Annotated in this window: 52 protein-coding genes and 1 pseudogene; 18 read left to right on the forward strand and 35 right to left on the reverse strand. The window is 70.5% G+C overall.

The annotated features are described in order from the left end of the window. Positions 1 to 339 precede the first annotated feature (339 nt). Entirely contained in the window at positions 340 to 2130 is a 1791-nt protein-coding gene (locus ACRX5W_RS15340; RefSeq protein ID WP_436788678.1) for an SAV2148 family HEPN domain-containing protein, read from the forward strand. A 145-nt stretch (positions 2131 to 2275) separates the two neighbouring features. Here ACRX5W_RS15340 and ACRX5W_RS15345 read toward each other — a convergent pair whose 3' ends face one another. From ACRX5W_RS15345 to ACRX5W_RS15400, 12 genes are all read right to left on the reverse strand, one after another. Then, the gene (locus tag ACRX5W_RS15345; protein ID WP_436788679.1) at positions 2276 to 2767 is read right to left on the reverse strand and encodes a winged helix-turn-helix domain-containing protein; all 492 of its coding nucleotides are present in this window, start codon (positions 2765 to 2767) and stop codon (positions 2276 to 2278) included. A gap of 518 nt (positions 2768 to 3285) precedes the next feature. After that, the gene (locus ACRX5W_RS15350) at positions 3286 to 4182 is read right to left on the reverse strand and encodes a phosphotransferase enzyme family protein (protein ID WP_436788680.1); all 897 of its coding nucleotides are present in this window, start codon (positions 4180 to 4182) and stop codon (positions 3286 to 3288) included. 151 nt (positions 4183 to 4333) lie between these two features. Further along, positions 4334 to 5110 (reverse strand): sirohydrochlorin chelatase, encoded by a 777-nt coding sequence (locus ACRX5W_RS15355; RefSeq protein WP_436788681.1) that lies wholly within the window; start codon positions 5108 to 5110, stop codon positions 4334 to 4336. 13 nt (positions 5111 to 5123) lie between these two features. Beyond that, the gene (locus ACRX5W_RS15360) at positions 5124 to 6038 is read right to left on the reverse strand and encodes an ABC transporter permease (RefSeq protein WP_436788682.1); all 915 of its coding nucleotides are present in this window, start codon (positions 6036 to 6038) and stop codon (positions 5124 to 5126) included. Further along, entirely contained in the window at positions 6025 to 6843 is an 819-nt protein-coding gene (locus tag ACRX5W_RS15365; protein WP_436788683.1) for an ABC transporter ATP-binding protein, read from the reverse strand. Before ACRX5W_RS15365 ends, ACRX5W_RS15360 begins: the two co-directional genes overlap by 14 nt. Positions 6844 to 6934: 91 nt before the next feature. After that, positions 6935 to 8068: an ABC transporter substrate-binding protein gene (locus ACRX5W_RS15370; RefSeq protein ID WP_436788684.1), complete on the reverse strand. Its 1134-nt coding sequence runs from the start codon at positions 8066 to 8068 to the stop codon at positions 6935 to 6937. A gap of 97 nt (positions 8069 to 8165) precedes the next feature. Beyond that, a complete protein-coding gene (locus ACRX5W_RS15375) occupies positions 8166 to 9518 on the reverse strand; it encodes a sulfate adenylyltransferase subunit 1 (RefSeq protein ID WP_436788685.1) in 1353 nt (450 codons plus the stop codon). A 1-nt stretch (position 9519) separates the two neighbouring features. Next, complete coding sequence (gene cysD / locus ACRX5W_RS15380; RefSeq protein ID WP_436788686.1) at positions 9520 to 10497, reverse strand: sulfate adenylyltransferase subunit CysD; 978 nt, start codon at positions 10495 to 10497, stop codon at positions 9520 to 9522. Between the two features lie 10 nt (positions 10498 to 10507). Further along, positions 10508 to 11179 carry a phosphoadenylyl-sulfate reductase gene (locus ACRX5W_RS15385; RefSeq protein ID WP_436788913.1) on the reverse strand — a complete coding sequence of 224 codons (672 nt, stop codon included), beginning with the start codon at positions 11177 to 11179 and terminating at the stop codon, positions 10508 to 10510. Positions 11180 to 11205: 26 nt separating this feature from the next. Beyond that, positions 11206 to 11454 carry a hypothetical protein gene (locus ACRX5W_RS15390; RefSeq protein ID WP_436788924.1) on the reverse strand — a complete coding sequence of 83 codons (249 nt, stop codon included), beginning with the start codon at positions 11452 to 11454 and terminating at the stop codon, positions 11206 to 11208. Beyond that, positions 11451 to 13136, reverse strand: a complete 1686-nt coding sequence (locus ACRX5W_RS15395; RefSeq protein WP_436788687.1) for a nitrite/sulfite reductase — start codon at positions 13134 to 13136, stop codon at positions 11451 to 11453. The genes ACRX5W_RS15390 and ACRX5W_RS15395 overlap by 4 nt, the downstream gene beginning before the upstream one ends. Before the next feature lie 135 nt (positions 13137 to 13271). Continuing rightward, positions 13272 to 13442 carry a putative leader peptide gene (locus ACRX5W_RS15400; RefSeq protein ID WP_436788688.1) on the reverse strand — a complete coding sequence of 57 codons (171 nt, stop codon included), beginning with the start codon at positions 13440 to 13442 and terminating at the stop codon, positions 13272 to 13274. A gap of 89 nt (positions 13443 to 13531) precedes the next feature. Here ACRX5W_RS15400 and ACRX5W_RS15405 point away from each other — a divergent pair, with 89 nt between their 5' ends. After that, entirely contained in the window at positions 13532 to 14119 is a 588-nt protein-coding gene (locus ACRX5W_RS15405) for a MarR family winged helix-turn-helix transcriptional regulator (protein WP_436788689.1), read from the forward strand. 102 nt (positions 14120 to 14221) lie between these two features. Here the strand turns inward: ACRX5W_RS15405 and ACRX5W_RS15410 are convergent, their stop codons facing one another. Beyond that, positions 14222 to 15856 carry an acyl-CoA dehydrogenase family protein gene (locus ACRX5W_RS15410; protein WP_436788690.1) on the reverse strand — a complete coding sequence of 545 codons (1635 nt, stop codon included), beginning with the start codon at positions 15854 to 15856 and terminating at the stop codon, positions 14222 to 14224. 18 nt (positions 15857 to 15874) lie between these two features. Here ACRX5W_RS15410 and ACRX5W_RS15415 point away from each other — a divergent pair, with 18 nt between their 5' ends. The 4 genes from ACRX5W_RS15415 to ACRX5W_RS15430 all read left to right on the forward strand — a co-directional run bounded on the left by ACRX5W_RS15415 (position 15875) and on the right by ACRX5W_RS15430 (position 21275). Next, the gene (locus ACRX5W_RS15415; protein ID WP_436788691.1) at positions 15875 to 17185 is read left to right on the forward strand and encodes a YihY/virulence factor BrkB family protein; all 1311 of its coding nucleotides are present in this window, start codon (positions 15875 to 15877) and stop codon (positions 17183 to 17185) included. A 330-nt stretch (positions 17186 to 17515) separates the two neighbouring features. Continuing rightward, on the forward strand, positions 17516 to 18655 hold the full coding sequence (rsgA, locus tag ACRX5W_RS15420; RefSeq protein ID WP_436788692.1) for a ribosome small subunit-dependent GTPase A: 1140 nt from the start codon (positions 17516 to 17518) through the stop codon (positions 18653 to 18655). A gap of 127 nt (positions 18656 to 18782) precedes the next feature. Beyond that, on the forward strand, positions 18783 to 19553 hold the full coding sequence (yidD, locus tag ACRX5W_RS15425; protein WP_436788693.1) for a membrane protein insertion efficiency factor YidD: 771 nt from the start codon (positions 18783 to 18785) through the stop codon (positions 19551 to 19553). Positions 19554 to 20069: 516 nt separating this feature from the next. Further along, positions 20070 to 21275, forward strand: a complete 1206-nt coding sequence (locus ACRX5W_RS15430; protein ID WP_436788694.1) for a cytochrome P450 — start codon at positions 20070 to 20072, stop codon at positions 21273 to 21275. A 6-nt stretch (positions 21276 to 21281) separates the two neighbouring features. On the opposite strand, the gene ACRX5W_RS15435 is transcribed toward ACRX5W_RS15430, so the two are convergent. From ACRX5W_RS15435 to ACRX5W_RS15455, 5 genes are all read right to left on the reverse strand, one after another. After that, positions 21282 to 21755 (reverse strand): ATP-binding protein, encoded by a 474-nt coding sequence (locus ACRX5W_RS15435; RefSeq protein WP_436788695.1) that lies wholly within the window; start codon positions 21753 to 21755, stop codon positions 21282 to 21284. 306 nt (positions 21756 to 22061) lie between these two features. Continuing rightward, positions 22062 to 23396: a hypothetical protein gene (locus tag ACRX5W_RS15440; RefSeq protein WP_436788696.1), complete on the reverse strand. Its 1335-nt coding sequence runs from the start codon at positions 23394 to 23396 to the stop codon at positions 22062 to 22064. Positions 23397 to 23710: 314 nt separating this feature from the next. Next, complete coding sequence (gene arfB, locus ACRX5W_RS15445; protein WP_436788697.1) at positions 23711 to 24133, reverse strand: alternative ribosome rescue aminoacyl-tRNA hydrolase ArfB; 423 nt, start codon at positions 24131 to 24133, stop codon at positions 23711 to 23713. 302 nt (positions 24134 to 24435) lie between these two features. Beyond that, positions 24436 to 25545, reverse strand: a complete 1110-nt coding sequence (locus tag ACRX5W_RS15450; RefSeq protein WP_436788698.1) for a serine hydrolase domain-containing protein — start codon at positions 25543 to 25545, stop codon at positions 24436 to 24438. Further along, on the reverse strand, positions 25530 to 26051 hold the full coding sequence (locus ACRX5W_RS15455) for a pyridoxamine 5'-phosphate oxidase family protein (protein ID WP_436788699.1): 522 nt from the start codon (positions 26049 to 26051) through the stop codon (positions 25530 to 25532). The genes ACRX5W_RS15450 and ACRX5W_RS15455 overlap by 16 nt, the downstream gene beginning before the upstream one ends. A 304-nt stretch (positions 26052 to 26355) precedes the next feature. Between ACRX5W_RS15455 and ACRX5W_RS15460 the strand changes: the two genes are divergently transcribed. From ACRX5W_RS15460 to ACRX5W_RS15490, 7 genes are all read left to right on the forward strand, one after another. Next, positions 26356 to 28500 carry a S9 family peptidase gene (locus ACRX5W_RS15460; protein WP_436788700.1) on the forward strand — a complete coding sequence of 715 codons (2145 nt, stop codon included), beginning with the start codon at positions 26356 to 26358 and terminating at the stop codon, positions 28498 to 28500. Positions 28501 to 28770: 270 nt separating this feature from the next. Beyond that, positions 28771 to 29073 carry an urease subunit gamma gene (locus ACRX5W_RS15465; RefSeq protein WP_358359342.1) on the forward strand — a complete coding sequence of 101 codons (303 nt, stop codon included), beginning with the start codon at positions 28771 to 28773 and terminating at the stop codon, positions 29071 to 29073. A gap of 134 nt (positions 29074 to 29207) precedes the next feature. Then, positions 29208 to 29585, forward strand: coding sequence for an urease subunit beta (locus ACRX5W_RS15470; RefSeq protein ID WP_436788914.1), 378 nt, complete (start codon positions 29208 to 29210; stop codon positions 29583 to 29585). After that, positions 29582 to 31303, forward strand: coding sequence for an urease subunit alpha (locus ACRX5W_RS15475; protein WP_436788701.1), 1722 nt, complete (start codon positions 29582 to 29584; stop codon positions 31301 to 31303). Before ACRX5W_RS15470 ends, ACRX5W_RS15475 begins: the two co-directional genes overlap by 4 nt. A gap of 35 nt (positions 31304 to 31338) precedes the next feature. Then, on the forward strand, positions 31339 to 32028 hold the full coding sequence (locus tag ACRX5W_RS15480; protein ID WP_436788915.1) for an urease accessory protein UreF: 690 nt from the start codon (positions 31339 to 31341) through the stop codon (positions 32026 to 32028). Beyond that, on the forward strand, positions 32018 to 32770 hold the full coding sequence (gene ureG / locus ACRX5W_RS15485; RefSeq protein WP_436788702.1) for an urease accessory protein UreG: 753 nt from the start codon (positions 32018 to 32020) through the stop codon (positions 32768 to 32770). The genes ACRX5W_RS15480 and ureG overlap by 11 nt, the downstream gene beginning before the upstream one ends. A gap of 7 nt (positions 32771 to 32777) precedes the next feature. Next, complete coding sequence (locus ACRX5W_RS15490) at positions 32778 to 33593, forward strand: urease accessory protein UreD (protein WP_436788703.1); 816 nt, start codon at positions 32778 to 32780, stop codon at positions 33591 to 33593. Between the two features lie 95 nt (positions 33594 to 33688). On the opposite strand, the pseudogene ACRX5W_RS15495 reads toward ACRX5W_RS15490, so the two are convergent. The 5 genes and pseudogenes from ACRX5W_RS15495 to tgmA form a co-directional block, all read right to left on the reverse strand. Next, positions 33689 to 33927 (reverse strand): annotated as a pseudogene (locus tag ACRX5W_RS15495) (DUF397 domain-containing protein). A gap of 300 nt (positions 33928 to 34227) precedes the next feature. After that, positions 34228 to 34836 carry a DUF6461 domain-containing protein gene (locus ACRX5W_RS15500; RefSeq protein ID WP_436788704.1) on the reverse strand — a complete coding sequence of 203 codons (609 nt, stop codon included), beginning with the start codon at positions 34834 to 34836 and terminating at the stop codon, positions 34228 to 34230. A gap of 206 nt (positions 34837 to 35042) precedes the next feature. Then, on the reverse strand, positions 35043 to 36152 hold the full coding sequence (locus ACRX5W_RS15505) for a methyltransferase domain-containing protein (RefSeq protein WP_436788705.1): 1110 nt from the start codon (positions 36150 to 36152) through the stop codon (positions 35043 to 35045). After that, complete coding sequence (gene tgmB, locus ACRX5W_RS15510; protein ID WP_436788706.1) at positions 36143 to 37111, reverse strand: ATP-grasp ribosomal peptide maturase; 969 nt, start codon at positions 37109 to 37111, stop codon at positions 36143 to 36145. Before tgmB ends, ACRX5W_RS15505 begins: the two co-directional genes overlap by 10 nt. Further along, the gene (gene tgmA / locus ACRX5W_RS15515) at positions 37108 to 37410 is read right to left on the reverse strand and encodes a putative ATP-grasp-modified RiPP (RefSeq protein WP_436788707.1); all 303 of its coding nucleotides are present in this window, start codon (positions 37408 to 37410) and stop codon (positions 37108 to 37110) included. Before tgmA ends, tgmB begins: the two co-directional genes overlap by 4 nt. 175 nt (positions 37411 to 37585) lie before the next feature. Between tgmA and ACRX5W_RS15520 the strand changes: the two genes are divergently transcribed. The 3 genes from ACRX5W_RS15520 (at position 37586) to ACRX5W_RS15530 (ending at position 40383) form a co-directional block, all read left to right on the forward strand. Next, positions 37586 to 37825 (forward strand): hypothetical protein, encoded by a 240-nt coding sequence (locus ACRX5W_RS15520; protein WP_436788708.1) that lies wholly within the window; start codon positions 37586 to 37588, stop codon positions 37823 to 37825. A gap of 287 nt (positions 37826 to 38112) precedes the next feature. Continuing rightward, positions 38113 to 39351 (forward strand): glycosyltransferase, encoded by a 1239-nt coding sequence (locus ACRX5W_RS15525; protein ID WP_436788709.1) that lies wholly within the window; start codon positions 38113 to 38115, stop codon positions 39349 to 39351. A gap of 138 nt (positions 39352 to 39489) precedes the next feature. Then, on the forward strand, positions 39490 to 40383 hold the full coding sequence (locus ACRX5W_RS15530; protein ID WP_436788710.1) for a protocatechuate dioxygenase: 894 nt from the start codon (positions 39490 to 39492) through the stop codon (positions 40381 to 40383). A gap of 90 nt (positions 40384 to 40473) precedes the next feature. On the opposite strand, the gene ACRX5W_RS15535 is transcribed toward ACRX5W_RS15530, so the two are convergent. The 5 genes from ACRX5W_RS15535 to ACRX5W_RS15555 all read right to left on the reverse strand — a co-directional run bounded on the left by ACRX5W_RS15535 (position 40474) and on the right by ACRX5W_RS15555 (position 44358). Continuing rightward, positions 40474 to 40941, reverse strand: a complete 468-nt coding sequence (locus ACRX5W_RS15535) for a MarR family winged helix-turn-helix transcriptional regulator (RefSeq protein WP_436788711.1) — start codon at positions 40939 to 40941, stop codon at positions 40474 to 40476. A 104-nt stretch (positions 40942 to 41045) separates the two neighbouring features. Further along, entirely contained in the window at positions 41046 to 41363 is a 318-nt protein-coding gene (locus ACRX5W_RS15540) for a hypothetical protein (protein WP_436788712.1), read from the reverse strand. Between the two features lie 54 nt (positions 41364 to 41417). Next, positions 41418 to 42344: a hypothetical protein gene (locus ACRX5W_RS15545; protein WP_436788713.1), complete on the reverse strand. Its 927-nt coding sequence runs from the start codon at positions 42342 to 42344 to the stop codon at positions 41418 to 41420. A gap of 128 nt (positions 42345 to 42472) precedes the next feature. Then, positions 42473 to 43171, reverse strand: a complete 699-nt coding sequence (locus tag ACRX5W_RS15550) for a hypothetical protein (RefSeq protein WP_436788714.1) — start codon at positions 43169 to 43171, stop codon at positions 42473 to 42475. 8 nt (positions 43172 to 43179) lie between these two features. Beyond that, positions 43180 to 44358 carry a hypothetical protein gene (locus ACRX5W_RS15555; protein ID WP_436788715.1) on the reverse strand — a complete coding sequence of 393 codons (1179 nt, stop codon included), beginning with the start codon at positions 44356 to 44358 and terminating at the stop codon, positions 43180 to 43182. 682 nt (positions 44359 to 45040) lie between these two features. Here ACRX5W_RS15555 and ACRX5W_RS15560 point away from each other — a divergent pair. Then, complete coding sequence (locus ACRX5W_RS15560; protein ID WP_436788916.1) at positions 45041 to 46477, forward strand: sialidase family protein; 1437 nt, start codon at positions 45041 to 45043, stop codon at positions 46475 to 46477. Between the two features lie 70 nt (positions 46478 to 46547). On the opposite strand, the gene ACRX5W_RS15565 is transcribed toward ACRX5W_RS15560, so the two are convergent. The 5 genes from ACRX5W_RS15565 to ACRX5W_RS15585 all read right to left on the reverse strand — a co-directional run bounded on the left by ACRX5W_RS15565 (position 46548) and on the right by ACRX5W_RS15585 (position 52706). Continuing rightward, positions 46548 to 47561 (reverse strand): LacI family DNA-binding transcriptional regulator, encoded by a 1014-nt coding sequence (locus ACRX5W_RS15565; protein WP_436788716.1) that lies wholly within the window; start codon positions 47559 to 47561, stop codon positions 46548 to 46550. Beyond that, complete coding sequence (locus tag ACRX5W_RS15570) at positions 47554 to 49095, reverse strand: GH1 family beta-glucosidase (protein WP_436788717.1); 1542 nt, start codon at positions 49093 to 49095, stop codon at positions 47554 to 47556. Before ACRX5W_RS15570 ends, ACRX5W_RS15565 begins: the two co-directional genes overlap by 8 nt. Positions 49096 to 49195: 100 nt before the next feature. Continuing rightward, positions 49196 to 50101 (reverse strand): carbohydrate ABC transporter permease, encoded by a 906-nt coding sequence (locus ACRX5W_RS15575; RefSeq protein WP_436788718.1) that lies wholly within the window; start codon positions 50099 to 50101, stop codon positions 49196 to 49198. Positions 50102 to 50106: 5 nt separating this feature from the next. Beyond that, positions 50107 to 51096 (reverse strand): carbohydrate ABC transporter permease, encoded by a 990-nt coding sequence (locus ACRX5W_RS15580; protein WP_436788719.1) that lies wholly within the window; start codon positions 51094 to 51096, stop codon positions 50107 to 50109. A gap of 302 nt (positions 51097 to 51398) precedes the next feature. Beyond that, entirely contained in the window at positions 51399 to 52706 is a 1308-nt protein-coding gene (locus ACRX5W_RS15585; RefSeq protein ID WP_436788720.1) for an ABC transporter substrate-binding protein, read from the reverse strand. Between the two features lie 761 nt (positions 52707 to 53467). Between ACRX5W_RS15585 and galE the strand changes: the two genes are divergently transcribed. Further along, complete coding sequence (gene galE / locus ACRX5W_RS15590; RefSeq protein ID WP_436788917.1) at positions 53468 to 54418, forward strand: UDP-glucose 4-epimerase GalE; 951 nt, start codon at positions 53468 to 53470, stop codon at positions 54416 to 54418. Positions 54419 to 54554: 136 nt separating this feature from the next. Here the strand turns inward: galE and ACRX5W_RS15595 are convergent, their stop codons facing one another. Next, on the reverse strand, positions 54555 to 55574 hold the full coding sequence (locus ACRX5W_RS15595; protein ID WP_436788721.1) for a hypothetical protein: 1020 nt from the start codon (positions 55572 to 55574) through the stop codon (positions 54555 to 54557). A 209-nt stretch (positions 55575 to 55783) separates the two neighbouring features. Continuing rightward, positions 55784 to 57466, reverse strand: coding sequence for an N-acyl-D-amino-acid deacylase family protein (locus tag ACRX5W_RS15600; RefSeq protein ID WP_436788722.1), 1683 nt, complete (start codon positions 57464 to 57466; stop codon positions 55784 to 55786). Positions 57467 to 57671: the final 205 nt, after the last annotated feature.

Below are 57671 nucleotides of genomic sequence, written 5' to 3' on the forward strand. Positions count from 1 at the left end.
GCGGCGCCGCGGTTTCACCCGCGGCCCCGCGAGCGCGACATTGAGGGAGCCCCCTCGTCGATCCCCCGGGAGCAGGCGGACGGTTGGTAATGATTGCCGACGTGTGATGGTAAACATCGTTTTGTGATGCCGTGGCAACTCCGTTATGTAGGCGCTAAGTCCGCAGAGCGTGACGCGGACTGCCGCAACTATGCGTACCGTTGACGCGCGTAAACGGCGGGTCGCGGCACGACGCTGAAGTACGCTCGACCGGTTCGGGTGATCGCCTTACCGCGAGGAACGCGTCGGTTCGGGCGTGATGCGGCGGGGGCGCGACAGACCACGCGATTGGGGACGCTGATGACCGACCTGGGCCCGAACCCGCCTGCACCGGAACCGGACGATCGGTCCGAGTCCGGGCGGGAGGGGGCGGACGGGGCGAACGCGGCGCGGGGGCCGGCGGCGCGGGAGTCCGGAGACGACGGAGCGGAGCTTCCCGACCACCCCGAACCATCAGGTCCGGACGGTTCCTCCGCCCCCCGACGGCCGTTCGGATCCGCGGGTTCCGCAAGTTCCGCCGGCCCCGCGGGCCTTGTCGATCCGCCGGACGCGCCCGACCCCGCCGCAGAGCCGTCGGCCTCCGACGACGGCGGCGGCGACGACACCGGCCCGGGCGCCGGAACCGGGGGACAGGCGCAGCCCACCGACCCCCCTTACGGCGCCAACGGTATCGCGGGGCCCGGGCGCAGAGGCGGCCTCTTCGACTCCGCCGGCGGGACCGGGTTCTGGAGCGCGCCGGGCGCGGCGAAAGGCTCCGCCGGCGGCCGAGGCGACGAACAGCCCGGCAGCGTACCGCCCTTCGCCGATTTCGGGAGCGAGACAGGCACGCAACGTCCCGGCTACGGCAGCGGGCCCCGCGTCCCGCTCCCCGGGCCGCGCAGCGCCGCCGACGACGCCGCGCGCCTGCCGATCCTCGACGGCAGCAGCCCGCCGCCCCCCGACGGCCCGGGCCCGGTCAACCCGCACCCCGTCACACCCGGCGACCTGTCCTGGGCCGAACCCGACTGGAACGACGCCCTGTTGCGGGCCCGCCGGGCGGGACGCGCGTACGTATACCTCAACCTCGTGGAACAGCGCCTGCGTTCCGTCGTACGACAAGTGCTGCTGCCCGTCTACGGATCCACCGACCAGACCGGCCACGACGACGGTGCGTGGGTGAGCGCCGCAGCCGGGCCCACCCAGAGCGAATGGGTCGAACGCGCCGAAGCGGTACGGGAGATGAGTCGGCGCCGCGGCTACATCGTGGACCCGGCGGACGACGACCTCGTCGCGTTCTTGACGCTGCCTCAGTTGCGTGAGCTGCTGGTCCGCAACTGGTGGTGCTTCGCGCCCTACCTGGGCGACCGCCGCGCCATCGAACGCGCCCTGGAGGAAGTGGAGATCGGGCGCCACATCGTGGCACGCAACCGCGTGCTGTCACCCGACGTGCTGCGCCAGGTCGAACAAGCCTGCACCAGGGTGCTCGCGGAACTCGACGGCCGACTCGGCAGGCACGCGGGCGAACGCCTCGCCCTCGACGCGGTCGAGGAGCTTTTCGCGGGCCGCTACGGCGACTTGGTCGGTGTGTTCCCCGACCGGTCGTCCCTCCAGCGCAAGTTGCCGTTCGCCGACCTCGTCGCGGACGCCCGCACCATCGACGCGATGGGCGTCTCGCTGAACCTGCTGTGCCAGAACTACTCCGGCAGGGAACTCCACCGGCAGGCGGCTTCCGGATGCCGCATGCGCCTGCTGTTCCTCAACCCGGCGGGCGACGCGATGCGGCAGCGCGAAAAGGACGAGGGCTTCAAGCGCGGCATACTGGCCAGGCTGACGACCATGAACATCCTGCACGCCCGCAGGATCCGCGCCAAGCTCGCCGAGCCCGCGAGGATCGAGATCCGGGTGTACGAGGAGACCCCGCGGTTCAACGCGTACCTCGTCGACGGCGACGCCGCGGTGGTGCAGCCGTACCTCCGGCGTTCGCGCGGTGTCGAGTCGCCGTCGTTCGTGCTGCGCGCCGGAAGCGACGCCGCCGATCCGCGCCGCGGCCTCTTCACCGTGTTCCAGGAGGAGTTCGACCAGTTGTGGGAGTCCGGGAAGCGCACCGCGTGACATGACCGCGGCCCGGGGCGGGCGGCGCCGACGCACCGCCCGCCCGCCGGTTCCCCGTCTGGGCGGAACCCGGCGCGACCTGGGCCCGCCGCTGGGAGATCGACACTCCTGCGGATCTTCCGGCCCACGACTTGAGCAGCGAACTCTACGCTGCCGGAAGGTACTTGTAGCCGACCCGGTGCACGGTCGCCAGGCGACGCCGATGCCGGATGCCGACCTTGCGGCGCAGCCGTGCCACGTGCACGTCCACGGTCCGGCCCTCACCCGAATCGGGGTAGCCCCACACCGCCTCCATGAGCTGGCGGCGGCTGAAGACGCGACGCGGGTTGGCCAACAGGTGGGCCAGCAGGCCGAATTCGAGGAACGTGAGGCGGATCGTGCGGTCGTCGACGGTCACCGTCCGGCCGGCGAGGTCGAGGCGGAGACCGTCGTCTTCGAGGACGACGTCGACGAAGTCCACCGCGCCGAGCCCGGGGGCCGGCTGCGCGGGAAGGTGCGGGGTGCGCGACGGAAGTACCAGGACCTGGGCGGTGGTTGCCTGGTTCGGATACCGCGACGGGTGCTGTGACGGATGGTGCGCGGCGTGGTCGGCGGGATGGAGCGGTCGGGCAGGGGCGTAGGAAGCGGCGTGCGTCATGGTGGTCGAGTCCCTTCGGGCACGCGGCCCGGACCCGTCGGCCGGGCGATGCACGGCGGCGACGGGGCGTCAGGCAGCGTCAAAGACGGAAGCGCCCGCAGCCGTGGCACGGCGAAGTCGGGCGGAAGATCGGAAGGTTCGGACGACAGCTTGGAAGTGACGAGACGTCAGCAAGCCGGACACACGCAGCTGCACACGCGGCAGAAATCCACCGCGCGGCGCCGGGTCAACGTCTTCCGGGTCATGACGGCCATCGTACGCGATGCCCGCGCCCGGGCACAGGGGCATCCGAAGCGTGAGAACGGCCACGGGCCCGCGCTCCGTTCCCTGTGACTCGGTGACCGCCACGCGGCTTCACCGCGGCCCGCCCCTCGACGTACACCCCGTGTACGCCCGTATGCACCCGCCGGGCCGCATCGTTCCCGACACGCGCACCCCTGCGACCGAGACGTCGAACGACGCGTATCCCGGGCCGACTTGCGCGACCACGTCCGCGTGCCGGGCGTCACGCGCACCTTTCAGAAAGACCGCCATCGTGCCGAAGTGTCGCCGCTGCGCAGGCACTTCAGGCGGTGTTCGAACTCCTCCTCGGCGGCCGGGTTGCCGGGGACGTGCTGGGCTACCCACGCGGTCGCGGCGAGTTCGCGTACCGCGCGAAGCGTCGGGTAGCCGTCCCACTTGGTGACGTCGAAGCCGTACTTGCGGACGAACCGCTCCACCGACTCGTCCGGGAGCCCGTACCGCACGGCCGCCATCGGGGTCAGGACGAGGTCCACCTCACGCAGGTCGTCGGCGACGTTCTCAAGGTCGAGCAGCAGCGCCCGCCCGCCGTGCACGCCGACGTTCCGCAGCAGCGCGTCGCCGTGGATCACCCCCGGTTCCAGCGCGGGCACCAGAGCCTTGTACGCCTGCTCCAACTCGGCCGCCCGGCCCAACAGGAACCGCCGGTCGTCCAAGTGCACCGCGGCGTCGGCGGAATCCAGCCACGTCTCCACGAGCGCCAGCGGTTCGCGCTGCGGCAGCGCGAACGGCGGCTTGGGCAGCGCGTGCAGGCGCTTGAGCAGCTTCGCGAGATCCCGGATGTCCGGCTCGCGGTCCTGCGGCGGCAGCAACTCCCAGAACGTGACCGGCCGATCCGCCACCACGACCGGCTGCACGGACACCGACTCCGCCGGCCGCACCGTGGGGAAGTCCAGTTCCGCGAGCCACCGCGCCACCTCGACCTCGCGGCGCGCCCGTGCGGTCAGATGCGCCCCGCGGGCTATCCGCGCGACGAGCCCCACCCGAGGCAGGGCGAACACCGCGTTCTCCCCGTACGCCAGCAACTCGGCCCCGTCGGCGGCGCCCGGATCGATCCCGGCCCCCACACAGGCTCGCGCCAAGACTCCCCGCTCACCCGCACCCGTATCGATCACGCCCCAGATGCTACTGCTCCTGCCCGGCCCGCTTCCGGGGATGTACGGCTTTGTCACAGGAGCGACACGCGAGTTCACGCGACGGCGCCGCGCGGCCGTCGGGCCGCGAGGCGAACCTGCGGGCGCCGCCGACCGGATCAGCCGCCCGTGCTCATGCCGAGAGCAGGCCCCGGTCGGTCGCGGTCGCCACGTAGCGGTGCAGGGTCAGGCCGGCGAGCTCGGGGGTGTCGGCAAGCGGGGCGGTGACGAGGTCGGCGCCCGCGGCGACGGCCTGGTGGGAAATGCGGTCCGGGAGGAAGCCCGGGGCGAGGGTGTGGGTGGCGACGGCGACGCGGGAGTGGCCGGTACGGCGCAGCGCGCGGACGGCCTCGCCGACGGCGGGGCTGGCCGCGGAGGCGAAGGCGGTGACGACGGTGCCCCAGCCGGTGCGGCGCCAGGTCCGCGCCAGCGCGGTCAGGTCGGCGTTGGCCTGCCGGTCGGTGGATCCCGCGGCGGCCAGGACGATGCCGTACGACGGGTCGCCCGGGCGGACGCCGAGGGCGCGAAGGCGGCGTTCGTGGGCGTCGAGGAGCAGCGCGTGCGGGCCGAGCGCCGGTGCGGTGTGCACGATGAGCCGCAACTGGCGTCCGGTCGCCAGCAGCGCGGGCACGTCGTGCTTGGCGTGGTAGGCCTCGGACAGCAGCAGCGGCACGGCGACCGCCTCGCGGACCCCGTCGGCGGCGAGCGCGGCGAGCGCGTCCGGGACACTCGGCGCGCAGTGGTCGAGGTACGCCACCTCCACCCGCAGCGACGGCCGCGCCCGTCGCACGCGCGTCACGAGCGCGTCGACGGTCGCGGCGTGGCGCGCGTCCCGGCTGCCGTGCGCGATCGCCAGCAGCGCGGGGGCGGCGGGCGCACGGGGGCCGGTGTGGGGACGGGTGCGGGGCATGGGGACAGGAAGCCTACTTGTTGGTGACCAGCAGGCCGCGCTGGCGCAGCACCAGGCGCTCCAGCGGGCTGAAGACGAGCAGTTCGATGCCGATGCCGACGAGCAGGATCATGAACACGGCGGTCAGCATCATCGGCATCTCGCCCAGGTTGCGGCCCTGGTCGAGGAGTTGGCCGACGCCGAAGCCGTATTCGCCGACGCCGACGATGAGTTCGGCGGCCATCAGGGAGCGCCAGGTGAACGCCCAGCCCTGCTTGAGGCCGGCAAGATAGCCGGGCATCGCGGCAGGAAGCAGGACGTAGCGGATGCCCTTGACGCCGGTCGCGCCGAGGACGCGGCCGGCGCGGATGAACAGGGGCGGGACTTGGTCGACACCGGAGACGAGGCCGTTCGCGATGGACGGGATCGCGCCGAGCAGCACGACGGCGTAGATCGCGGTGTTGTTCTGGCCGAACCAGATCACGGCGAGCGGAACCCACGCCACCGAGGGCAGCGACTGGAGTCCGGTCAGGATCGGGCCGATGGCCGCGCGGATGAACTTGACGCGCGCCACGATCAGGCCGAGTGGCGTGCCGAGCGCGATGGCGAGGAGGAAGCCGAGCCCGGCGCGTTCGACGCTGACCCACAGGATGCTGTGCACGTCGCCGGCGTGCCAGCGGACCATGAACGCGTCCCAGACCTGGCCGGGGCTGGGCAGCTTGTACTCCGGGGCGACCTCGGCCCAGAAGGCGATCTGCCACACGGCCAGGACCAGCGCGATGGCGCAGAACGGCGGTACGACCTTCTCCAGGATGGTCCGCCACCACGGAGTGCGCTCGCCTTGGACGACGGTTTCCAGCGCGTCCAAACCCGCTTCGAGACCCGCGACGTCCTGGTCGTTGTTCTTGTCGAGCGACGGGGAGGAGGAGGTCACCTCAGTGCTTTCCATGGCGACGGATCTCCCCTCGGAGGTGTTCGGTGATCTCTATGGACAGCTTGGAGACGTCGGGGGCCTCGATGCGCCGCGGCTGTGGGATGTCGATGGTCCACTCGCGGGCGATGCGTCCCGGGCGGGACGACAGGAGCACGACGCGCTGCGCCAGGCGTACGGCCTCGCGCACGTTGTGCGTCACGAACAGCACCGTGCGGCCGGTGTCGCGCCAGATGCGGGTGAGCTCGTCGTGCAGCACATCGCGGGTGATGGCGTCGAGCGCGGCGAACGGCTCGTCCATCAGCAGGACTTCGCCGGACTGCGCGAGTGCGCGGGCGAGAGCCACGCGCTGCCGCATGCCGCCGGACAGTTCGTGGACGCGCTTGTCGTACGCCCCGTCCAGCCGCACGAGCTCAAGGAGCCTGCGGGCCTCGGCCTTGCGCTCGTCGCGGGCCACGCCCCGCAGCTTCAGGGCGAGTTCGATGTTCTTGCCGGCCTTGAGCCAGGGGAACAGCGCGTGGTCCTGGAACATCAGCGCGGGCCGGCCGCCGCCCACCGTGATGGTGCCGGCGGTGGGCTTGTCGAGGCCCGCGACCAGGTTGAGCAGGGTCGACTTGCCGCAGCCCGACGCGCCGAGGAGGCAGACGAACTCGCCGGGCCGCACCGAGAGGTTGATGCCGTCGAGGACGGGGGCGGTGCCTCTGCCGAAGGTCTTGGAGACGTTGTCGAAGCCCACGGCGACGGGGGCGGGGTCCGCGGCTTCCGCGGCGTGTTCCGCGCCGACCGCGGCCTTCACCGGCTGCTCGTGCACTGTCTGAGCCATCACGTCCACCCCTTCCGGTGGTCTTACTGCGGGCTGCTGCCGAAATCGGGCGTGCCGGGGCGGGCACGTGCGGTGCGGCCCCGGACGCCTGCTACTTCGTGCCGAGTCCGGCGTCGTCGTATGGGGGTTGGCCTGCGGCCTGGAGCACCTTGTTGAGAATGGTCAGGTCGTAGATGCCTTGGATGTCGGCGTCCTTGGCGACGCCGACCTTGACGCCGTCGTCCTCGACCTTCCGGAGCGAGGCAGCCAACGGGTCGTTGGTGATTTCGAGGTTCCGCCACGCACCGTCGACGACCTCGGTCGGCAGGCGTTTTTGGGTGAACGCCTCCAACTGGTCGTTGACGTCGGCCTTGGCCCGGTCGGGATTGGCGTTGATCCAGGCGGTCGTGGCGATCTGACCCCTGATCAGCGCCTCGACGGTGTCGGGGTGCTTGTCCAGGAACGCCTTGCGCACGACGAGGTTGGTGGTGACGAACCTGCTGTTCGGCCACAGGCTTCGCTCATCGACCAGGACCTTGCCGCCGGCCTCCTGAACGAGCCGGGTCGCCCACGGCTCGGGCAGCCAGGCGCCATCGATCTCGCCGGTTTTGAAGAGGTTCAGCGTCAGCGCGTTCTCGGTCGGCACGATGCTGACGTCGCCGCCGCCCTTGATGTCGGTCGTGAACCCCTGGGCGGCGAACCAGGCACGCGCCGCGACGTCCTGGGTGTTGGCAAGCTGCGGCGTCGCGACCTTCTTGCCTTTCAGGTCGGCCACGCTGCCGATGTCCGGCTTCACGACCAGCGACGCGCCGCCCGAGGTGGCGCCCGCGACGATGCGCAGCAGTTCGCCGTTCGTCGATGTGAAGCCGGAGATCGACGGGTTCGGCCCGATGTACGTCGCGTCGATCGAGCCGGCCTTGAGCGCTTCGATCGCGGACGGACCGGCGTTGTACACCGTGGTGGTGACCTTCGTCGAGCCCAGCTCCTTGGCGTAGAAGCCCTCCTTGACTCCCACCAGCGCCGTCGCGTGCGTGACGTTCGCGAAGAAGCCGAGCCGCAGCTCGGACGCCGAGGTGCTCGTCCCTTCGGCCGCCGGTCCCGCCGCCCCGGCGCCGGCCGCCGCGGATCCGCCGTCGTCCTTCGCCGAGCCGTAGCCGCACGCGGAGAGAACCGCGAGCAGCGGGAGGATCGCGAGGATCACGGTGTTTCGTACGGATCTGCGGCGTCGGTGCCGGGCAGCAGGCATGAGGGACCTTCCCTGTGGAGGCCGTGCAGGGGCACGGAAGTCGGTGCGGAGCAGGGGTGTCGCTACGGCGTGTCGGCCGGGTCCCGTGGGGGACCGGTCAGCGACATCGCTCCGTAACGGAGCCCTGCTCCCCGCCGCGCCCGTCGACGAACGCGGGGCCGGCCATGCCGGCGGTCAGCGTGGCGCCGTCCGCTTCGTCGATCAGGAGGAAGGAACCGGTGCGGCGGCCCGCCGCGTAGGGGTCGAGGGCGAGGGGCTGCGCGGTCCGCAGCACCACGTGCGCGATGTCGTTCGGGTGCAACTCGCCCGGCGAGGCCTGCTTTTCGAGGGTCTGGATGTCGACGCGGTAGGGGATCTCACGGACGATCGCCTTGACCGTGCGCGTCGTGTGCTTGAGTAGCACCCGGTCGCCGGGCCGCAGCGGCTTGTCGGCGACGTGGCACACCGTTGCCTCGACGTCCTGGGTCGCGGCCGGTGCGTCCTCGGCGGGCGCGATCAGGTCGCCGCGCGAGACGTCGACGTCGTCGGCGAGGCGCAGCGTGACCGACTCGCCGGCCTGGGCGCGGTCGACGGACGCGCCGAGGCGGTCGATGCCCGCGATGGACGAGCGCGCGCCGGACGGCAGCACCACGACCGGGTCGCCGGCGCGGAAGACGCCGGACGCGACCTGGCCCGCGTAGCCGCGGTAGTCGCGGAACTCGTCGTCGCTCTGCGGGCGCAACACGTACTGCACGGGGAACCGCGCCGGGCCGTGCTCGTCCTGGCCGCCGATCTCGACGGTCTCCAGGAACTCCAGGAGGGTCGGCCCGCCGTACCAGTCCATGTGCGCGGACGGGTCGACCACGTTGTCGCCGCGCAGCGCGGAGACCGGGATCGCGGTGATGTCGGGGACACCCAACTCCGTGGCGTACGCGGTGAATTCGTTGGCCACCGAGGCGAACTTCGCCTCGTCGTAGTCGACCAAGTCCATCTTGTTGACGGCGAGGACGACGTGCGGGACGCGCAGCAGCGCGGCGACCGCGAGGTGGCGGCGGGTCTGCTCGACGACGCCGTTGCGGGCGTCGACCAGCACGACCGCGAGTTCGGCGGTGGACGCGCCGGTGACCATGTTGCGGGTGTACTGCACGTGGCCGGGCGTGTCGGCGAGGATGAACCGGCGCCGCGCGGTCGCGAAGTAGCGGTACGCGACGTCGATCGTGATGCCCTGCTCGCGCTCGGCGCGCAGGCCGTCGGTGAGCAGCGCGAGGTCGGCCTCGTCCATGCCCCTGTCGCGGCTGACCCGCTCGACGGCTTCGAGCTGGTCGGACAGCACTGACTTCGAGTCGTGCAGGAGGCGGCCCACGAGCGTGGACTTGCCGTCGTCGACCGAGCCCGCGGTGGCCAGGCGCAGCAGGCCCACCGACGCGTCCACGGCGTCCTCCGCCGTCGGTGCGGTGTTCTGGCTGGTCATCCTAGAAATATCCTTCGCGCTTGCGGTCTTCCATCGCGGCCTCGGACATCTTGTCGTCCGCGCGCGTGGCACCCCGTTCGGTCAGTCGGCTCACCGCGATCTCGGCGATCACCTCGGCCACCGTGGCGGCCGGGGAGTCGACGGCCCCCGTACAGCTCATGTCGCCCACGGTGCGGTAGCGCACGATGCGGCGCTCGACCGTCTCGCCGTCCTTCGGGCCGCCCCACGCGCCGGGCGCGAGCCACATTCCGTTGCGCAGGAACACCTCGCGCTCGTGTGAGAAGTAGATCTCCGGGAGCGGGATCTCCTCGCGCTCGATGTACTGCCACACGTCCAGCTCGGTCCAGTTGGACAGCGGGAAGACCCGGACGTGCTCCCCGACGCGGTGCCGGCCGTTGTAGAGGTTCCACAGCTCGGGGCGCTGGCGGCGCGGGTCCCACTGTCCGAACTCGTCGCGCAGCGAGAACACGCGCTCCTTCGCGCGGGCCTTCTCCTCGTCGCGGCGTCCGCCGCCGAAGACCGCGTCGAAGCGGTTCTTCTCGATCGCGTCGAGCAGCGGCACGGTCTGGAGCGGGTTGCGGGTGCCGTCGGGGCGCTCCTGGAGCCGCCCGTTGTCGATGAACTCCTGGACGTGGCCGACGAACAGGCGCAGGTTGTGCTCCGCGACCGTGCGGTCGCGGTATTCGATGACCTCGGGGAAGTTGTGCCCGGTGTCGACGTGCAGCAGCGCGAACGGGATCTGCGCCGGCCAGAACGCCTTGCGGGCCAGGTGCAGCATGACGATCGAGTCCTTGCCGCCGGAGAAGAGGATCACCGGCCGTTCGAACTCGCCCGCGACCTCGCGGAAGATGTGGACCGCCTCGGCTTCCAGCGCGTCGAGGTGACCGAGCGCGCCGGGCGCGGAGAGTTCGACCGCGGTTGTCACTTCAGCCTCCAAGAGGTCACGTGGGTGGACGAGGGTGTGCGCGCGTGTATGCATATCGGCATGGTCAGTGGATTCCGCACTCGGTCTTGGCGCGCCCGGCCCAGCGGCCCGCGCGGGCGTCCTCGCCGGGCGCGACGCGCCGGGTGCACGGCTCGCAGCCGATCGACGCGTAGCCGTCCATCAGCAGCGGGTTGGTCAGGACGCCGTGCTCCAGGATGTACGCGTCGACCTGGTCCTGGTCCCACCGCGCGATCGGGGAGATCTTGATCTTGCGCTTCTTGGCGTCCCAGCCGACGACCGGAGTGTCCGCGCGTTCGGGGGAGTCGTCGCGGCGCAGCCCGGTGGCCCACGCGTCGTAGCCTTCGAGGCTGGTCGCCAGTGGCGCGACCTTGCGCAGCGCGCAGCACAGGTCGGGGTCGCGGTCGTGGAGCCGGGGGCCGTACTCGGCGTCCTGCTCCGCCACGGTCTGACGCGGCGTCAGGGTGATGACGTTGACGGGGTAGACGGCGGCGACCGCGTCGCGGGTGCCGATGGTCTCCGCGAAGTGGTAGCCGGTGTCGAGGAACACCACGTCGATTCCTGGTTGCACGCGGGACGCCAGGTGCGCCACGACGGCGTCCTCCATCGACGAGGTCACGCACCAGCGCGCGCCGAAGGTCTCGGACGCCCAGGTGAGTATCTCCTCGGCGGTGGCGTGCTCCAGCTCGCGCCCGGCGGTCAGGGCGAGTTGCTCCATCGCCTCTGCTTTGTCCCTGGTCGTGGTCACGTCGCCTCCTTTCCGGCAGTCGTTGCGGCGGTCGAATTCGGGGTCTGGGTGCGGGCGTCGGTCTGCTCCTGTGCCGAACCCGCCGACGTGGTCGGGGCGTTCTCGGAGAAGACCAGCCCTTGGAATCTGAGCGTGAACGCGCGGCGGCACGCCCCGCACAGCCACGAGCCGTGGCCGTCCTCGCGGGGCCGCAGGTCTTCGTCGCCGCAGTAGGGGCAGTAGAACGGTGCCGCGCGCTCGCTCACGACAGATCCGCCTCCGTGGCCCGCCCGACCCATTGCGCGAACCGCTCGTTCTCGGTGCGCTGTTCGGTGAACCTGCGGACGACGCGCTCGACGTAGTCGGGGAGTCCGGCGGAGGTGACCTTCAGGCCGCGGACCTTGCGTCCGAAGCCGGCGTCGAAGCCGAGGCCGCCGCCGAGGTGGACCTGGTAGCCCTCGACCTGGTTGCCGTCGTCGTCCAGCACCAACTGGCCCTTGAGGCCGATGTCGGCGGTCTGGATGCGCGCGCAGGCGTTGGGGCAGCCGTTGATGTTGATGGTGAGCGGCTGGTCGAACTCGGGCAGGCGCTGCTCCATCTCCTCGATGAGCGCCTGGGCGCGGCCCTTGGTCTCGACGATGGCGAGTTTGCAGAACTCGATCCCGGTGCACGCCATGGTGCCGCGGCGGAACGGGCTCGGCTTGACGCGCAGGCCGAGGGCTTCGAGGCCGTCGACGAGCGAGGAGACCTTGTCCTCGGCGACGTCGAGGATCAGCATCTTCTGCTCGACGGTGGTCCGGACGCGGTCCGAGCCGTGCGCCTCGGCGAGGTCGGCGATCTTGCCGAGCGTGGCGCCGTCGACGCGTCCGACGCGGGGGGCGAAGCCGACGTAGAAGCGGCCGTCCTTCTGCGGGTGGACGCCGACGTGGTCGCGCCAGACGCCGCTGGGTTCGGCGGGGGCCGGGCCGTCGGCGAGCTTGCGCTTCAGGTACTCGTCCTCCAGCACCTGCCGGAACTTCTCGGCTCCCCAGTCGGCGACCAGGAACTTCAGGCGCGCGCGGTTGCGCAGCCGGCGGTAGCCGTAGTCGCGGAAGATGCCGACGACGCCCGCCCAGACGTCCGGCACGTCCTCCAGCGGCACCCACGTGCCGAGCCGTACGGCGAGCTTCGGGTTGGTGGACAGGCCGCCGCCGACCCACACGTCGAAACCGGGGCCCAGGTCGGGGTGTTCGACGCCGACGAACGAGACGTCGTTGATCTCGTGGGCCACGTCGAGCAGCGGAGACCCGGAGATCGCCGTCTTGAACTTGCGCGGCAGGTTGGAGAATTCGGGGCTGCCGATGTAGCGGCGGTTGATCTCGTCGACCGCCCAGGTGCCGTCGACGATCTCCTCGGCGGAGACGCCGGCGACCGGCGAGCCGAGCACGACGCGCGGGGTGTCGCCGCACGCCTCGGTCGTCGACAGGCCGACGCCTTCGAGGATGTTCCAGATCGCCGGGACGTCCTCGATGCGGATCCAGTGGTACTGGACGTTCTGCCGGTCGGTGATGTCCGCGGTGCCGCGTGCGTACCGCTCCGAGACCTCGGCGACCGCGCGGAGCTGGGCCAGGTTGAGTCGGCCGCCGTCGATGCGCACGCGCAGCATGAAGTACTCGTCGTCGAGCTCGTGCGGCTCCAGGACGCCGGTCTTGCCGCCGTCGATCCCGGGCTTGCGCTGCGTGTACAGGCCCCACCAGCGCATGCGGCCGCGCAGGTCGTTGCTGTCGATCGAGTCGAAGCCGCGGTGGGCGTAGACGTTCTCGATGCGGGCGCGTACGTTCAGGCCGTCGTCGTCCTTTTTGAACTGCTCGTTGGCGTTGAGCGGTTCGCGGTGACCGAGCGCCCACTGGCCTTCGCCGCGGTGGCGGGCGGTCTTTCGCGGGCCGGCGGCTGGGGAAGGGGTGGCCATGAAGCGTCCTTTGACGTGGTGTCAGGGGGACGCGCGCCGCACGCGGCGGTCCCGCTCCGCACCGTCACGGCGCTGGACGCAGGCTGCCGGCACGACCCGCGCCCGAGCAGCGGAGAGTGGAGCGGGCGGTGGTCGTCAGAGCGGCATACAGCAGGCGCTGGACATGCGTCCTAGGTCGACGTGACGTCGACCGACGAGGGCGATTCCGGCGCGAGACATGCCAAGAGGTTGGCATGGAGTCGGTATGTCGTCCATCTTCGTCCGCGATGTGAACGCTGATCTCGCTATTTGGACAGTCAATCTCATCAAATGGGACAATAGGCTGGTAAGGGCACCCGGAGTTGCCTCTCCGAAGCGTTTGGTTACGGTACTGGGGCCTTAAGGAGCTGATTGACATGTCCGGAGATCTTCTCGACCGGCCTGACTGCCTGGGCGGCTGCGGGGGCCGGAACGAGGGCCGAGACGAGGGCCGGGACATGGACAGAAGCGACCGCAGCGACCGGATCGACCGAAAAGAACAGAGCGACCGCAGCAACCGGGACGACGACCGCGAGGCGTCCGTCGAGACCCTGCGCTACGCCCTGAACGGCTTCCTGTCCGCCGTACGAGCCGACCGTCTCGCGCGCGGCTCCGGCTCCGATTCCCCCCAGGTGCAACGCCACCGCGTCCTGGTCACCCTCGCCGACGAGCTCGACCTCGACTCCGCGGGACTCGCCGACGTCCTCGGCATGCGGCCCGCGCACGTGACCGGCCTGCTGGACACGCTCGGCCGCGAAGGCCTGGTCGAAGGCGTGCGCGCGGGGCGCGGCCGGGGCGGCCCGGTCGCCCGGCTCACCCCCGCCGGACTGCGCGCGCTCGACGAACTCGACACCGTTTTCCGCAGGCACTGGGAATCCGCCGTCGCCGACCTCCCGGCCGGGGACCTGCGCACCGCGGCACGCGTGATCAGCCGCCTGACCGGCGTCATCGTCCCGATGCGCTGAGGCCGCGCGGGCGGGCGGGCCGCCGCCGAGATCCGCACACGCCCGCGGAACGGGCCCGGGGCCGCACACCGCGACGCCGGAGCCCGGACGTGTCACGGCATGTCACGGCACAACCGGCCGGGCGCGGTCGACGACGGCCCGTGCCGCCACGCCGCGCGGCAGCGTCCCGAACGCGAGTCCCCCGTCGCCGCCGAGCCGCCCGGCGCAGAACGCGTCCGCGACCTCCGGCGGCGACCAGCGCAGCACGGCCGCGCCCGACAGCAGCAGCGCCATCCGCTCGGTCAGCCGGCGCGCTCGCGCCTCGACGCCCTCAAGGTCCGACAGGTCGACCAGGAAGTCCTTGACCGCAGTGTCGAAGCGGTGGTCCTCGCCGCGAACCGCGCCGATCTCCCCGAGGAACGCGTCCAGACACTCCGGCTCGCGGCGCAGCGCACGCAGCACGTCCAGGGCCTGCACATTGCCCGAGCCCTCCCAGATCGCGTTGACCGGAGCCTCCCGGTACAGGCGCGGCATGCCGCCCTCCTCGACGTAGCCGTTGCCGCCCAGGCACTCCATCGCCTCGGCGGTCACCGCGACCGCGCGCTTGGTTGTCCAGTACTTGGACACGGCGACCGCAATGCGGAACAGCGCCTGTTCTTTCGCGTCCGGCGAGCGGTACGCCGCCGCCAGCCGCATCGCGACCAGCGTCGCCGCCTCCGACTCGACCGCCAGGTCCGCGAGCACGTTGGTCATCAGCGGCAGGTCGATCAGCGCCGACCCGCCCACACGCCGGTGGGCCGCGTGGTGCGTCGCCTCGGCCACCGCGCGCCGCATCAGCGCCGCCGACCCGAGCGAGCAGTCCAGGCGCGTCGCGGCGACCATGCCGATGATCGTGCGCACGCCCCGGCCCTCCTCGCCGAGCCGCCGCGCCCACGTGCCGTCGAACTCGACCTCGGCCGACGCGTTCGACCGGTTGCCCAGCTTGTCCTTGAGCCGCTGGAGCAGGAACACATTGCGCGTCCCGTCGGGAAGCACGCGCGGCACCACGAAGCAGGTCAGCCCGCCGGGGGCCTGCGCGAGCACGAGGAAGACGTCGCACATCGGCGCGGAGCAGAACCACTTGTGGCCGGTGAGCGCGTACTCGCCGTCGGCGGCCAGCGGAACCGCCTCGGTGGTGTTGGCGCGCACATCGGTGCCGCCCTGCTTCTCGGTCATGCCCATCCCGGCCAGGCATCCGGGCTTGGCACCCGGTGCCAGCAGTCGGCCGTCGTACCCGGTCGCGGTCAGCCGCGGCTCCCACTCGGCGGCCAGGACCGGGTCGGTGCGCAGCGCGGGGACCGCGGCGTACGTCATCGACACCGGGCAACCGTGGCCGCTCTCGACCTGACTCCACGTCAGGAAGGCGGCGGCCCGCCACACGTGTGCGGCCGGGTCGTCGGCCACCCACGGCTGCCCGGCCAGGCCGTGGCCGACCGCGGTCCGCGTCAGCTCGTGCCACGCGGGATGGAACTCGACCTCGTCGACGCGGTGCCCGTACCGGTCGTGGGTGACCAGTACCGGCGGATACGCGTTCGCCAGCCGGCCCCACTCCTGCGCGGTCGCGGATCCCGCGAGGACGCCGAGGGCGTGCAGGCGCGCGGCGTCGGCGTCCGGCGCGTGCCGCCGCACGGCCTCGACGAGCGCCTGGTCCGCGCCGAACACGTCGTATCCGGTCAGCGGCGGGGGCTGGTTGGCGACCGCGTGGGTGGAGTTGCCCATTCCCGCTACTTTAGGAGCGTGGCAGCGGACAAGAAAGAAACGTCGCCGGTCCGCGGTCCCGGCCGCATCCGGTTGCGGAGCGCACTCTGGCGGATCGTCCGCGAGACCTTCATCTCGTGTTACGAGAACCGGGTGACGGGCCTGGCCGCCGAGGCCGGATTCTTCATGCTGCTGTCGCTGCCCCCGCTGCTGCTCGGGCTGGCCGGCACGATCGGCTACCTCCAGGGCGCCATCGGCCAGGACACCATCGACGGTTTCAAACAGGACATCATCGACGGCAGCGGCAACGTCCTGTCGCAGAAGAGCGTCGACCAAGTCATCGTGCCGCTCGTCAACGACGTGTTCTCGTCGGGACGGGCGGACATCATCTCGGTCGGCTTCGTCATCGCCCTGTGGTCCGGCTCGCGCGCGCTCAACGTCTACGTCGACACCATCACGATCATGTACGGCCTGTCGGGCAAACGCGGCATCGTCAAGACCCGCCTGCTGTCGTTCACGCTGTACGTGGTCGGCCTGCTGCTCGGCATGTTCCTGATCCCGCTGCTGCTGGCCGGGCCCGAGCTGGTGGTCAAGGCGTTCCCGAACTTCGCCGGCACCGTCAACATCCTGTACTGGCCGGTGCTGGTGATCCTGTCCGTCTGCTTCCTCACCACGCTCTACCACGTGTCGGTACCGGTGCGTACGCCGTGGCGCGAGGACATCCCCGGCGCACTGGTCGCCCTGCTCCTGTGCATCCTCGGCAGCTTCCTGCTGCGCGTCTACCTCATGACGACCGTCGACGGCCCGAGCATCTACGGATCGCTCGCCGCTCCCGTCGCGGTGCTCGTGTGGATGTACTTCGCGGCCATGGCGATCCTCATCGGGGCGGCCCTGAACGCCGCCATCGACCAGGTCTGGCCGAGCCAGGAGACCGCCCAGGCGCGCGCGGAGGCGGAGAAGGAGCGCGCGGCCGTCGAGATCGCCAACGCGATGGCGACGGTACGCCGCGCCGGACGCCACCGCGGCATGCCCGGCGACTGGGAGCCGGGCGGCTGGAACCCCGAGCACAACGACGACACCGTGGACCTCGTCGCCCCCGCCGGCGCCGGCGACCTGGACGAGGCGCCCTCGGAGTTCCCCGAACGCTGGGCCAACTACGCCTCCCCGCGAGGCAACCGCCCGGGCACGGGGAACGGCAACCACCGGATGGACCCGGGCTCGCCGCCGGTACAGCTCCCGGCCGGGCAGGCCCCGCCCGGGCTGTCGCTCGACGAGCAACTGTGGCCGGTCCGGCCGCCGGGTCCGCCCCCGCCGCCCCCGCCGCCGGACCGGACCCGCAAGCCGCGCTGAGCCGCCGTTGAGCCGCCGCTGAGTCGGTCTTGAGCCGCCGTTGAGACGCCGTTGAGCCGTAATTGAGCCGTAATTGAGCCGACCCGGACGGGCGCGATGCCCTAAGCTGGGCGGCGGCGTACGCGCCGCTGACCCGTTCGAGGCACGAGCAGCACGCTCGGCGAGACGAGAAGGAGGAGGTGGAGACCGTGATGGCACATGTCACCTGGATGGCGGCTGTCCCCGTCGACGGCCCCGCACCCGCTTTCGTCTTGTACCTCCGGGTCCCGGCCGTCTGAGGCCTGTCGCCGCGACGGCGTTCGTGGGACCCGTGTCGAAGGGTCCACAGTCTTGTCCTCCAGTAGTTCATTCAGCAGTTCTTTCGGCGGTTCCTTCAACCCCGACAGCACACAACCCGGGCACCCGTTCCCGGACGGCTCGTTCCTCGTCGCCCTCGGCCTGGACGCCGACCGGGAGGCGGAGTTCGCGCCGTACCTCGCCGAAGGCCTGGTCGCCGGGCGCGTGTCCCGCGTCGACCGTTCGACGTGCGACGTCGTCACCGGCGACGGCGGTACTCTGCGCGCCGCGCACGGCAACGGCCCGCTGCCGTGCGCCGGGGACTGGGCCGCGGTCGCCGTACCCGGCCGGTCGCGGCACGCCACACCCGACGACGAACCCGTCGTCGTCGCGCTGCTCGACCGGCGCACCGCACTGACGCGATCGTCGGCGTCGGGGCGTTCCGAAGGGCAGGTGCTCGCGGTCAACGTGGACGCGGTGCTCATTGTCGTCCCGCTCGACGTCGAACCCGACCTCGGCCGCATCGAACGCCTGCTCACCCTGGCCTGGGAATCCGGCGCGCAGCCGCTCGTCGTGCTCACCAAGGCCGACACCGTCGACGACGCCGAACAGGTGCGCGCCGACGTCGAGGCCGCCGCGCCCGGTGCGGACGTGCTGGTGGTCAGCGCGGTGACCGGGGAGGGCGTCGACGTGCTGGCGGCGACGGCCGCCGGGCGGACCGTCGCGCTCCTCGGCTCGTCGGGCGCCGGGAAGTCGACCCTCGCGGCCGTGCTGACCGGTGCCGACCTGGCCACCGGCGGCGTACGCCAGGACGGCAAGGGCCGGCACACCACCACGTGGCGCGAGTTGGTGCCGCTGCCCGGCGGCGGCGTCCTCGTCGACACCCCGGGTCTGCGCGGTGTCGGCCTGTTCGACGTGCAGGACGGTCTCGACCGGACGTTCTCGGACGTCGAACAGTACGCGGAGCAGTGCAGGTTCGCCGATTGCGGGCACGTCGCGGAGCCGGGCTGCGCGGTGTTGGCGGCCGTCGAGGCTGGCGAACTGCCGCAGCGCCGTCTGGACAGTTACCGCAAGTTGCGGCGCGAAGCGGACTGGATCGCCTCACGCACCGACCACCGGCTGCGCACCGAGCGGGCGCGGCAGTGGAAGGTGATCCACAAGGAGATGCGGCGCAACCCGTCGCCGAAGAAGTAGCCGTCGGCGCGGGGGACTTCCCTCACGACCTCCCCGCCCGGGAACCGGGCGGGGAGGTCGTGCTCTCTCGTGGGGTGCGGGCTGTCGATAGGGTCCGCCGGAACACGAGCAGAGGAGGACCCGGTCGATGTCGTACCACCCGAACAACCCCTACGGCGGCGGGCCGCCCGGCGGCGGAGGGGGCAACCCGTTCGGCCCCGGCGGGCAGCAGCCGGTCCAGCACCAGCGGGACTGCCGCGAACCGTTCCGGAATCCGTGCATGCGTCCGTGCGGCGAGACCGATGACGACGACCTCGTGGGGGAGCTGCTCGACTCGGGCGGCGGATCGGGCGGTGGATCGGGCGGTGGGGGAAACGGTCCCTTCGGCGGCGGTCGCGGCGAGGGGCGCGGATCCGACGGCCCGTCAGGGCAATCCGGGGGTTCGTCCGGCTCCGGCGGTGACAAAGACGGCTGCGGCTGCATGCCCGGAGGCGGCGGCGGCCGAGGCGGGGGAGGCGGTCGCGGAGGCGGCAGCGGAGGCGGCGGCGACGGTTGCGGCGGGTGCGACCCGTGCCTGCTGCGGATCGTCCTGGTCCTGCCGTTCGTCGCGGTGTGGTCGGTGCTGCGCGCGGTCGTCGGCCGCCCGGTCCGCACCGACGCGCACCGCAAGCCGCTGTCGCACACCGACCGCACCCTTCCCGAGGGCCGTGCCGCGCGCACGATCTTCCGCGCCGTGCGCTGGTACCGGCTGTCGGTGAGCCCGCGCAGCGAGCCGGTCTGCCGCTACACGCCGTCGTGTTCGACGTACGCGGCCACATCGCTGCAACGCCACGGTGCGTGGCGCGGCGCTCGGTTGACGCTGCGCCGCCTGTCGCGCTGCAACCGCCGGCACCCGGGCGGGCACGACCCGGTGCCGTAGACCGCGCGGCAAAGAAGTCTGCCTGGGCTCATTCGTCGGCGCGGCAGCGGCGTGCAGGCGCGGCGCTGCCGGCCGGGCCCGTGCCACGGAAGTGGAAGCAACCGTTCAGGCGGCAAGCGGCCCGCCGATGAACCCCGTCTGCCTGTCGGCGGGGGTAGCGACGGCATCGAGACCCGCGACCGTTGACGACGGGTCCTCGGTCGTCCCGAAGTGCGCCCGCGGGCCATGGGCGCCCATCCGTCCGGCCCCGCAAGGGAGTTGCCGCGGTCGGGCGCGTGGGTGCGCGCAGCGCAGGGCGTGGTCGTGGTGGTCGCGCCTCCGGTTGTGGCGGCGGCCGTGCCCGCTCCCGACCAACCGGACATTCGGTTCGATGAACTCTTTGTCATACGGACTTCTCGTAAGGGTCTTCTCGGGACGCCGAATTGGCACTACCTTGCTCGCAGCGTTTTCCGAGCGGCTGTCCCGCGCCTCGGCGACGCTGTGACGGCCGTACCAGGGCCGAGGAAGAAGGTGCGTGTGAGTGCGCAGCACGTCCCGGTCGGCGCGGTCGCCCCGCTCGCACCGGAGTTCGACCCCTTCGCGGACGCTGTGCTCGCGGATCCGTACCCGGCCTGGGAGCGCGTGCGCGACGCGGGAGCGGCGGTGCACATTCCCGCGTACGACGTGTGGGCGATCGCCCGCTACGCCGACGTGCGCGACGCCCTGCGCGACCCGGCGGTCTTCTCCTCGGCCGGCGGGGTGGGCCTGCGGCCCCAGGACGACCCCGTGCAGGCGGGGTTGCCCAGCAGCGTGGACCCGCCCGAGCACGACCGCTACCGGCGGTTGATGGGTGAGCAGTTGGGGCCGCGTCACCTGCCGCGGATCGGCGACATGATCCGGTGGCGCGCCGACGAACTGGTGAAGGACCTCGTCGAGCGCGAGTCGTTCGATGCGGTCGCCGACTGGGGGCGGACGTTCCCGGTCCGGATCCTGGGCGACCTCGTCGGCCTGCCCGCGCAGGGCCGCGAGCGGCTGCCGCTGTGGGCCGCGGCGGTGTTCGACAACTTCGGTCCGGCGAACGAGCGTTCGGCCGCGGGCGCGCCGCTCATGGCCGAACTGGCCGAGTACGTCGTGCGTGTCGTGACGCGCCGCGGCCTGGACCCGGACGGCATGGGCGCCAAGGTCTTCGCGGCGGCCGACCGCGGCGAGGTCGACGACGTCGAGGCGATGTCGGTGATCCTGACGTTCCTGGTCTCCGGCATGGGAACCACCTCCGACGCCCTCGCGCAACTACTGCTGCTCCTGGCCGAACACCCGGACGAATGGTCGGCGTTGCGGGACAACCCCACGCTGATCCCGGGCGCGTTCGAGGAAGTCCTGCGCTATGACGCGCCGTTCCAGGCGTCGTTCCGCGCGGTGGTGCGGGACGCCGACGTCGACGGTGTCAGGGTGCCGGCGGGCGCGCGGGCGATGCTGCTGTTCGGCTCGGCGAACCGGGACGGGCGCAAGTGGGCGGACCCGGACCGCTTCGACGTACGCCGCAACCCCGTCGACCACCTCGCGTTCGGGTCGGGGACCCACGGCTGCGCAGGCCAGGCGCTGGCCCGGTTGGAGGCCAAGGCCCTGCTGGGGGCACTGGTGACGAAGGTTGCCCGGATCGAACTCACCGGCGAGCCGCGGCGGCGGCTCGCGCACGTGTCACGGACCCTCGACAGCGTTCCGGTGCGCGTGGTCCCGGCCTGACCCGCGTCACGGAGCGAGGGCGACCGGGACGCGTACGCGTATGGTCTTGCCGGTTGCCGACGGCAGGACGTCGATGGCGCCCTTCGCCTCGGCGATGGTGAGCTTGACGATGAGCAGGCCGCGGCCGTCCTCGGCGTCCGTGCCGCTGTCCGTCAGCGCCTTGGGCCGGAACGGGTGGTCGTCGGCGACGTCGAGGCGGATCCGCCCCGGGCTGAGGGCGAGGATGACGCGGACCCGCTCCGTCAGCACCGCGGCGTGCCGGACGGCGTTGGAGACGAGTTCGGTCGTCACCAGGAGCAGAGTGTCCTGGAGTTCGGGGTGGATGTGCCAGTTGCGCAGGACATCGCGCACGCGGTGGCGGAGTTCCGGGACCGCGGCGACGGTCGGCGGCAGCGTCCACCGGACCAGGACCGGCCCTGCGGGCAGGCGGTCGGGGTCGGCGTACGAGGTGTCGAGCGGTGTTTCGTCGGTGCGTCGCACGTGTGCTCCGGTGCGGCTGCTGAGGGATTGTGCATCCCTGGATCCGCAAAAGTGCGGAATGGCTTGGATGGCCAGTGTGGAGCGCCTCATGGTGGAGCATCCATGCTTTTCCGCCTGTGATCCGGAATGACAACCGACGTGGTGTATTGCCGGTCGGATTTGCGCGTCTGTGCATGTTGCTGCTCGGCTGCGGGCGAAGTCCAGACAAGAACACCGTGTGACAGTCGAAACGGACGACTGTTGTGGCACGTCACGAAGACACTGTGCGATCGGGCGGAAACAGCGGCGTGAGCGCGTACGTGTGTTCTATGTTGGAGGGTTCCTCGGCCAAGTGCGGCCCGTCGTCCGGGACTCCATGTCCTCCGCCGTCCACGTCGCCGGCGCCTCCGGGGCGCCGCGGCTTGCCGCGGCGGCGATCTCCAGGAGGACGAGCACCAGCAGCACGACCGCCGCGACCAGCACCACCGACCCCGGGGTCGGATGGTTCCACAGCAGCAGCCACACGCCGCCGAGCGCGACAACGCCGATGTAGAGGGCGTGCCGGCGTTCGGCGATCCACGAGCCGACCGCGCCCGTGCGCACGCCCGCGTCCGCTGCCGTGCGCCCCACCCGCCCGAGCAGCACACTCGCGCCCCGGCGGACCGCGACGGCGGGCCGTGACGGACCGAACAGCAGCGCGGCCAGCGCGGTCACCGCGCCCAGGACACCGAGCGTGCCCGCGGATTCGCGCAGGAAGCGCACCAGTGCGTCGAAGACCGCCGCGGCGGCGGCGCCGTCGACCGAACCCGGCAGCCGGTCGAGGTAGATGCGGCGGCCGATCGTCAGAGCGACGGCCAGCAGCACCATCGCGGCGAGCACGCCCAGGCCGACGCCCAGGACCGCCCTGCGGCTGTTCGGCGCGAGCCACACGCCCAGCGCCGCGAGGGCCAGGGCGATGGGCGGGAGCCACCAGCCGGCCGCGTGCAGCAACTCGACGTAGCCGCGCACCTCGTCGAGTTCTTCGGACTGCACGAGGACGATGGACTTGTCCACCTCCGGGATCGCCTGGGCGAGACTGAAGCCCTGATCGACAAGCCGCTGCTGCACGTTCGAGACCAGCGGCCCGAGTTGCAGTCTGATCGTGCCGTCGTCGACGTCGATCGCCTCGTTGCCCTGCCCGGTGAGCGCCTTCACCATCGCCGCGTGCGCCTGGCGGTTGGCGGTCACCCACACGTCGGCGAAGGCGTCGCTGCGTACGACGGTGTCGACTTCGTCGCGCACGAACTCCTCGACGCCTTCTTCGAGGGGGCCGGACAGCCGCCGCAATTGGTCCGCGATGCCGGGCGGCAGGCCGTTCTCGGTGAGCGTGTTCGCGAGCGCGTCGGTGACGCTCTGCATGTCGATTCGCTCGGTGATGGCGCTGGTCACGCGGTCGCTGACGGCCCGCTGCACGGCCGGGTCGCGGGCCAGCGGCCCGACGGTGGCGATGTAGCGGTCGGTGTCCTCGACCTGCTCGTCGGCCCACACCGCGACGACGGCGGCGATCGAGACCAGGCATGCGACGAACACCAGGACGATCGACCCGGCGGTACGCACACCGCGCACGACCCGGCCGGACTTGTGCCTGCGCAGCCGTTCGAGCTCGGCACCGGACTTGGACACGGGGTCCTGCGGAGAATGCGGATGATTTTGGGCATTCGGGTCGCTGGCCATGACTGATTGTGGCCAATGAATCGTGACATTTGCGGCATAAGCCGTGCCTTGGGCGGCGTGCCGGGGCGAGCTGAGATCCGGGCCTTCGGGCCGGCCGATGCCGGGTCGACCGATGCGTCGGTGCGCTGCGGCGTGGTTCGGGGATGCGATGACGGGCTGGTCGCGCGGCGCGGGACCGGAACGGCGTCGCCGAGGCTGTTCGTGTCTTCCGTGTCGCGTGTGGTTCGGTAGCCGGGCCGGTCAGGGGCCGCCGCGGACCGGTCCTACGCGTCGGGTGCGCGCCGGAGGCGTTTTATGTCGCTGCGGCGGGACTTCTCGGTGAGCCGACGTTCCTTCGCGCGGCGGCTGGGCCGCGTGGGGCGGCGCGGAGGCGGCGGCGGCGCGGTCGCCGCGACCAGCAGCTCGGCGAGCCTGCGGCAGGCTGCCTGACGGTTCATCAGTTGCGAACGTTGCTCGGACGAGGCGACGGTGAGAACGCCGTCCACCAGCCGGTCGGCGAGGTTGCGCAGCGCACGGGCCTTGAGCGTGTCGGGCAGCGCGGTGGTCGCGGCGAGGTCGAAGGACACCTCGGCGCGGCTGTCCGTGGTGTTGACGGACTGACCGCCGGGACCAGAGGAACGCGAAAAACGCCAGGACAGCTCGGCCGCGGGAACCACCGAGCCGCGGATGTCGAGATCTGTCGGCATCCCCCTATTGTCGGGGGTGCGGCGCGGCGAGTCGACGGAGTTTCGCCGGGGCGCTCGGAGCGGCGGCCATCGCTACTGCCGGAGGCCATCGACACCGGCAGCCGCCCGGTGGCGGCGGTCGGTCTTCCCCTGTCCGGTGGCCGCAACCACTGCCGGGCGTTTACGGAGTCCGGTGCCGACCGGGCCTGCCGACGGGGCCTGTCGGCGGGTGCCGATCCGTCCGGCGGCGACGGCGCACGGAACGGCGAGCGGCTCCACCGATTGCTCAGGCCCCGTACGGAACCGGCTTCGGTGCCGATGACTCAGGCACGGGAGTTGATCGTGGCCGCGGTCAGGTCCGCGAGGCGTTGTGCGGTGTCGAAGTGGGGAGTGAGACGGGTCTTGGTCATCGCGAAGGAGGTGCCGGTGGCCGTGTCGGCATAGACGTAGCTGCCGCCGCCACCGACCCAGCCGAATGTCGTGGGTGTCTCGTCCGGCCGAGTGCCGATACGGCCGAGCGGATAGCCCAGGGCCAGCCGCGCAGCGCCGCCGAAGACCTGATCGGTGCCCTCGAAGGCCACTGCCGTCAACTCCTGGAGCCGGTGCGGGTCGACGAGCCGGCCGTCGAGGACCGCGGCGTTCATGGCCGCCATTCCCCGCGCGGTGAAGGTGCCGACCGAGGGGATGTCCGCTTGCAGGATCTCGTGGCTGTTGCCCATGGCCGCGGTCGGCTGCATTTCCCAGGGCGCGAGCACGGCACCGCCGTCCGGTGGGTCGGCCGGGGGCGGTGCGGCGTCTTCGAGCCGTGCCGGTCGGGCCAGGTCGGCTTCGGGCACACCGAAATACAAGTCGCCTTCGATGCCCAGTGGCACGGTGACCCACTCGCGCAAGAGGTGCCGCATCGGTCTGCCCGTGGCCCGGCGTGCGATCTCGCCGACCAGGAAGCCGTACGTGAACGAGTGGTACCCCGTCTTCGTACCGGGCGGCCACCGGGGTTCGGCGTCGGCGATCGCGGCGCAGACCCGCGTCCAGTCGGGCAGGTCGGCGGGGCCGATGCCACCAGGCATCGCCGGTACGCCGACCGAGTGTGTCAGCACGTGCCGAAGAGTCGCGGCCGCCTTGCCGTTGGCGCCGAACTCCGGCCACACATCGACCACGGGTGTGTCGTATCCGATCGCACCGCTCCGGACGAGCAGGTGGGCGATCAGCGACGTCATGACCTTGCCGGAGGAGAAGCTGAAGAACGGCGTCCGAGGGGTCACCCGGCGCCCGGTCCGACTGTCGGCGACTCCGGCGACGGCGTCGACGACAAGGACACCCTGGTGGCGGACGGCGACCTGCAAGCCGGTCTCGGCTCCGGTGTCGACGAGTTCGTCGAGGACGCTTTGGACCTTGCGCTGCAACGAGGGCATCGTCGTCACCGGCTCGGCCACGTATAGCGGGTCTGGCTGGACGTCGGCAGTTTGCCGAAGGCGAAGCCGACGGTCGGTGCGACCCGGTACAGCCTGACGTCGCCGGCGATGACGGCTTCGCCCAACCCGTACCAGGTGCCTTCCGGGTTGGTGAGATGTGCGCCGTACTTCCGCTCGAAGTCCGCGACGGCCTGTTCCCGTTCGGACCGCCGGTCCACCACGGACGCGACCCCCTCGATGACGACGTCCACGCCGGTCAGGGCACTCGTGCCGGTCGTCAGCGCACAGTGGGGATTGCGCTTGAGGTTTCGCGCCTTGCGCTCCTGACCGCCCGTGGTGAAGCACAAGCCGCCCAGACTCCAGGCCGCCAACACGGGCGTCACGTGCGGTCGCCCGTCAGGCCGCACGGTGGACAGCCAGAACACTTCCGCCTCACCGATGGTCGCCAACACCGACGCCCACGGCGTCGCCCGCGCGTCCGGAGACGAGAACGGCCCCAGCACGGCATCCGGTTCGTTGTTCAACATGTCACATCCTCAAGGAGGCATGCCCGGTCGGCCGGCACCGGTGAAGGGGGGGCCAACGAACCGACCCATCATGTCCTGCGATGGGTGTTGCCGCCGTACTTGACGACCTGAAATCGCCGAGAGATTCATCGGTCGGCGCGCGCACCGACAATCTGCTGCCGCGTGGCGCACTTGCCCACGGGCCTGGTTCTGCTCCGCGTCCTGGCGCGACCCGTTGTTGCGTCGGCCACTCGGCAGCGCGCCACCGGCGCGGGAAACGGTGTCTGCGATGCCTCCGGGCGCGGTGCGCGACAGAATCGGTGGCATGAGCACTCAGACCGAACTTCCGTACGGGTCTTGGCCGTCTCCGATCACCGCGGAGGCGCTGGTTGCCGGTGCAGCGACACCGGGGGAGGTGCGGGTCGACGGCGCGGACGTGTGGTGGTCCGAGTCGCGGCCGGCCGAAGGCGGGCGCGAGCAGTTGGTGCGGCGCGGCGCGGACGGCAGCCGTACCGACATCCTGCCGGACGGGGTGTCGGCGCGGAACCGGGTGCACGAGTACGGCGGCGCGGCGTGGACCGTCCACGGCGGCGTGCTGGTGTACGCGAACTGGGCGGACCAGCGCCTCTACCGCCTTGATCCCGGGGCGGAGCACGCCGTGCCGGTCACGCCGGAGCCGACCGTGTCGCACGGACTGCGGTATGCGGACCTGGAGATCGTGCCTCCCGGCGTGTGGGGCGAGCACGCGTGGGTCGTCGCGGTACGGGAGAACCACGAGCCGGACGTGGTCGCCGAGCACGGCGAGGCGGTGAACGAGATCGTCGCCGTCCCGCTGAACGGCGGTCCGGGCATGCAACACCCTTCTTCGGTACGGGTGTTGGTGACCGGACCGGACTTCGTCGCCGCGCCGCGCGTCGCCCCGGACGGGTCCGCGCTGGCGTGGACGCAGTGGGACCACCCGAACATGCCTTGGGACGCCACCGAGTTGGTCGTCGCGCGCGTCGATGTCGTGGACCCGTCGGTCGGGGGCGCGCCGGAGCTCACCGGTGCCGAGGTCGTCGCGGGCGGACCCGGTGAGGCGGTGTTGCAGCCGACCTGGGCGCCCGACGGAGCGCTGTGGTTCTCCTCCGACCGGCGCGGCGGATGGTGGAATCTGCACCGGGTCGGCGCCGGCGGCCAGGTCGAGGTGGTCGCTCCCGTCGATGGCGAAATCGGCGGTCCCCCATGGGTGTTCGGCATGCGGTGGTTCGCGTTCCTGGCCGACGGGCGGGTGGCGTGCGCATTGGCCCAGAACGGGCTGTACGACCTGGCGATCGTCGACCCGGACCGCCCCGAGGAGCCGCCTCAGGCGCTGGTCACCGGGCTGACGTGGGTCGACCGGGTCGCCGCCGGGCCCCAGGGCGGCGCGGACATCGTAGTGATCGGAGCGGGACCGGCCGAGGAGGCCGAGCCGCTGGGGATCTTCCTGCCGCAGGCGCACGAGAGCGCCGACGCGGCCGAGGAGGAGCACGACGACGACCGGGATCCGGACGACACCGAGTACGGGGTGTCGGATCTCGCCGAGTCCCGCGACGACGCGGGCCATGCGCTGCTCGAACGGCTGCGTCCGGCACGGGATTCCGTGGTGGGCCGCGAGTGGTTCTCGATTCCCGAGCCGATAGCGTTCCCGTCCGCGGACGGGCGTACCGCGTACGGCATCCTCTATCGGCCCCGCAACCCCGAAGTCCGGGCGCCGGAAGGGACGTTGCCTCCGCTGCTGGTGACCACGCACGGCGGTCCGACGGCGATGTCGCGCGCGATGCTGACGCTCGGCAACCAGTACTGGACCACGCGCGGGTTCGCGGTGGTCGAGGTGAACTACGGCGGCAGCACCGGCTATGGGCGGCCCTATCGCGAACTGCTGCGGAACGCCTGGGGAGTTGTCGACGTCCAGGACACCGACGCGGCAGCCCGCCACCTCGCGGCGACCGGCGTCGTCGACCCGGACAAGCTTGCCATCCGGGGCGGTTCGGCGGGCGGGTTCACGACGCTGGCGGCGCTCGCGTTCGGCGACACCTTCGCGGCGGGCGCCAACCACTTCGGCGTCGCGGACCTGGCGGCGTTGGCGCGGGACACGCACAAGTTCGAATCACGTTATCTGGACGGGCTGGTGGGGCCTTACCCGGAGGCGGCGGAGCGCTACAAGGAGCTGTCGCCGATCAACCACACCGATGCGTTCACATGCCCGCTCGCGGTGTTCCAGGGCCTGGAGGACGAGGTGGTGCCGCCGTCGCAGTCGGAGATGATCGTCGAGGCGGTGCGACAAAAGGGACTGCCGTACGTCTACCTCGCGTTCGAAGGCGAACAGCACGGGTTCCGCAAGGCGGAGAACATCATCCGCTGCCGCGAGGCGGAACTGTGGTTCTTCGGCAAGGTGTTCGGCTTCGAGCCCGCGGACGACATCGAGGCGCCCCCGGGCGGAGGCTTCTGACGCGGTCTTCGGGCTCTCTTGCGCCGGACGGAGTCCGATTCGCGCGCGCGAATCGGACTCCGCCCGCGTCTGCGCCCACGGTCGAGCGGAGAAACCGCTGGTCAACCCGTGTCGTCGCACGGCGTGAGCAGTTGGATACATCGCGGTAACAATCGCCGCACCGGTGGTTAACACGGGGCGGCGATTCTCGGGACAGCCAGGAGGCTCCGGCTGCACCGGGCACTTGCCTGACCTGGGCACCGCTTGACCCGAACAAAGGGGGACCGACGCGTGCTGCTGACCCCGCACGAGCAGGAGCGGTTGATGCTGTCGTACGCCGCCGACCTCGCCCAGCGGCGCAGAGACCGCGGACTGCGGCTGAACTACCCCGAGGCGGTCGCGGTGCTCTCCTCGTTCCTGCTCGAAGGCGCCAGAGACGGCCGCAGCGTCGCGGACCTCCAGGAGGCCGGGCGGCACGTCCTCGGGCGGGACGACGTCATGGACGGCGTCCCCGAGATGCTGGGGGAGGTGCAGGTGGAGGCCACATTCCCGGACGGGACGAAGCTCGTGACGGTCCATCACCCGATCCCATGAGCGGCGGGGCGCCGAAAGGCAAAGGGAGCGGCGGGATTTCCGGGCGCGCCAGCGGGAAGGGTTCGGCCAACGCCGTCGCCAGGACCGCCGCCAAACCCGCCGTCAGGTCCGCGGCGAGGCCTCTGGGCAAGCCGGTGGTTCCCGGCGAACTCCTGCTCGGGGCCGAGCCGGTGCCGCTGAACCCGGGGCGGCCGGTCACCGTGCTGCGCGTCCTCAACACCGGGGACCGACCCGTCCAGGTCGGCTCGCACCTGCACTTCCCGGCAGCAAACGACGCCCTCGACTTCGACCGCGGCGCGGCGTGGGGGCACCGGCTCGACGTCCCGGCCGGCACCGCCGTGCGGTTCGAGCCCGGTGTCGCGCGGGAGGTGGCGCTCGTACCGCTGGCCGGTGCGCGCGTCGTCCCAGGCCTCAAGGAGGGGCGCGGAGGACGGCTGGACCCGATGGACGCATCCGCGAACGGGCACGACCCGGACGCGATTTCCGTGCCCGGACCGGAGGCGGCGCCGTGACATCAATCGACCGCCACCGCTACGCGTTGCTCTACGGCCCCACGACCGGCGACCGCATCCGACTCGCCGACACCGACCTCGTCGTCGAGGTGACCGAAGACCTGTGCCGCCCGCGCGGCGCGGCCGGCGACGAGGCGATCTTCGGCGGCGGCAAGGTCATCCGCGAGTCGATGGGGCAGTCCGTCGCCACCCGCGCCGAAGGCGCACCCGACACGGTCATCACCGGCGCGGTCATCCTCGACCACTGGGGTGTCGTCAAGGCCGACGTCGGGATCCGCGACGGCCGCATCGCCGGCATCGGCAAGGCCGGCAACCCCGACACGATGGACGGCGTCCACCCCGACCTGGTCATCGGCCCGTCCACGGAGATCATCTCCGGCAACGGCCGCATCCTCACCGCCGGCGCCGTCGACTGCCACGTGCACTTCATCGCGCCGCAGCAGTTCGCCGAGGCGCTGGGCGCAGGTGTGACCACGATGATCGGCGGCGGCACCGGCCCGGCCGAGGGCACCAAGGCGACCACCGTCACGCCCGGCGCGTGGCACCTCGCCCGCATGCTGGAGGCGCTGGACGCGGTCCCGGTCAACTTCGTGCTCCTCGGCAAGGGCAACACCGTCTCCGAAGAGGCGATGTGGGAGCAACTGCGGGCGGGCGCCGCGGGGTTCAAGGTGCACGAGGACTGGGGTTCGACGCCCGCCGCGATCGACGCGAGCCTGCGCGTCGCGGAGGCCGCCGGGGTCCAGGTCGCGCTGCACAGCGACACGCTCAACGAAACCGGTTTCGTCGAGGGCACGCTCGCGGCGATCGGCGACCGGACGATCCACGCGTACCACACCGAGGGCGCGGGCGGCGGGCACGCACCGGACATCATCACGGTCGCGTCCATGCCCAACATCCTTCCCTCGTCGACGAATCCGACCCGGCCGCACACCGTCAACACCGTCGAGGAACACCTCGACATGCTCATGGTGTGCCACCACCTCAACCCGTCGATCCCCGAAGACCTGGCCTTCGCCGAATCCCGCATCCGGCCCTCGACCATCGCGGCCGAGGACGTGCTGCACGACCTCGGCGCGATCTCGATGATCGGCTCCGACAGCCAGGCGATGGGCCGCGTCGGCGAGACGATCATGCGGACGTGGCAGACCGCGCACGTCAACAAACTGCGGCGCGGCGCGCTGCCCGGCGACGGGGCGTCCGACAACCTCCGGGCGCGGCGCTACGTCGCGAAGTACACGATCTGCCCGGCCGTGGCCCACGGCCTCGACGACGAGATCGGGTCCGTCGCGGTCGGCAAGCTCGCCGACCTGGTGCTGTGGGACCCGGCGTTCTTCGGGGTACGGCCGCACGCCGTCATCAAGGGCGGCGCGATCGCCTACGCGGCGATGGGCGACGCCAACGCGTCCATCCCCACACCCCAACCGGTGCTGCCGCGCCCGATGTTCGGCGCCGCGGCACGCTCCGCGGCGGCGACCAGCGTGCACTTCGTGGCACCGGCCGCGCTTGACGACGGGTTGGACCAGCGAATCGACGTACGCCGCAGGCTCGTTCCCGTCGCCGACGTACGCGGGCGCGGCAAGAGCGCGATGCCCCTGAACGACGCGATGCCGCACATCGAGGTCGACCCCGGGACATTCGCGGTGCGCATCGACGGACAGAAGGTGGAGGCGCAGCCCGCGGCGATCCTGCCGATGGCCCAGCGATATTTCCTGTTCTGACGGCGGCGGACAAGTACGTGGAAGAGGTGGTGCACATGGGCGCGGGGCTTCTCCTCCTCGGCGACTCACGACTCCCCGCAGGGGGCCACGCCCACTCGGGCGGGCTGGAGAACGCGGTGGCGCGCGGCGAGGTCCACGACCTCGACACACTCGGCGACTTCCTGCTCGGGCGGCTGTACGGAAACGGCACCGTGCAGGCCGCGTTCGCCGCATGTGCGGCACTCGTGGCCGGGCCGTACACACTCGACGTGTCCGGCCCCTGGGCCGAACTCGACGCCGAACTCGACGCGCGCACCCCGTCGGCCCCGGCCCGTGCGGCGTCGCGCGCGCAAGGCCGATCGCTGCGCCGCATCGCGCGCGCCGCGTGGCCCGACGAACCCTGGACCGCGCTCGGCGTCGCGCCGCACCACGCGGTCATGCTCGGCGCGGCGGCGACCCGGGCCCGGCTCGACGAACGCGACGCGGCCGTTCTGGCCGCCACCAACGCCGTCAACGGCCCGGCATCGGCGGCGGTCAAACTGCTCTCGCTCGACCCGATCGCGGTCACCGTCGTCCTCGCGGAGATGGCCGGACACTGCGACCAGGTCGCGGCCGAGGCGGCGGACGCGGCCCGGACCGTGCGCGCGGACGGAGCCTGGGACCGCCTGCCCGCATGGTCGTCGCCCGGCCTCGACGTCTGCGCCGAACTGCACGCCCGCGAGGAGGTCGTTCACTTTGCATCTTGACCACAACCCCGGCAACGGCGGCCGTGCGTACGGCTTCCCGCCCGTCGTGCCCGGCTCACGAGCGCTGCGCATCGGCATCGGCGGACCGGTCGGCTCCGGCAAGACCGCACTGGTCGCCGCCCTGTGCCGGGCGCTGGCCGGAAGCGTGTCGCTCGCCGTGGTCACCAACGACATCTACACCACCGAGGACGCCGACTTCCTGCGTGCGGCGGGCGTCCTCGACCCCGACCGCATCGCCGCCGTGCAGACCGGGTGCTGCCCGCACACGGCGGTACGCGACGACATCAGCGGCAACCTCGACGCTGTCGAAGACCTCGAAACCGCCTTCCCCGACCTGGAGTTGATCGTCGTCGAGTCAGGCGGCGACAACCTCACGATGACGTTCAGCCGGGGCCTCGCCGACGTGCAGCTCTTCGTCATCGACGTGTCCGGCGGCGACAAGGTGCCGCGCAAGGGCGGCCCGGGGGTGACGCGTTCGGACCTGCTGGTGATCAACAAGACCGATCTCGCCCCGCTGGTCGGTGCCGACCTCGGTGTCATGGACCGCGACGCGGCCCGCATGCGTCCGGGAACCCCCGTTATTTTCCTGTCCCTTCGCGGCGAGCCGGGTGCGGCGCCGGTCACGGAGTGGGTGGTTGCCCAGTTGGCGGCATGGCAGTCCGGGTCGCCTGTGCCCGCAGCCGCCGACCGGGCCCCGAACGCCGCTGCTCCGGCGCCGAGTTCGCCCCCAATGGGCGGGTGAGTCGCCTGTGGAGGCCGAGGCGGTCGTCCGGGCGGAAACGGCACCGATGCGGCGCGGGACGGGCGGCCCGGCCCGGGTGACCCGCATCGTCGAAATGCGCGGCGAGGCACCGCTGTTGCCACGCATCACGGCAACACCCGGCCCCGGCGCGGAAGTTGTCTTCGTCGGCGGCGCGGCCGGCCCCCTGGGCGGCGACACACTCGCACTCCGCATCGAGGTCGGCCCCGGCGCCCGGCTCACCGTACGCACCGCCGCAGCCGCCGTCGTGCTTCCCGGCACGGGCGAACCGGCCCGCCAGTCCGTCGAGATCGTCGTCGCCGACGGCGGCGAACTCGAATGGCTCCCCGAACCGACGGTCGTCGCGGCCGGCGCCCGCTACGAGTCGACACTCAAACTCACCCTCGGCCGCGCAACGCGTCTGTTGATGCACGACACCCTGATCCTGGGCCGAGCGGCCGAAGCGCCCGGCGATGCGGTCGTGCGCTGGGACATCACCGCCGAGGGGCGTCCGCTGCTGCGGCAGCAGTCCGCGTACGGCCCGGCCGGGCACCCGGGTTGGCAGGGCCCGGCAGGGTTGACGGGCGGCACGGTGGTCGCCAGTGAACTGCGCTTCCCGGACATCCCGGGAACCACCCCACGCCTTCCCAGCGCGGTAGGCAGAGCGGTCTGCGAGTTGGCGGGCGGCGGCCTGCTCACCACAGTCGTCGCGACGGACGCCCTGACCGCGACCCGGCTGCTGGCACCCGCGCCACCTCCGGCCCGCGAACGATGCCAGTCGATTACGCCGGCGAGAGAGGCCCGGCGTACACCGGCGCGGGCGTGAGTGCGGTGTGAGCTTCTGGTGCCAGCCACCCGGGAAGCGAATCGGCCCCGTACGACAAGCTGCGTACGAGGCCGACGAGTTCAAGAGACGGATGATCAGTTGGTCGCCGCCAGGAACGTGCTCCACTGCGCCGGGGTGAAACCGAGTTCGGGGCTGCGCTGGACCTTCGAGTCACGGACGTGGATGGACTGGACGCAGGAACCGACTTCCACGCAGTCGCTGCCTTCGCTGCCGCTGTGCTGGACTTGCGCCAGGCGCCGGCGACCTCGACGCAACTGTCGCCGTCGCTGCCGCTGTAGCTGGACTTGCGCCACGCGAGCTTGATCACGCTCACAGATCCCCTCGCATTCGCTTCCCGAAACGCCCGCAGCGCCGCCCCGAACGCCCGCAAGCTGTCGGACGGTTCCGGCTCCCCCGTCAAAGGCCCCATACGAGACACGACCCTCACCCCTCCCCATGCCGATATGGCGACGGGTCAAGCATCTGCAAAATGTGACCGAATGTCTACCGTGTGTACTGGTAAACGCACGGTGCGTACACAAATCTGGGAGTCACACCGCGCCCCGCAACCGCGCCCCTTCCCCTCCCGTCCTGGGCGACCGCAACAAACGTGCGGCCGCATTGTGGGAGTTGCCTACTCGCGGAACGGCGACGGCGCGCTCGGCGCCGGATCCCGAAGCATCTCCGGGGTCAGGCGTATGCCGGTGACATGTTCGGCGAGCGCCAAGTTCTTCTCGTCCCAGTGGAACGGCCCGTCCTCCCAAAGGTCGTCATCGTCGTCCGGGATCGGGTGCGGATCCGGGTCGAGGCCGATACGGCGCATCGGCTCCACGAGGCGGTCGGGACGGCTGCCCCACCGGTCGTCGGGCGCGACTGCGTCGAACATCGTCCACAGCTCGCCATCGACGACGTGCCAGAACTTCGCATGCGCGAGCACGTTGCGGTTCACCATCACCGCCTCGGTGCCCAAGGACAGTTCGCGCGCTGCCTTGTCGGTGAACGCGTCGAAGCCATCCGGTTCGATCACCAGCGCCCAGTCCCCGAGCGCGTGCACCCTGATGAACGGCCGCCCCGCGCAGCGCTCGTCCCGGGTCATCGGCCGCAGGGCCGAAGGCGCGACCTCCAGTCGGCGGCACACCTCCGGCACCCCGAGGCCGCGTACGAAGAACATGGTGTAGTAGGTGAGTTCGCCGTGGTCGTGGATCCAGAGGTACTGCGCGTAGGCACTCTCGTCAGACGTCACCCGCCGACCCTCCCGAACCCCACCGACACCGCCCCCGGGCGTCGTCGGGTCGACGTTGAGATTGCAGAATCCTGCGGTTTGGCGCGGGAGTTTGCAATCTCAACGTTGGTCGGTTGGGGCAGAAAAGGGTGCTCTCCGAGGCCGATCTTCACGTGTCGGCCAAGGCGGCGTCGGCGGGGTGGGAAGCGGGCCTTGGTCGTAGACCATCACGGGAAGGTGATGGTGTGGCCTGTCGTGTCCACGGTGAGGGTGAGCGTCGTTGTCTCGGGGCTGCCCGCGTCCAGCCATGCGCCAACGGCGTGTTCGATGCGGTGCCAGAACGGGTTGGCCGGCGGTTCGGTCACGGTGAACTCGCCGCCGGTTTCCCGCACCACCGCGTACGCGCCCGTGTCCTGGTCGATGAACCAGTCAGCCGGGCCGTCGCCGACATCCAGGCCCGCGAACCACTGCACGCCTGAAGTGACGCTCTCCGCGACGAGTTTGGCGGCGTTGTCGTGCAGGACTTTCGGGTTGAGGGACGTCGGGCGTGACGTGCCTGAGGAGACATCGGGCAACATCGCGTGCCTCGGCGCCAGTTCCTGCCGGGCGCGCATGTACGAGCTCTCGGAGACGAAGCGTCCGGTGGCTGTGCCGTCGTCGTGCACCACCAGGCGGGCGAGGCCTCCCGGTTCGAGGCGGCCCCGCAGGTTCGCGATGATGATGCCGCCGGGTGTCGTTTGGGCCAGCCAGTCGGGGGAGACGCGTGCGACACCGAAGGTGGCCAACACCCTGTCGTACGGGCCCCCTTCGGGGTATCCCCTGCGGCCGTCGCCGACGACGACCGTGGGGTGGTGACCGGTCGCGTACAGGTGGGTGCGGGCCTGGGCCGCGATGGTGGGGTCGGTGTCGACGGTGACGACGTTGTCCTCGCCGACGATTGCGCACAGGAGGGCGGCCTGCCACCCCGTGCCGGCGCCGAGTTCGAGGACGCGGTGGCCGGGCGCCAGGTCGGCCCGCTCCAGGGTGAACGTGACCAGGCAGGGCATCGATGTGGACGAGGTCGGCTCGCGCCGGATCACCCCGGTGATGTCGCGCGGCGCGATGGTGCCCGCGATCTGCGTCACCAACGCCTCGTCGGCGTAGCAACCCGACTGCCACTCCTTGTCGTTCGGCATGACAGGCCGCCACGCCGTGAAGCCGCTGCCCTCGACCTCCACGAAGTATCCGTCGGGAACGAAGTGTTCGCGTCGTACCGCACGCACGGCCGCCGCCACGTGGTCGGGCACCGCTCCGTAGTCGCGGATGAGCCTGGCGATCATCGCGTCGTTCAGTTCCACGTCGCCTGCACTCCTTCCTCCAGGAGGTCGGCCATGGTCGCGACCATGGGTAACCCGGTCTCCTGTTCGAGCCAGGCCCATTGGCCCGACGGGTTGCATTCGAGGAAGATCCAACGGCCGTCGCCCGTCAACGCGAAGTCGAAGGCTCCGAAAACGAGTTGGAAGTGGTCGAGGTACGCATACAACGCGGCGCGGATGTGCTCCGGGGTATCCACGACGGCGTATGCGAGGGCGTCGTAATCGGTTCGCCAGTCGAGGAGGTCGGACTTGACGACGACGGAGAAGACGCGACCACCGATGACCGTGACGCGGACGTCCGCCACCTTGTCCACGATGGTCTGGAACAAGTGCATGGTGCCCGACACCGCGTCATCCAACTCGTCGGGCCGCACTGCCGCGACCTTCACGGCCTGCGACGTGTTCGCGCGGCTGTAGAGCGGGGCGTACAAGGGCTTGTAGAGCACAGGCCCGTACGCGCGGGCGAACTCCTGCGCCTGGGCGGGCTCGTTGGTGATGAGCGTCGTCGGCAGCTCGAAGCCGGCGCGGACTGCCGCGGCGAGGCCGGCGGGTTTGTACTCCGCGTCGCCGATGCGGTTGGGGTGGTTGACGTACAGGCACTCCGGCAGGCTGACGATCAGCCCGCCCAGGCCGTAGCGTGCCTGCGTCGTCGCGAACCGGGCGTCCTCCGCGTCGAGATGCGGGAAGGCGAAGCCGGACGGCCGCCGGTAATAGAGCGACCGCACTCGGTCGATCGCGGCCTCGCGCGTGGCGGTGCGCAGCACGCCCCGCCAGCCGTCGCCGCCGCCGATCCGGGCACTCGCACTCAATCGGGCGGGGAAGTGCCCCGAGTCCAACCGCACCACGGGAACGGCCCGGCGGTGCAGCTCTTTGATGACGAGGTCGGCGGTCGGGTCGTCGTCGTTGGTGACGACCCAGACCGCGTGGCTGTGGTGTGTCACTGGTCGGTGTCGTTCCCCGTGTCGGGGTTCTCGCCGCCGCCGCGCCGGCCGTCACTCGGATTGCCCGTCGACGTGGGTGGGTTGGTGCCGCTGCTGGTGCCGTGGCGGGGCATCTCCATCACGTGGCCGCGCCCGTCGAAGTAGGTTGCCACTTGGCTCTCGTGGTCGATCTCGACGCGGGCGTAGCCTTCGGTCGACACCGGATAGGGCGCCATACGCCGCACGCCCCAGGGGACCGGCGTGAGGGCCCCGGTCGGCAGGGGGGAGCCCTGGGGGACACGGTCCGCGTAGTTGAACATGGTCACTTCCTTTCGGTGGACGATGACTTCAAGCATCGGCGGAACGTGTGCGGTTGGACACCCTCGGTGCTGGTACAGCGGTAATCAGTACGCCCCCCTGCGGGATGCGGATACAGGGTGCCGTGTGCTCACTGCGGCCGACGGCACGGCCTTGTCGCTGAATAGGGTTGGGGCCATGAGTGCCGGAACGCCCAAGTCGCCCCTTGCAGCAGCTTCGGGGCTCATCTGCTTCGTCCTCGTCGTCGGGGGCCTGAGCGGGCTCGCGCACGAACTCTTCGGGTGGATCCGGTTCATGGGGTTTGTGCGGTTCCTGGTGCCCGACGGGTACGAAGTCGTCGGCTACATCGTCATGGTCGTGCTCGGCGTCATCATCGGCGCGGCCGGCGACGCCGTCGGGCGCCGCGCCCGTGACTGAGCATCGATTCGGTGCCCGGGCTGCCTTCAGCAGGCCATCACGAGTACGCCGCTTCGACGTTCGCCCGGTCCTCGCGTGGCGGCAGGACTGCCGGCCGCATTGCGGGCCTCTGCTGCCGGGCGATGCCGTGCAGTCCTGATGGTCGCGCGAGAAACAGGAAAGGCAGGGAAATTGCTTTCCCTGCCACTATCAACCTATAGCGCACCCAGGGGCTTGCGGCAAGGCCCCGGTTGTGCCGCAGAATCGGCGGCCGAAAGCCGAAGTCTGGGGAAAATGGGGGTCGTTGCGTGCGAGTTTTGTTGACGTCGTGGGGATCGCGTGGAGATGTCGAGCCGGTGGTGGGATTGGCGGTGGCGTTGCGCGAACTCGGCGCGGACGTACGGGTTTGCGTGCCGCCGGACGAAGAGTTCGCGGCGCTGGGGGCACGTGCCGGCGTACCGCTGGTGCCGCTCGGCCCGACGGTGCGTTCGGTGGTCGCCGGAACGAGGCGGCCGACAACGGACGATGCGTTTCGTCTTGCTCGCGAATTGGTCGCCGCGCGGTTCGAGACGCTTGGTGCGGCGGCGGCTGAAGGGTGCGACGTGGTCTTGGCGACTGGCCTGATGCCGGCCGGTGCACGGGATGTGGCCGAGAAACTGGGCGCCCGTTACGTACTTGCGTGCTTCCACACCCTGGGACTGCCGTCGCGGCACGTCCCTCCCGGAAAGCGGCCGGGGGAGGCGTCGCCGAAGGGCGAAACCGACATCCGGAAGCTGTGGGAACAGGACGCCCGGAGGGTGAACGCCCTGTACGGCGAGGCGCTCAACAGCCACCGGGCGGCGATCGGCCTGCCGCCCGTGGACAACGTCCGCGACCATGTCTTCACCTGTCGGCCGTGGTTGGCGGCAGACGCGACGCTGTGTCCGTCGCAGGGCATGACGGAACTCGACATCGTGCAGACCGGGGCCTGGCTCCTGCCCGACGACCGTGTGCTGCCAGGGGAGTTGCAGGCGTTCCTGGATGCCGGTGCGCCGCCGGTGTACGTCGGCTTCGGCAGCATGGCCGCGTACGCCCCTGACGGCATCGCCCGCGTGGCCATCGAAGCGGTCCGCGCACAAGGCCGCCGTGTCGTCCTGGCCCGAGGCTGGGCGGGGCTGGCCCCGATCGACGACGCCGAGGACTGCTTCGTTGTCGGCGAGGTCAACCAGCAGGCGTTGTTCCGCCGGGTGGCTGCCGTCGTCCACCACGGCGGCGCGGGCACCACGACCACGGCCGCCCGGGCCGGCGCGCCTCAGGTCGTGGTTCCGCAGATCGCCGACCAGCCGTATTGGGCCGCCCGGGTGGCCGAGCTGGGCATCGGCTCCGCGCACGACGGCGGGACGCCGACCGTCGACTCCCTGGCCGCCGCGCTCAAGACCGCCCTGACCCTCCCGGCCCGGGCACGAGCGGAGGCCGTGGCCGGCACGATCCGCACCGACGGGGCGGTGGTTGCCGCGAAACTGCTTCACGACGTGGTCGAACAGGATCGGTCGCCCGCGTCCACGTGACCCGGGCGGAGGACGGCGTCCGCGGGTATCGAAGGACGGCGACACACCGCCACAGCCCGGGCGGAACGTTTCTCATCCCGCGCTCATGCTTGGCACCTACTCTGCCGACACCCGAACGAGGGCAGAAGGAGCAAATGCATGGAATACGACCACCACGAAGGGCAGCGGGTCAGCCGGCGCACCGCGTTGGCGGGCATCGGCAGTATCGGCCTCGGTGCGCTGCTCAGTGCCTGCTCGGGGTCGAAGGGCGGCGGCAGTGCGCAGGCCACCACGACGACAGGGGCGAGTGCCTCCATCTCGCCGCAGGCGTCGGCCGCGATGGACCACACCGGGCTGTTCGAGAACGCGAACACCTGCACGCTCACCCCGCAGACCACCCAGGGCCCGTACTACTTCGACGCCGACAAGGTGCGCAGCGACATCCGCGAGGATCGGGAGGGCGTCCAACTGCGGTTGGCCATCCGGGTCCAGGACAGCGAGACCTGCCAGGCGATCCCCAACGCGGTGGTGGAGATCTGGCATTGCGACGAGGCCGGTCTGTACTCCGGTGCGGAGTCGCTGTCGGGTGGCGGCGGCGGTGGGCCCGGTGGCGGCACGCCGCCCTCCGGGGCTCCCGGTGGAACGCCCCCGTCCGGCGCCCCGGGAGCCGGACCAGGCGGCAACGGCGAGGCCGCGGACCTCACGCCGCAGGACGACAAGCGTTATCTGCGCGGCGCCCAGGTCACCGACAACGACGGCATCGTGCAGTTCACCACCATCTGGCCCGGTTGGTACAGGGGTCGTACGGTCCACGTCCACGCCATGGTGCATGTCAACAACGAACGCACGCTCACCACCCAGGTGATGATGGACGAGTCGCTCAACAGCGCCGTCTTCGCCAAGCAGCCGTACGCCAAGCACACCGGCCGCGACACCTTCAACGACGGCGACAGCATCTACCAGCCCACCATGCTGCTCAAGATCACCGAGGACGGTGACGGCTACCTGGGCGTGATCACCTTCGCTGCGGACCCCGATAAAAACGGAAAATAGGCCGTCTCTCGGCGTCGAGATCTGCGAACGACGATCCGCGTCCGCAGATCTCGACCGCCGACAGGCCGGTCGACCCCGGACAGGTTGAAGCTAGGCAACGGTTCCGCCGGTGTTGCGGATCATCTGCCGGAGCACTTTCAGGGCGGTGACGTAGTCGGCGTCGTCGATGCCGTCGTGGATCGCGGCCCGGATCGCCGGAGCGTGCTTCTTGAGGTCGACGCGGGCCTGCTCACCTGCCTCGGTGATCCACAGCCGTTCGTCGGCGTCGCGCCTGAGCCAGCCGCGCTTCAGTAGGACGTCCGCCTCCGCCGTCAGGTCGTCCTCGGGTCTGAGGTACGAGCTCATGGCCTGGCGGAGTTCGGGCACGGTCATGCCGCGGCCGTCCCGTGAGATGTCGTTCTCCGACAGATTGCGCAGCAGCCAGAACTGGGGCTGGGTGTATCCGTGTTCGGCCTGCCGCGCCCGGGTGAACGAGATCAGTGCCTCGTACGCCACCCCGGTCCAGTACGCGGCCGGCTGGCCGGCGAGTTCGCCGTCGGGAATGTGATTGGTCGTCATGTCGTGCTCCTGCCGAGGAGTGATCGTGCAACTGCTGGTGGGAGCACGCTAGAACTTGAAGTCAGGTTGAGGTCAAGATCGGCTTTGCCGCGTCGGCCGGGCCACTACTTTTTCCCTTCCGTCGCGGCGGCCTGCGCCTTGAACAAGTCCGCCAGCGCACGCTCGACTTCGGCGTACATGTTCAGAACCTCGTCGAGTCCCTTGACGGTCGCGTCGATGTCCTTCTCGATCTGCCCGAGCCCGTACTTCCACTTCTTCTGGAACTCGTTGCAGGCACCGTCGAGTTTCTTGGTGCCCACATTGTCCGGGCTGACGACGGACATGACGTGCATCGCATCGCGCATCGCCGTCTCGGCGCCCTGCAACTTGGTGATCATCGCGCGCATCTGATCGATGTCCACGCGAAACATGTCGGCGCTCATGGCCTGGCCCCCCGTATTCCCTGTTCAACCACTGTGCGGTCACTGCTGCTTCGGTCAGACTTTTTTGGTGCTCGGGGCCAGGCCTTCGCGGACGATCCACAACGGTGTCGGCGGCACAAGCGTTCGCACGTTCGCGTTGCCCGCGAAATGCTCCAAGTCCGCAGCGAAGCGCCGGGTGAAGTCGTCACCGGAGCTTTTCACCGCCCCGTAGAAGACCCCCAACAGCACATAGCCGGGATGCAGTGGGGTCGAGGCGCTTGCCATCGGCCATCCCGTCACGTCGTCCGGGTCGTGCAACAGCCCGAGCAACTGTTCCCCGATAAAGGCGACTTCCCGAAGCTGACCCCAGGTCACCGTGGCCGGGACCGAGCCCTCCAGATGAATGCCTGTGCTGTCCATCCGCCAGTCATCGAGGTCTTTGCCTTTGTGGTTCTGCTGCGCGAGACGGACGATCTCGGGTGGCGTGTATCCGTTCGGCCGCGGGTACCCGCGGTCCTCCGCTGCGGTGGTGAGCGCGTCGACGACGGGCGGCGGGAAGCGCCCGGTGATCCTGAAGGACGTGTTCCGTGGTTGCTCGATCCACGGCCGCAACTCGGCGTACGGCAGCAGTTGCACCGGTGTGACTTGCTTGATTCTCCGCAGATCGGCGGTGATGACGACGCCGCCTGTCCTGAAGTCCCCGGCGAACAGCAAGTGCCCGGCCGTGCGCGCGAGTACGCGTTTGCGCCACGGGTGCACGATTGGCATTCGACCTTGTTGCCCGGTCAGAACCACATGGGGCCATCGGGTGCCGGAGGCACACGTCTCCCACATAACCGGCTCGGCGTCGAAATGTCGCAGCCACAGCCGGACGACGCGCGCGTCGCTGTGCAAGGCCATGCCGATAACGAACGCTCCGGGCACCAGCATGGCAAGGACCAGCACAATCAGCAGGTCGTTCGCTGCGCCTCCCGGGTCGATGGCCACACGGAGTTCAGCCACGCCCCACCCGATGAGAATCCCTGCGATGCCCACGCCGATACGCAGCCATCGACGTTTGGCGTACAGTGCGAGCAACGCCGCCGAGCTCGGTACAGTCTCGATTCCTGACTTGACGGAGGGTTCGTTCGTCATCCGAGCACCGATCGAATGTGGGAGGCGTCGTCAGTCGCTTCCGGTTGCTCAACGACAAACGGTGATTTGCCGTCGAACCAAACCGTCATGGCCATGATTTCGATCATTACTTGATAGTTTTCCAGTTCGGCCTCATCGGGTGTGGAGCATTGCAGCACCACGATGCGTTGGGTCTCGGGGTGAGTGATGGCGATGCTCGCTTGGTGGACTTCCGGGAGTTCGGGCGACCTGGCTGCGTCCGACCCGGTGTGGATGCCCGCCTTTATGATCCCGGTCCATTTCATGGCCGGGCCCGCCGGTACATCCAACGGCAGCGGGTCGGCGCCCCACTTGGATTCGATGATCGTTGCCAGTGCGCGCTGAGTGGCGCCGCTGTCGGGGAGTTCGTTGTCCAGGGTCGTCAGCGAAAGTGTGGCGGTGGAAAGAGTGCCGTCATCCCGGCGGAACACGCCCACGCCGAAGTAGCGCACACCCCTTTTGAATACTTCGTTCACGAGCGTGAGAAGAGAGAAGACGCCGGCAGCGGCTATCCGCTCCTCCGCTTCAGTGGTGGCCGCCGCCAAGTACTCCTCGCAACGGCCCGCGAGTTCATCGAGGCCGCCGGCGACCGCGATCTGCCAGAAGCCGGGCAGCGGTATGAACCACACCGACGACTCCCGCGGCGCCGGGCGGGAGTCAAGCGTTGTCTCGAACACGTCTTCCCCTAGAACGCGAGACCGATGGTGAGGGCGTCCAAAAGTGCGGTGTCCACCTCCACACCCATGACGTCCAAGGTGGGGACGGAGACGCCCACCGCCCCACCGCTGTAGGTGAGGACCTTCGTGATGCTTTCGGCTGTCTCGTCAATGGCACCCGTAGGTATCGCCAGTCCCGATTTCGCGGCCTTGACCGACTCGATGACGTGCGCCATCCCCGCCACCCCCATAGGTGCGATGGAGGTGAAGGAGGGGGCGGCTCCCTGAAATGTCTTGATGAGCGCCGGCACCGCCTTGACCCCGGGGGCAATCCCGATAACGTCCAGCACCGCAGGCAGGATGGTGTCCACTCCCGGGTTTTTGATGGCTGCGGGAAGATGCCCGACGAGAGCACTTGCACTCAGCAACCCGCCCGCGATCAGCAGGGTCAGGCCAATGGGAGTGGTCATGCCGACCATCAAGGCGGCGATGGCTACCACACCTGCCGCAGCCGACAGCCAGTCCGCGGCCTTCTCCAAGGCCTTGATCGCGCCTCTGATCGAGCCCCATATGCTCTTCTTGGGCTTGTGAGGTGCGATGTCGTCGGCATCTCCCAGACGAGAGGCGACGCCTTTGGCGTCCGACTCGTGGAGATCCTCCAGCTCGTCGGCGCGCCGCTCGACGGCCTTGAGCTCCGCTTGTGCGGCTTTCAGGTCGGCGTTGGCCTGGTTGAGCGCGTTCACGGCACTGTCGTAGCGCGCCTGCATGTTCGCCAGGTCCGCTTCAGTGGCCGCCTGCTGTCCGGCCAACAGGAGGTCGGGGTTCGTGTCGGCGTTCTTCGCCGACTGCTCCGCCCCGCCGAGCTTCTGCCGAGCTGCGGCGGCCTCCGAGTCGAGGCGTCGCGCGCTTTCCTGATGTGCGATCAGAGTGTTGCGCCAGTTGGAGAGTTCGGTTGCGGCGCGGCCGAAGGACTGTTGCGCCTTGTCCAGGCGCTGGGGCAGCTTCTCGCGGATGTCCTTGCGGAACTCTTCGGCCGCGGCCCCTTGCCAGATCGCACTCTGCGCGTTGGCCACCGTGACTGTCGCCATCCGGGCCTCGTCCAGCGCGGTTCTGGCTCGGTTCAGGGCATCCACCAGGCCCTGAACGGCATCGGGGGTGCCGACGGCGGGGTTGGACTTCAGGTTCGGGTAGGGATTCGGAGCTGCCATCAGGCCTCACCGGCCTGGGTGCGCGTTGCCGTTGGTGACCGGCGGTCCCGGGCATGCATCGGTCCAACTCCCCCGTGCGGACAGCGGCCGTGGCCGCTGTGTGACGGACCCGCGTACATGGCGAGTTGGTGCAGCGAAGTCCGCGAGACGAACATTTGTCCAAGCTCCGGGCATCGTATCGCCGCGCCGCAGAGTGTCAATCATTCATGGCACTGTGTGATCGACGGCGAACTTGCCGACGGCACGGGGATGTTGAGGGCGCTGAATGGTTGATCGCGGCTGTGCACCCGTTGGCTGTTGTCGTCGTCGCGACCCGCGCCCGCGACGCATTCGCGGCCTTCGGCACGGCGAGCCCAGCCGGTGCCTGCCGCAGAGCAGGCAACACCGGGGGTATCGCGAGGCGTTCATGGGCTGTGATGTGCGGCGGGCACGGGCGGGCGGACAGTAGCAGGACAACATGAACACCGGCCAGGGCCAGGCCAGTTCGAGCGGTCTTGGCGTCGTCGGCGGCCAACCGCGCCGACGAGGCGATCGTGCCGCCATAGTCTCCCTGCGTCGTTGGCCGGCTCTCCGGGACGCAACTGCCTCCCGGTGGGGCGGCGAAGCGGCCTGTGAATGGCATCGACGAAGGTGAGGAAGGCTCGTGAACCGACGTTCCAGGGCTTTACTGCGTCCGTTGTCCGTGTTCTCCGCGGCAGCCGCCCTGTTGGCCGGCGCCGCCGCGCAGCCGGCCGGTGCGGAAGAGGAGACCGGCTCGGGGCATGCCGTCGTGCGGCCGGTCTCGGGTGTCAGCCCGCTGCCCGCGGACTGCGGGGAGCCGCCGATCGACGGGTACGTGCTGAACCCCAACGCCGAAGTCCTGCCGACGGTGGCCACCGACCCGAACCGCCCGTGGCACCTGGTCACCGTGTACCAGCAGGACCGTTGGAACCGGTACGGCAGCAACGGCGCGGTCACCGCCGTGTCGGACGACTACGGCAAGACCTGGCGGCAGTCGGACAACCTGCCGCCGTTCTCGCGGTGCAACGGCGGCACGGCAGCCAACGGCGGAGACTACGAGGTCACGACCGACAACTGGGTCACGATCACCCCCTCGGGTGCGGCGATCGCCGCGTCGCTCTCTCTGTCGCGTACGGGCGAGACGACCGCCATCCTGGTGTCCCGTTCGGGTGACGGCGGCCGGACCTGGGACGCGCCGGCCACCCTCGCACGGGACGACAACGCACAGTTCTTCAACGACCGTCCGGTCGTGACCGCCGACCCGTACCACCCGGGCGTCGTCTACGCGGTGTGGGACCGCGTCGACGCCACGGACGCGGGCTGGACGCAGCCGGTGTACCTGGCCAAGTCGACCGACGACGGGCGCACGTGGACCACGAGCAAGGTGTACGACTTCCCCGACAACAGCGGGGTCATCGGAACACAGCTTGTGCCCCTCGCGGACGGCACGCTGCTGATCGGCATGCACCACGAGACGGACACCACCGCGGCCACTCAGGTCATCCGCTCGACCGACGGCGGTGCGACCTGGTCGCAGCCGACGTTGAACGTTCCGGCGCCGTTCGCGGTCGGCGTGCGCATCCCCGACCCGGACAACTCGGGTGACCCGATCCGCAACGCCTCCCTTCCGCTGCTGGCCGCCCGGCCGGGCACCGGGGTGGTCAGTGCCGTGTGGCAGAGCCAGGCGGCGGACGGCACCTTCCACATCGACTACGCGCAGTCCAAGGACGCCGGTTTGACGTGGTCCAGCCCGGTCCGGATCGACAAGACGCCCGTGGGCTCGGCGGCCGTACCGGTCGTCGCCGCGTCGCCGAACGGCACCGTGGCGGTCACCTACTACGACTTCCGCAACAACACCGCGGACCCCGCGACGCTGCCGACCGACGTCTGGGCCGTCACGTGCAAGAGCAACTGCACCCAGCCCGCATCGTGGCGTGAGCAGCACATCGAGGGGCCGTTCGACGCACGGAAGGTCCCGCTGACCAGCGCGGGACGCCTGGTCGGCGACTACTCGGGCCTGGTGTCCGTCGGCCGGTCGGCGTTCACCGCCGTGTACGGGGTCGCCACCGGCGATTCCGCGAACCCCGTGGACATCCACAGCGCGATCTTCACGGGCTGATCGCCTCACACGGCCGGCGGGGTTCGGGTCACACCGAGTCCCGTCGGCCGTTCTCGGCGGTGCCGCCGGGTCAGGTCGACGCCCGGATGACCAGGTTCGTGGGGAGGATCACCGGTTCCGCGGGGACACCCGGGATGGCCTGGTCGAGGAGGAGGCGCGTCATCCGGCGGCCCTGTTCGTGGACGGGTTGGTGGACGGTGGTCAGCGGGGGGTCGGACCAGCGTGCCGCCTCGACGTCGTCGAAGCCGATGACGGCGACGTCGTCGGGGATGCGGCGGCCGGATTCGCGCAGGACGGTCACGGCCGCCGCGGCCATCAGGTCGGATGCGGCGAAGACGGCGTCCAAGTCGGGTGCGGAGTCCAGGAGTTCGCGCATCGCGGCGGCGCCGGAACCGCGCGTGAAATCGCCGTGCGCGACGATGGGCTCGCCTTCGACGGCGTCGAGGTAGCCGGCGAGACGGTCTATGCCCGCGCACATGTCCGACGGGCCGGCGATCGTCGCGACGCGCCGGCGGCCGAGGTCGTGGAGGTAGGCGGTGGCGAGGCGGGCTCCGCCGATGTTGTCGGCGTCGACGTAGGTGATGCCGGTTTCGGAGCCCAGGGGGCGGCCTCCGACGACGACCGGAATGCCCGCCTGCACAAGGCGGTTCGGCAGACCGGCGTCGCCGTGCAGCGAGACGAGGAGCGCGCCGTCGACGTGGCCGCCGCGCAAGTAGCGTTCCAGGCGCTGCTGGTCGGCGCCCGTACGCACCATCATGAGCACCAACTGCACGTCGGTGCCGGAGAGTTCCTCGCTCACCGAGCGCACGATGCCGGTCAGGTACGGGTCGCCGAACAGGTGTGACTCCGGCTCCTGGATGACCAGGGCGACCGAGTCGGTCCGCCGGGTGACGAGCGTGCGGGCCGCGCGGTTGGGCACGTAGCCGGTCGAGGCGATCGCCGCCTCGACAGCCTCGCGGACCTGCGGGCTGACCTTGGGCGAGTTGTTGATCACCCGGGAGACGGTGGCGCGCGAGACACCGGCGACCGCGGCGACCGTCTCCAAGGTCGGCACGTCGCCTCCCGGCGGCGTCTCGTCAGTCACCCTGCGACTCCCCGTTCCCGTGTCGGCCGCGGTGGGCGGCGATGACCGATGCGTACCAGTGCGCGCTGTCCTTGAGGGTACGGTTCCCCGTCGCGAAGTCCACGCGGACGATCCCGAACCGCTTCTCGTAGCCGTACGCCCACTCGAAGTTGTCCAGCAGCGACCACACGAAGTAGCCGCGTACGCGGGCTCCTTCGGCGACCGCACGGCCGATCGCCGCCACGTGGGAGGCAATGTACGCCTGCCGCTCGGGGTCCGCGACGCGCCCGTCCGGGCCGACGGTGTCCGGGTACGCGGCGCCGTTCTCGGTCACCAGAAGCGGCAGGTCGGGGGCCTCCGAGCGGACGCGCATGATGATGTCGTACAGGCCGGTGGCGTCGACGGGCCAGTCCATCGCGGTGCGCGGCCCGGGGGCGTGCAGGAACCGGATGTCGTCGCAGGCCGGCCAGGGCGAGTGGTCGCTCACCCCGTGGCCGTCATTGCGCGGGTCGCCGGGCCTGGCACCGCCCGCGACCACCGTGGGGGTGTAGTAGTTGAGGCCCATCTCGTCGAACGGCCGGGAGATCGCCGCGAGGTCGCCGTCGCGGACGAACGACCAGTCGGTGACGTGTGTCGTGTCCCCCAGCACATCGGGCGGATAGGCACCTTGCAGCAGGGGATCGAGGAAGATCCGGTTGGCGAGGCCGTCGATGCGGCGGGCGGCGTCGACGTCGACCGCTTCGGCGGACGCGGCGCGAACCGCGGCGAGGTTCAGCGAGACGGAGATCCGGCGGTCCGACGGCAGTGCCGCGCGCAGCGCCGCCACGCCTTCGCCGTGCGCCAGCATGAGGTGGTGATGTGCCCTCAGGGCCGCTGCGGGATCGGTGATTCCGGGTGCGTGGACGCCGGAGCCGTAGCCGAGGAACGCGCTGCACCACGGCTCGTTGAGTGTTGTCCAGATGCGGACTCGGTCGCCGAGTGCCCGGCCGACGGCGTCCGCGTACTCCGCGAAGCGGCCGGCGGTGTCGCGGTTGGTCCAGCCGCCGGCGTCCTGGAGGTACTGCGGCAGGTCCCAGTGGTAGAGGGTCAGCGCCGGTTCGATGTCGTGCGCGAGGAGTTCGTCGACCAGGCGATCGTAGAACGCCAGCCCGCGCGGCTCGACCGGCCCGCCGGACTCAGGCACGACGCGTGCCCACGCGACGGAGAAACGGTAGGCGTTCAGGCCTAGTTGCCGCATCAGCGCGACATCGGTCCGGAACAGCCGGTAGTGGTCGGTGGCCACGTCGCCGGTGTCGCCGTTGTGGACGCGGCCCGGGGTGTGGCTGAAGGTGTCCCAGATGGACGGGCTGCGGCCGTCCTCCGCGACGGCCCCCTCGATCTGGTACGCGGCGGTGGCCGCTCCCCACAGGAAGTCCGCCGGCAGGCCGGCGCCCACGGCCGCGGGGTCGGTGTCGGGGGCCTGCTCACCCGGCCGGCGGGCGTCGGTCGAGTCGCGGGTTTCGGCGGGAGCGGAATCACGGGCGGGGAATGTCGCATCGTCGGCGGTCGTGCGCACGCGTCGTCCTTCTCTGTGCGGTGTTCGGACGGGGGATTCAGGTCGTGCCCGGTGCGGCTCGTCGGCGGCTCCGGCGCAGGTCGGCGGCCCGGCGGTCGGATCAGCCCTTCACCGCGCCCTGCATGATGCCGCCGACGATCTGCCGGCCCAGCAGGCCGAAGACCAGCAGCACCGGGAGGGTGCCGAGGACCGTTCCGGCGAGGATCACGGACTGGTCGGGGACGTAGCCGCCGCCGAGCGAGTTGATGGCGACCTGCACCGTGGGGTTGTCCTGGCTCAGCGCGATGATCGGCCAGAAGAAGTCGTTCCAGGTGGTCATGAACGTGAGCAGCGCCAGGACCGCCATCGCGGGGCGGGCGACCGGCAGCACGATGCTGAAGAAGATCCGGGTGTACGAGGCTCCGTCGACGCGTCCGGCTTCGATCAGCTCGTCCGGAAGGGCCTCGGAGAGGTACTGCCGCATGAAGAAGACGCCGAACGCGGTGACCAGCGTCGGCATGATCACCGCCTGGAGCTGGTTCGCCCAGCCGAGCTTGGCCATCATCATGTAGAGCGGGATGACGCCGAGCTGCGGCGGGATCATCATCGTCGCGACGGTGAACGACAGCAGCGCTCCCCGGCCCCGGAACCGCAGCTTGGCGAACGCGAATCCGGCGAGCGTGCAGGCAAGTACCGTGCCCAGGGCGACGGTTCCCGACACGATCGTCGAATTGATCAGCGCCTTGCCGATGTCCGCCTGCTCGGTGGCCGCCTCGAAGTTGTCCGTCAGCCCGCCGCCGGGCAGGAACGGCGGTGGCACCGAGTTGATTTCGGAGTCCGAGCGGGTCGCGGCGACGATCGACCAGTAGAACGGGAAGGCCGAGACGATCGTCGCCACGACCAGGATGACGTACGCCAGGACACCGCCCTGGTCGTGGCGGCGCAGCCGGCGGCGCCTGCGGCGCGGCGAATCGCCGGGTGGCGCGGGGGAGTCCGCGGTGGGGGTGGGCGCGGTGGCGGTCGACACGCGGTTCATCCCTTCTCGGCCGAAGGCTTGGCGGAAGCGGGCGCGGGCACGGCGAGCGCCTTTTTGGCGCGCTGTCGGGCGATGAGGGCGTTGACGCCGACCACGAGCACGATCAACAGGAACAGCAGCCAGGCGATCGCGGCGGCTTTGCCGAGCGAGAAGTACTGCCAGCCCGACTGGTACATGTACAGGCCCGTCGTCTGGTACTGCCGCGACGCACCGCCGTTCATCCCGGTCGTGCCGCCTTGCAGCAGCAGGGGCTCACCGAAGATCTGGAGCGCTCCGATGGTCGACACGATGATGGTGAAGATGATCGTCGGACGCAGGCCGGGCAGTGTCACGTGCCGGAACTGCTGCCAGCGGTTGGCGCCGTCGAGCATCGCCGACTCGTAGCGGTCGTGCGGGATCGCCTGCATCGCGGCGAGGTAGATCAGCGCGTTGTAGCCCGTCCACCGCCACGTCACGATCGTCGAAATGGCGATCTGTGACGGCCACTTCTCGTTGAACCAGTCGATCGGGTCGATCCCGAAGTGGCCGAGGAACCAGTTGAGCATGCCGTAGTCGCGGCCGAAGAGGCCCGCGAACACCAGCGTGGCCGCGGCCACGGAGGTCGCGTACGGCATGAGCATCGCGACCCGGAAGAACGTGCGTCCGCGCAACTTGTAGTTGAGCAGGTGGGCGAGTCCGAGAGCCAGGCAGAGCTGCGGGACGGTGGAGATGATCCCGATGGTGAAGGTGTTGCGCAGAGAGTTCCAGAAGAAGTCGTCCTGGAGGAGCGTCGAGTAGTTGTCGAAGCCCACCCACGCCATGTCGTCCGGGTTCTGGAGCTGGACTTTGTGGAGCGAGACGTAGCCGGTGTAGATCAGCGGGAACAACCCGAACGCCGCGAAGAACACGAAGAACGGGGCGATGAAGGCGTACGGCGCGGTTTTGGTGCCGCGCCGCCGCCACAGCTGACGGCGGGTCAGCAGCTTGGCGGGGGACATGACGGCCATACGGGGGCGTCCTCGCGGTCGAGGGGAGCGGGGGCGGGGGCGGGTGGCGGCTGTGCGGCGGTGCCGCAGCGGGCCGGGGCCGACGTACCGGATCGGTGGTCGGCCCCGGCGCTGGTTGCGGTCCGCGGTCGGGGAGCGGCGTGCCCTGACCGGGGCCGCGACGCGACGGAACGTGTGCGGCGTGCCGCACCCGTATCGGGGGCGGGGGCAGCATGCCGGGCGTGCACGCGTTCCGTCACGCGGCCTGATGGGCAGTCAGGTCGATTGGGGGTTCATCGGCCTGACGGTGCCTCAGGTCGGCGTCAGCCCAATGCGGCCTTCACCGAGGACTTCGCGTCGTTCCACGCGTCGTCGGGCTTACGCCCCTGTGCCTCGACCGAGTTCAGCGCGTTCTGGATCGCGACCTTGACGTCGTTGTCGCGCACACCAAGCGTCTGCACGGGCATGGTTTGCGCGGCCTGGCTGAAGATTTGGCCGATCGGCGCGTTGTTGAAGTACGGGTCGGTCGTGCCGGCGACCTGGGATATGGCCGTCGTCCGCGAGGGGAACGAGCCGCGCTTCTCGAACAGCTTCACCTGCTGTTCCTTCGCCGTCAGCCACTGGAGCAGGTCGTACGCCTCCTTCGGGTGCTTGGCACCCTTGGGGATCGCGAGGTACGAACCGCCCCAGTTGCCGGTCGCACCCGGCGCGGCGGCCACGTCCCACTTGCCCGACGCCTCGTCGCCGGCCTTCTCCTTGATGTAGCCGATCATCCACGACGGGCACGAGACCGTCGCGAAGCCGCCCTTCGAGAACGCCTGGTCCCAGTCGGTCTGGAACTGCACGAGCTTCGCGCTGAGCTTGTCCTGCGCGGCCTTCGCGGCGAGGTCGAACGCGTTCCTGACGGCCGGGTTGGTGTCGTAGATCAGCTTGCCGGCCGCGTCGTAGTAGAAGGTCTGCTGCTGGCCGATCATGGCGTTGTACATGCCGGTCACGCTGTCCATGTACGCCGTGCCGTTCGGCGCCTTGGCCGCGAACCGGCGTCCGACGTCGAGGTACCCCTCCCACGTCGACCACTCCTGGGCCAACTGGTCGCGCGAGGTGGGGAGTCCGGCCTGCTGGAACAGGTCGGTGCGGTAGCAGATCGCCATCGGGCCGATGTCGGTGCCGAGGCCGAGGACCCTGCCGTCCGTGGTGGTGGCGGCCTTGGACTTCCACTCCAGGTATTCCCCGGTCTGCGTGTTCGCGCCCAGGGTGTTCAGGTCGACCCACTTGTCGGCCTGGTTCTGCACGACGTCGCGGATGCGGCCGACCTCGATGCCCTGGATGTCGTCGAGGTCGCCCCCGCCGCCGAGCCGCGTCTGGAGGGCGGGCCAGTAGACCTCCTCCTTCTGCGTGGAGTTTTGCTTGATGTCGATGTTCGGGTGGAGCCTCTCGTACTCCTCGTAGAGGCCGGCTTCCTCGAAGCCGAACGACCCGAACAGGCCGACAGAGAGCGTGATCTTGCCGTCCGAGGAGCCGCCCCCGGACGAGTCGTCGTCATCGGAGCCGCAGCCGGCGAGGACGGAGCCGGCGAGGACGGCGGCGCACAGGGCGGCGAGCGCTCTGGACCGGCCGGAGGGCAAACGCATGGAGGGACCTCCTGGAGACGGGCGGGGCGAGTTCGGGCGTGCGGGGGTTCACGGCGCAGCGCGGGGTGCGCGTGCCGGACTGCTGGCCGTGCTGGAGGTGCTTGAGGTGCTGGAGGTGCTGAGGTGCTGAGGTGCTGAGGTGCGAATGTTGCGGCGGTGCTCGTCTGCTGGTGCTGCGGTGCGTGCTGCGGTGCGTGCGGTGGTGCCCTGCGTGGTGCCGTGCGTGGTGCGGGCGTGCTGTTCCGCAGTGCTGCGGGCATGCGAAAGTGCAGGTCGAAGCGTGTGCGGGTGAATCGGTGCCCCGGACGTGCGGGCAGGGCGGAGCACCGTGGCAAGCGCTCCCGGGACCTCTGTGAGAGCGCTCTCACACCTCAGGAGATTGGCGGCATCCGAAGGCCCTGTCAAGGCATCGGACGCCGTCTGCTCCCCCGCGTGATGCACTCGTGACCGAAGGGGGAGCCGCCCGCCGGAGCGGGGTTCGCCGACGGCCGGGAGCCTTTCCCGGCAGGTCGGTTCGATCGTGTTCATGCACAACCGGGCGTTTGTCGCCGGTTCACAAACCCGCCGCGACGAACACCTCGTCGCAATCGGGAATTCGTACGGCCGACCCCACGAAATGCCTTCGGGCCGCCCGAATTCCGGGGCGAAACTCGCCCGCCGTCGGCGTAACCGCGGCCGACACCACGGCTTTTCTCAGCGCGCTCTCACACCGGTCGCCCATGCTGGACACGCCCCACCCGTACGACGACGGAGGCCCCTTGATGCGACTGCTCGTGACCGGCGGTGCCGGATACATCGGTTCGGTGACCACGGCTGTGCTGCAGGAGGCCGGCCACGAGGTCACGGTCCTCGACGATCTCTCCACCGGCCACCGCGACGCCGTCCCTCCCGAAGCGGACTTCGTCGAAGCCGACGTGACCGACGCCGGACGCGTGCTCGGCGCCCGACGCTTCGACGGCGTCCTCCACTTCGCCGCCCGATCTCTCGTCGGGGACTCCGTCGCCGACCCAGCCCCCTACTGGCGCACCAACGTCGCGGGCACCCTCGCTCTCGCCGACGCGGCCCGCGAGCACGGCGTGCCGCGCTTTGTTTTCTCCTCGACGGCGGCGGTCTACGGAGACCCCGTCACCACGCCCATTTTGGAAGTGGCCGAAACTCGCCCCACCAATCCGTACGGCGCGAGCAAACTCGCCGTCGACCACCTGCTGACGTCGTACGCCCACGCGTACGGCCTCGCCGCCGTCTCGCTGCGCTACTTCAACGTCGCGGGCGCCCACGCCGGCCTCGGCGAACGCCACACGCGCGAGACGCACCTCATCCCGCTCGTCCTCCAGGTCGCGCAGGGGCGCCGCGAGCACATCGCCGTGTACGGGACCGACTGGCCGACCCCCGACGGCACATGTGTCCGCGACTACATCCACGTCGCCGACCTGGCCCGCGCCCACCTGCTCGCGCTCGACGCGGCGATGCCCGGCCACCACGAGATCTGCAACCTCGGCAACGGCGTCGGCTTCTCCGTCCGCGACGTGATCGACACCGCGCGGCGCGTCACCGGCCATCCGATTCCGGCCACCGAGGCCCCGCGCCGTGCAGGCGACCCGGCCGTCCTCGTCGCCTCCGCCGACCGCGCCCGGACCATCCTCGGCTGGAAACCCGACCTGCCCGACCTCCGCCGGATCATCGGCGACGCGTGGGAGCTCCTGCACGACTGACCGCGCAAAAACTGAAGGGCGCCCGGCCAAGGGCGCCCTTCAAAGCGAACTACACAGGTTCGCGAGCACGCTTACTGTACCGGACCCGGCCCGGGAGGGTCCTCTCGCGCTCCCGACCGGGCCGCCCTCGCGTCGGTCACAGCTGCTTCTCCGCCGCGAGCCGGCGAGCTCGGACGGCAGGGTGCCCCCTCGTGCGGGCTGTCCGGGCTGCCGAGAGTGCCTGGCTGCCGAGTCGGGCGGGTGGGCGGTGCGGGGACCTGGTGGGTGCGAAGGTGGTGGGGACGACGACTCGGGTGATTCCGCATGCCGCCGTCGCAGCGACCGCGGTGGCCGCCGAGAGCGTGGTCGCCGGGGCCGATTCCCGCCGGGCCGCGGCGCTGCGGAGTTCCGTGGGTTTGACGAAGTCGGCCACCGCAGCGACCACTTCGGGGGTGTAGGGGTCGCGCTGCGGCCAACCATCGGAAGGGGTTTGGGTTTTGGGGGCGGGGGCATTCGTCCGCCCGCCGGTCGCGTGGGCGAACTCCTGTCGGGCGAATTTGAGCAGCTGCCGGGCCCGGAGAATTCGTGCCCTGCGCAGGACCTGCTTTTCCTGGGCGAGGGAAGCCTCGGACTTCCATGCGACGTCGAACTTGACCCGGGCCTTGCGGAATCCGGGGTTCGCCTCGGCGCCGACATAATCGCGGGCACCGCCGTGGGTGAAGAACCTGCTGTAGAGCGCGCCGTGGTCGTGGTGTTTCACCTCGCCGATCCAGGTGCGGTACTGCGCGCTGGGAATTTCGCCTTTCACCCAGGACTTGTCCATGAGTTCATGCGATGCGGTGTTCAGCGGGCGGTGGCCGACGTAGTGGTATCGGGGGGCTGATCCGGCTTTGCGGCGCTCGTACTCCTCGATGATCTGCGGCCACTCGTCGGCGGAGATCGTGCGGGCCAGGCGGGACGCGAAGCTGGTGCGTTCGTACAGCTCCCGCCCCGTGACCGGAGCGGAGGTCTGCGGTCCCGTCATCGTTTCGAGTTTCGCGAGCCGAACTTTTCGACCGTACGGTGCGACGCGTTCCGGATGGATCACGGAGAGCGACGGGCGCGGGCCGCGGCCCATTTTGTTGAGTGTCCGCAGGGCGGCGATCCCGGTCTTGTAGAGGAAGACGCGACGCCGCATGATGCGGGTTTCCCAGGCTGTTCGGTAATCGCTCGTCGACCATGCGTCACCGACAAGCTTTTTGGCATCACTGCGCCGCACGTGTGATCCGTGGATTTCTCTGAGTCGGCAAAACGCCAGTCATACCCCACGGTTGATCGTTTCGGTGGAACGCCGCGCCAGGTGGACAGACGCGCGGCCATGGATGTGCGCCTGACCCGGCCGGCGGGTCAAGCCCCTGTGGGCCGCCTCGGCACGCGGAGCACGTGGCCCGGCAGGGCCGCATCGGGCGCGTGGACGCCGTCGATACGCGTGGGTGTGCCGTTGACCAGGATGTGGCGGATGCCGGTGGGGCGGTCCGCGGTGAGGCGTTCGCCGCCCGCGGGGAAGTCGCGGATGCGGCGTGTCGGGCCGGGCGAGATGGTGGCCGGGTCGAAGACGACGATGTCGGCCCAGTTGCCGGGGCGCAGATAGCCGCGGTCGGTGAGGCCGAGGAGGTCGGCCTGCACGCCGGTGAGCCTGCGTACGGCGGTTTCGATCGGCATCAGCGAGCGCTCGCGCACCCACGCGCCCAGGAAGTCGGTGGCCTGCGGCGCGTCGCACAGTTGGCCCACGTGCGCGCCCGCGTCGGAGAGCCCGAGCGTGCAGTGCTCCTCCGTGAGGATGCCGAGGAGGGCGTCGGTGTCGTCGTTGGCGATGACGCACCGCACCCGGAGGGTCAGTTCGGCGTCGTCGAGGGCGAGGTCGAGCAGGGCGTCCAACGGGTCCCCCGCCCCCATTTCGGCGGCGGCGTCGGTGAGCCTGCGGCCGACGAACTCGGGGTGCGCGGCGGACTCGTCGATCGTGTACGTCTCCCACCGCGGCACGAGAGCCGCCCCCTCCGCCTGCCAGGCCGCCCGGGCCTTCTCGCGGAACGCGGGGTCGGCGTACGCGGCACGCCGTTCGTCCGGCCCGCCCGCCATCAGCCCGCCGAACACCGGATTGGCGTTGAGCGCGAACGGGTCGGCGAGGGAGAAGGAGAACGTGACCGGCCGAGGAGTCACCTGCGGCCACACCTGCGCGCCCTTCGCCCAGCCCGCGCGGTGGACTTCGAGGAGGTGTTCGTGTGCGCGCGACGGCGTGGTCAGGAGCGCGGTGAAGGTGAACGGCACGCCGACGGACGGCTGGAGGTCGTACAGGTCGGCCGCCGGCACCAGTCCGCCCGGGGCGAACGCGACCACGCCGCGCCGTTCTTCGCGGACCACCGCGAGCAGCGCGTCGATCTCCGCGCGGTCCGCGAGGCGCGACGGCACGGGTTTGCCGTCGATGCCGCGGTGAGTCGGCAGGAAGCTGGTCGCGAAGCCGGCCGCGCCCGCGCGCAGGGAGTCGCGCAGCACATCCGCCATGGCCGCCGATTCCTTCGCGTCGGCGGCGCGTTCGTACGCGTCCAGGCCCATGGTGTGGAGCCGAAGCGCGGTGTGGCCGACGTACGCCGCGAAGTTGAGGCCGACGCCGCGCCGCTCGACGGAGTCGAGGTAGCTCGGGAAGTCGTCGAAGTCCCAAGGGATTCCGGCGGTCAGCGTGGCGACGTCCATGTCCTCGACGTTCTCCAGCGTGCGCGCCACGGCGTCGCGGTGCTCGGGGCGCGTCGGGGCAAGCGAGAAGCCGCAGTTGCCGGCCACGACGGTGGTGACGCCGTGGAAGCAGGAGGGGGTCATCGCCGGATCCCAGAACACCTGGGCGTCGTAGTGGGTGTGGATGTCGATGAAGCCCGGGGTCACCACGTGGCCGGACGCGTCGAGCGTGTGGCGGCCTGGGAGGCGGTCGCCGATGGCGGAGATGCGGCCCCCCGTGACGGCGACGTCGGCGGGGTACGGCGCCGAGCCCGACCCGTCGACGACGGTCCCACCGGTGATCACCAGGTCTGCGGTCATGCCGGGCGTCCTTATCGTCGTGGGCGTCGGGAGGCGCACCTGCGGTTCACACGGGAAAGCCCGTGCGGATCCCCGCAGTTGGCCCCGACCTGAGATCACATTAGGGACGCCTTGCCGTCGGTTTCAACGGGCTCGGCCACCTGTCGCGACCACGGCCGGGGCAGCGCGGGGTGTCGGCGTGTGAACTGCGTCATGACGGGCCTCG

The organism is Yinghuangia sp. YIM S10712 (assembly GCF_051388935.1).
Taxonomy (GTDB): Bacteria; Actinomycetota; Actinomycetes; order Streptomycetales; family Streptomycetaceae; genus Yinghuangia.

Coding starts and splice junctions, on each gene's coding strand:
- ACRX5W_RS15340 (WP_436788678.1), top strand. CDS start 340: ATGACCGACCTGGGCCCGAACCCGCCTGCACCGGAACCGGACGATCGG.
- ACRX5W_RS15345 (WP_436788679.1), bottom strand. CDS start 2,767: ATGACGCACGCCGCTTCCTACGCCCCTGCCCGACCGCTCCATCCCGCC.
- ACRX5W_RS15355 (WP_436788681.1), bottom strand. CDS start 5,110: ATGCCCCGCACCCGTCCCCACACCGGCCCCCGTGCGCCCGCCGCCCCC.
- ACRX5W_RS15360 (WP_436788682.1), bottom strand. CDS start 6,038: ATGGAAAGCACTGAGGTGACCTCCTCCTCCCCGTCGCTCGACAAGAAC.
- ACRX5W_RS15365 (WP_436788683.1), bottom strand. CDS start 6,843: ATGGCTCAGACAGTGCACGAGCAGCCGGTGAAGGCCGCGGTCGGCGCG.
- ACRX5W_RS15370 (WP_436788684.1), bottom strand. CDS start 8,068: ATGCCTGCTGCCCGGCACCGACGCCGCAGATCCGTACGAAACACCGTG.
- ACRX5W_RS15375 (WP_436788685.1), bottom strand. CDS start 9,518: ATGACCAGCCAGAACACCGCACCGACGGCGGAGGACGCCGTGGACGCG.
- cysD (WP_436788686.1), bottom strand. CDS start 10,497: ATGCATACACGCGCGCACACCCTCGTCCACCCACGTGACCTCTTGGAG.
- ACRX5W_RS15385 (WP_436788913.1), bottom strand. CDS start 11,179: ATGGAGCAACTCGCCCTGACCGCCGGGCGCGAGCTGGAGCACGCCACC.
- ACRX5W_RS15395 (WP_436788687.1), bottom strand. CDS start 13,136: ATGGCCACCCCTTCCCCAGCCGCCGGCCCGCGAAAGACCGCCCGCCAC.
- ACRX5W_RS15400 (WP_436788688.1), bottom strand. CDS start 13,442: ATGAGATTGACTGTCCAAATAGCGAGATCAGCGTTCACATCGCGGACG.
- ACRX5W_RS15405 (WP_436788689.1), top strand. CDS start 13,532: ATGTCCGGAGATCTTCTCGACCGGCCTGACTGCCTGGGCGGCTGCGGG.
- ACRX5W_RS15410 (WP_436788690.1), bottom strand. CDS start 15,856: ATGGGCAACTCCACCCACGCGGTCGCCAACCAGCCCCCGCCGCTGACC.
- yidD (WP_436788693.1), top strand. CDS start 18,783: ATGTCGTACCACCCGAACAACCCCTACGGCGGCGGGCCGCCCGGCGGC.
- arfB (WP_436788697.1), bottom strand. CDS start 24,133: ATGCCGACAGATCTCGACATCCGCGGCTCGGTGGTTCCCGCGGCCGAG.
- ACRX5W_RS15455 (WP_436788699.1), bottom strand. CDS start 26,051: ATGTTGAACAACGAACCGGATGCCGTGCTGGGGCCGTTCTCGTCTCCG.
- ACRX5W_RS15460 (WP_436788700.1), top strand. CDS start 26,356: ATGAGCACTCAGACCGAACTTCCGTACGGGTCTTGGCCGTCTCCGATC.
- ACRX5W_RS15480 (WP_436788915.1), top strand. CDS start 31,339: ATGGGCGCGGGGCTTCTCCTCCTCGGCGACTCACGACTCCCCGCAGGG.
- tgmA (WP_436788707.1), bottom strand. CDS start 37,410: ATGTTCAACTACGCGGACCGTGTCCCCCAGGGCTCCCCCCTGCCGACC.
- ACRX5W_RS15520 (WP_436788708.1), top strand. CDS start 37,586: ATGAGTGCCGGAACGCCCAAGTCGCCCCTTGCAGCAGCTTCGGGGCTC.
- ACRX5W_RS15530 (WP_436788710.1), top strand. CDS start 39,490: ATGGAATACGACCACCACGAAGGGCAGCGGGTCAGCCGGCGCACCGCG.
- ACRX5W_RS15535 (WP_436788711.1), bottom strand. CDS start 40,941: ATGACGACCAATCACATTCCCGACGGCGAACTCGCCGGCCAGCCGGCC.
- ACRX5W_RS15540 (WP_436788712.1), bottom strand. CDS start 41,363: ATGAGCGCCGACATGTTTCGCGTGGACATCGATCAGATGCGCGCGATG.
- ACRX5W_RS15555 (WP_436788715.1), bottom strand. CDS start 44,358: ATGGCAGCTCCGAATCCCTACCCGAACCTGAAGTCCAACCCCGCCGTC.
- ACRX5W_RS15580 (WP_436788719.1), bottom strand. CDS start 51,096: ATGGCCGTCATGTCCCCCGCCAAGCTGCTGACCCGCCGTCAGCTGTGG.
- ACRX5W_RS15585 (WP_436788720.1), bottom strand. CDS start 52,706: ATGCGTTTGCCCTCCGGCCGGTCCAGAGCGCTCGCCGCCCTGTGCGCC.
- galE (WP_436788917.1), top strand. CDS start 53,468: ATGCGACTGCTCGTGACCGGCGGTGCCGGATACATCGGTTCGGTGACC.
- ACRX5W_RS15595 (WP_436788721.1), bottom strand. CDS start 55,574: ATGCGGCGTCGCGTCTTCCTCTACAAGACCGGGATCGCCGCCCTGCGG.
- ACRX5W_RS15600 (WP_436788722.1), bottom strand. CDS start 57,466: ATGACCGCAGACCTGGTGATCACCGGTGGGACCGTCGTCGACGGGTCG.